The 57,671-nt window shown below is 40.9% G+C and carries 49 protein-coding genes (2 of these 49 cut by a window edge); 29 read left to right on the forward strand and 20 right to left on the reverse strand.

Translation table 11 applies throughout. From position 1 onward, the window contains the following. Both L5B71_RS00275 and L5B71_RS00280 read left to right on the forward strand, forming a co-directional pair. Window positions 1-493: the 3' portion of a thiol:disulfide interchange protein DsbA/DsbL gene (locus L5B71_RS00275; RefSeq protein ID WP_265756286.1), read on the forward strand. It extends 176 nt beyond the left edge of the window; 493 of the gene's 669 nt are visible here — the last part of the coding sequence; the start codon falls outside the window, past its left edge; the stop codon is at window positions 491-493. After that, entirely contained in the window at window positions 490-1,182 is a 693-nt protein-coding gene (locus L5B71_RS00280) for a 5'-methylthioadenosine/adenosylhomocysteine nucleosidase (RefSeq protein WP_265756287.1), read from the forward strand. The genes L5B71_RS00275 and L5B71_RS00280 overlap by 4 nt, the downstream gene beginning before the upstream one ends. 68 nt (window positions 1,183-1,250) lie before the next feature. Here the strand turns inward: L5B71_RS00280 and uhpC are convergent, their stop codons facing one another. From uhpC to L5B71_RS00325, 9 genes are all read right to left on the reverse strand, one after another. Then, window positions 1,251-2,525, reverse strand: coding sequence for an MFS transporter family glucose-6-phosphate receptor UhpC (gene uhpC / locus L5B71_RS00285; protein WP_265756288.1), 1,275 nt, complete (start codon window positions 2,523-2,525; stop codon window positions 1,251-1,253). Beyond that, a complete protein-coding gene (uhpB, locus tag L5B71_RS00290; RefSeq protein WP_265756289.1) occupies window positions 2,525-4,033 on the reverse strand; it encodes a signal transduction histidine-protein kinase/phosphatase UhpB in 1,509 nt (502 codons plus the stop codon). Before uhpB ends, uhpC begins: the two co-directional genes overlap by 1 nt. A 1-nt stretch (window position 4,034) precedes the next feature. Then, entirely contained in the window at window positions 4,035-4,637 is a 603-nt protein-coding gene (uhpA, locus tag L5B71_RS00295; RefSeq protein ID WP_265756290.1) for a transcriptional regulator UhpA, read from the reverse strand. Window positions 4,638-4,777: 140 nt separating this feature from the next. Then, window positions 4,778-6,154 carry a hexose-6-phosphate:phosphate antiporter gene (gene uhpT, locus L5B71_RS00300; protein WP_265756291.1) on the reverse strand — a complete coding sequence of 459 codons (1,377 nt, stop codon included), beginning with the start codon at window positions 6,152-6,154 and terminating at the stop codon, window positions 4,778-4,780. Window positions 6,155-6,319: 165 nt separating this feature from the next. Beyond that, the gene (locus tag L5B71_RS00305; RefSeq protein WP_265756293.1) at window positions 6,320-6,952 is read right to left on the reverse strand and encodes a DUF1919 domain-containing protein; all 633 of its coding nucleotides are present in this window, start codon (window positions 6,950-6,952) and stop codon (window positions 6,320-6,322) included. Between the two features lie 2 nt (window positions 6,953-6,954). Beyond that, the gene (locus L5B71_RS00310; RefSeq protein ID WP_265756294.1) at window positions 6,955-8,202 is read right to left on the reverse strand and encodes a multifunctional CCA addition/repair protein; all 1,248 of its coding nucleotides are present in this window, start codon (window positions 8,200-8,202) and stop codon (window positions 6,955-6,957) included. Window positions 8,203-8,222: 20 nt separating this feature from the next. Beyond that, entirely contained in the window at window positions 8,223-8,825 is a 603-nt protein-coding gene (locus tag L5B71_RS00315; RefSeq protein WP_265756296.1) for a TIGR04211 family SH3 domain-containing protein, read from the reverse strand. Between the two features lie 112 nt (window positions 8,826-8,937). Beyond that, window positions 8,938-10,200: an inorganic phosphate transporter gene (locus L5B71_RS00320; RefSeq protein WP_265756297.1), complete on the reverse strand. Its 1,263-nt coding sequence runs from the start codon at window positions 10,198-10,200 to the stop codon at window positions 8,938-8,940. Between the two features lie 25 nt (window positions 10,201-10,225). Then, window positions 10,226-10,906 carry a TIGR00153 family protein gene (locus tag L5B71_RS00325; RefSeq protein ID WP_265756298.1) on the reverse strand — a complete coding sequence of 227 codons (681 nt, stop codon included), beginning with the start codon at window positions 10,904-10,906 and terminating at the stop codon, window positions 10,226-10,228. 148 nt (window positions 10,907-11,054) lie between these two features. Here L5B71_RS00325 and L5B71_RS00330 point away from each other — a divergent pair, with 148 nt between their 5' ends. From L5B71_RS00330 to serS, 7 genes are all read left to right on the forward strand, one after another. Next, on the forward strand, window positions 11,055-12,167 hold the full coding sequence (locus L5B71_RS00330; RefSeq protein ID WP_265756300.1) for a CYTH domain-containing protein: 1,113 nt from the start codon (window positions 11,055-11,057) through the stop codon (window positions 12,165-12,167). Next, on the forward strand, window positions 12,160-13,533 hold the full coding sequence (gene radA, locus L5B71_RS00335) for a DNA repair protein RadA (protein WP_265756301.1): 1,374 nt from the start codon (window positions 12,160-12,162) through the stop codon (window positions 13,531-13,533). Before L5B71_RS00330 ends, radA begins: the two co-directional genes overlap by 8 nt. 197 nt (window positions 13,534-13,730) lie before the next feature. Continuing rightward, window positions 13,731-14,219 carry a leucine-responsive transcriptional regulator Lrp gene (gene lrp, locus L5B71_RS00340; RefSeq protein WP_265756303.1) on the forward strand — a complete coding sequence of 163 codons (489 nt, stop codon included), beginning with the start codon at window positions 13,731-13,733 and terminating at the stop codon, window positions 14,217-14,219. After that, on the forward strand, window positions 14,212-17,094 hold the full coding sequence (locus L5B71_RS00345; RefSeq protein ID WP_265756304.1) for a DNA translocase FtsK: 2,883 nt from the start codon (window positions 14,212-14,214) through the stop codon (window positions 17,092-17,094). The genes lrp and L5B71_RS00345 overlap by 8 nt, the downstream gene beginning before the upstream one ends. 114 nt (window positions 17,095-17,208) lie before the next feature. Next, window positions 17,209-17,829 carry an outer membrane lipoprotein chaperone LolA gene (lolA, locus tag L5B71_RS00350; RefSeq protein ID WP_265756305.1) on the forward strand — a complete coding sequence of 207 codons (621 nt, stop codon included), beginning with the start codon at window positions 17,209-17,211 and terminating at the stop codon, window positions 17,827-17,829. A 131-nt stretch (window positions 17,830-17,960) separates the two neighbouring features. Continuing rightward, window positions 17,961-19,310, forward strand: coding sequence for a replication-associated recombination protein A (locus L5B71_RS00355; protein ID WP_265756306.1), 1,350 nt, complete (start codon window positions 17,961-17,963; stop codon window positions 19,308-19,310). 120 nt (window positions 19,311-19,430) lie between these two features. Next, window positions 19,431-20,720 (forward strand): serine--tRNA ligase, encoded by a 1,290-nt coding sequence (gene serS / locus L5B71_RS00360; RefSeq protein WP_265756307.1) that lies wholly within the window; start codon window positions 19,431-19,433, stop codon window positions 20,718-20,720. 370 nt (window positions 20,721-21,090) lie between these two features. Here serS and L5B71_RS00365 read toward each other — a convergent pair whose 3' ends face one another. Both L5B71_RS00365 and L5B71_RS00370 read right to left on the reverse strand, forming a co-directional pair. Then, window positions 21,091-21,459: a YkvA family protein gene (locus L5B71_RS00365; RefSeq protein WP_265756309.1), complete on the reverse strand. Its 369-nt coding sequence runs from the start codon at window positions 21,457-21,459 to the stop codon at window positions 21,091-21,093. Window positions 21,460-21,582: 123 nt separating this feature from the next. Continuing rightward, the gene (locus L5B71_RS00370) at window positions 21,583-22,764 is read right to left on the reverse strand and encodes an FAD-dependent monooxygenase (RefSeq protein ID WP_265756310.1); all 1,182 of its coding nucleotides are present in this window, start codon (window positions 22,762-22,764) and stop codon (window positions 21,583-21,585) included. Window positions 22,765-22,960: 196 nt separating this feature from the next. Between L5B71_RS00370 and miaB the strand changes: the two genes are divergently transcribed. From miaB to L5B71_RS00395, 5 genes are all read left to right on the forward strand, one after another. Beyond that, a complete protein-coding gene (gene miaB, locus L5B71_RS00375; RefSeq protein WP_265754105.1) occupies window positions 22,961-24,385 on the forward strand; it encodes a tRNA (N6-isopentenyl adenosine(37)-C2)-methylthiotransferase MiaB in 1,425 nt (474 codons plus the stop codon). Window positions 24,386-24,531: 146 nt separating this feature from the next. Next, entirely contained in the window at window positions 24,532-26,469 is a 1,938-nt protein-coding gene (locus L5B71_RS00380; RefSeq protein ID WP_265756313.1) for a TonB-dependent receptor plug domain-containing protein, read from the forward strand. Window positions 26,470-26,559: 90 nt separating this feature from the next. Then, window positions 26,560-27,363 carry a helical backbone metal receptor gene (locus tag L5B71_RS00385; protein ID WP_265756314.1) on the forward strand — a complete coding sequence of 268 codons (804 nt, stop codon included), beginning with the start codon at window positions 26,560-26,562 and terminating at the stop codon, window positions 27,361-27,363. Then, window positions 27,360-28,331 (forward strand): FecCD family ABC transporter permease, encoded by a 972-nt coding sequence (locus L5B71_RS00390; protein WP_265756316.1) that lies wholly within the window; start codon window positions 27,360-27,362, stop codon window positions 28,329-28,331. The genes L5B71_RS00385 and L5B71_RS00390 overlap by 4 nt, the downstream gene beginning before the upstream one ends. Further along, a complete protein-coding gene (locus L5B71_RS00395) occupies window positions 28,324-29,127 on the forward strand; it encodes an ABC transporter ATP-binding protein (protein WP_265756317.1) in 804 nt (267 codons plus the stop codon). Before L5B71_RS00390 ends, L5B71_RS00395 begins: the two co-directional genes overlap by 8 nt. Before the next feature lie 50 nt (window positions 29,128-29,177). Here the strand turns inward: L5B71_RS00395 and metH are convergent, their stop codons facing one another. The 5 genes from metH to ribA all read right to left on the reverse strand — a co-directional run bounded on the left by metH (window position 29,178) and on the right by ribA (window position 36,981). Then, window positions 29,178-32,867: a methionine synthase gene (gene metH, locus L5B71_RS00400; RefSeq protein ID WP_265756318.1), complete on the reverse strand. Its 3,690-nt coding sequence runs from the start codon at window positions 32,865-32,867 to the stop codon at window positions 29,178-29,180. A gap of 102 nt (window positions 32,868-32,969) precedes the next feature. Then, on the reverse strand, window positions 32,970-34,268 hold the full coding sequence (gene tilS / locus L5B71_RS00405) for a tRNA lysidine(34) synthetase TilS (RefSeq protein ID WP_265756319.1): 1,299 nt from the start codon (window positions 34,266-34,268) through the stop codon (window positions 32,970-32,972). 14 nt (window positions 34,269-34,282) lie between these two features. Continuing rightward, entirely contained in the window at window positions 34,283-35,143 is an 861-nt protein-coding gene (gene pdxY / locus L5B71_RS00410) for a pyridoxal kinase PdxY (RefSeq protein WP_265756320.1), read from the reverse strand. Window positions 35,144-35,221: 78 nt separating this feature from the next. Next, window positions 35,222-36,175 (reverse strand): acetyl-CoA carboxylase carboxyl transferase subunit alpha, encoded by a 954-nt coding sequence (gene accA / locus L5B71_RS00415; RefSeq protein ID WP_265756321.1) that lies wholly within the window; start codon window positions 36,173-36,175, stop codon window positions 35,222-35,224. Window positions 36,176-36,324: 149 nt separating this feature from the next. Beyond that, on the reverse strand, window positions 36,325-36,981 hold the full coding sequence (gene ribA / locus L5B71_RS00420) for a GTP cyclohydrolase II (RefSeq protein WP_265756323.1): 657 nt from the start codon (window positions 36,979-36,981) through the stop codon (window positions 36,325-36,327). Window positions 36,982-37,050: 69 nt separating this feature from the next. Here ribA and L5B71_RS00425 point away from each other — a divergent pair, with 69 nt between their 5' ends. Both L5B71_RS00425 and nagK read left to right on the forward strand, forming a co-directional pair. Further along, a complete protein-coding gene (locus L5B71_RS00425; protein ID WP_265756324.1) occupies window positions 37,051-37,791 on the forward strand; it encodes a phosphatase PAP2 family protein in 741 nt (246 codons plus the stop codon). Window positions 37,792-37,846: 55 nt separating this feature from the next. After that, window positions 37,847-38,761: an N-acetylglucosamine kinase gene (gene nagK / locus L5B71_RS00430; RefSeq protein WP_265756325.1), complete on the forward strand. Its 915-nt coding sequence runs from the start codon at window positions 37,847-37,849 to the stop codon at window positions 38,759-38,761. A gap of 302 nt (window positions 38,762-39,063) precedes the next feature. Here the strand turns inward: nagK and L5B71_RS00435 are convergent, their stop codons facing one another. Both L5B71_RS00435 and L5B71_RS00440 read right to left on the reverse strand, forming a co-directional pair. Continuing rightward, on the reverse strand, window positions 39,064-39,408 hold the full coding sequence (locus tag L5B71_RS00435; RefSeq protein WP_265757754.1) for a SirB2 family protein: 345 nt from the start codon (window positions 39,406-39,408) through the stop codon (window positions 39,064-39,066). Window positions 39,409-39,467: 59 nt separating this feature from the next. After that, window positions 39,468-40,490 carry a branched-chain amino acid aminotransferase gene (locus L5B71_RS00440; RefSeq protein ID WP_265756327.1) on the reverse strand — a complete coding sequence of 341 codons (1,023 nt, stop codon included), beginning with the start codon at window positions 40,488-40,490 and terminating at the stop codon, window positions 39,468-39,470. 472 nt (window positions 40,491-40,962) lie between these two features. Between L5B71_RS00440 and L5B71_RS00445 the strand changes: the two genes are divergently transcribed. Together L5B71_RS00445 and rlmM are read left to right on the forward strand one after the other, a co-directional pair. Beyond that, window positions 40,963-41,853: a transcriptional regulator GcvA gene (locus tag L5B71_RS00445; RefSeq protein WP_265756329.1), complete on the forward strand. Its 891-nt coding sequence runs from the start codon at window positions 40,963-40,965 to the stop codon at window positions 41,851-41,853. Beyond that, window positions 41,846-42,937 carry a 23S rRNA (cytidine(2498)-2'-O)-methyltransferase RlmM gene (gene rlmM / locus L5B71_RS00450; RefSeq protein WP_265756330.1) on the forward strand — a complete coding sequence of 364 codons (1,092 nt, stop codon included), beginning with the start codon at window positions 41,846-41,848 and terminating at the stop codon, window positions 42,935-42,937. Before L5B71_RS00445 ends, rlmM begins: the two co-directional genes overlap by 8 nt. Before the next feature lie 136 nt (window positions 42,938-43,073). Here the strand turns inward: rlmM and L5B71_RS00455 are convergent, their stop codons facing one another. Beyond that, the gene (locus L5B71_RS00455; protein WP_265756332.1) at window positions 43,074-43,265 is read right to left on the reverse strand and encodes a hypothetical protein; all 192 of its coding nucleotides are present in this window, start codon (window positions 43,263-43,265) and stop codon (window positions 43,074-43,076) included. Window positions 43,266-43,386: 121 nt separating this feature from the next. Here L5B71_RS00455 and L5B71_RS00460 point away from each other — a divergent pair, with 121 nt between their 5' ends. From L5B71_RS00460 to L5B71_RS00505, 10 genes are all read left to right on the forward strand, one after another. Next, the gene (locus L5B71_RS00460; RefSeq protein WP_265756335.1) at window positions 43,387-43,755 is read left to right on the forward strand and encodes a helix-turn-helix domain-containing protein; all 369 of its coding nucleotides are present in this window, start codon (window positions 43,387-43,389) and stop codon (window positions 43,753-43,755) included. A 166-nt stretch (window positions 43,756-43,921) separates the two neighbouring features. Next, window positions 43,922-46,108 carry a DNA helicase II gene (gene uvrD, locus L5B71_RS00465; protein ID WP_265756337.1) on the forward strand — a complete coding sequence of 729 codons (2,187 nt, stop codon included), beginning with the start codon at window positions 43,922-43,924 and terminating at the stop codon, window positions 46,106-46,108. Between the two features lie 316 nt (window positions 46,109-46,424). Further along, the gene (gene ggt / locus L5B71_RS00470) at window positions 46,425-48,185 is read left to right on the forward strand and encodes a gamma-glutamyltransferase (RefSeq protein WP_265756338.1); all 1,761 of its coding nucleotides are present in this window, start codon (window positions 46,425-46,427) and stop codon (window positions 48,183-48,185) included. 252 nt (window positions 48,186-48,437) lie between these two features. Beyond that, window positions 48,438-50,078: an ABC transporter substrate-binding protein gene (locus L5B71_RS00475; protein WP_265756340.1), complete on the forward strand. Its 1,641-nt coding sequence runs from the start codon at window positions 48,438-48,440 to the stop codon at window positions 50,076-50,078. Window positions 50,079-50,154: 76 nt separating this feature from the next. Beyond that, window positions 50,155-51,075 (forward strand): oligopeptide ABC transporter permease OppB, encoded by a 921-nt coding sequence (gene oppB / locus L5B71_RS00480; protein ID WP_265756341.1) that lies wholly within the window; start codon window positions 50,155-50,157, stop codon window positions 51,073-51,075. Between the two features lie 13 nt (window positions 51,076-51,088). Continuing rightward, a complete protein-coding gene (gene oppC / locus L5B71_RS00485; protein WP_265756343.1) occupies window positions 51,089-52,000 on the forward strand; it encodes an oligopeptide ABC transporter permease OppC in 912 nt (303 codons plus the stop codon). Between the two features lie 9 nt (window positions 52,001-52,009). Continuing rightward, window positions 52,010-52,999, forward strand: a complete 990-nt coding sequence (locus L5B71_RS00490) for an ABC transporter ATP-binding protein (RefSeq protein WP_265756344.1) — start codon at window positions 52,010-52,012, stop codon at window positions 52,997-52,999. Window position 53,000: 1 nt separating this feature from the next. Beyond that, window positions 53,001-53,978, forward strand: coding sequence for a murein tripeptide/oligopeptide ABC transporter ATP binding protein OppF (oppF, locus tag L5B71_RS00495; RefSeq protein ID WP_265756347.1), 978 nt, complete (start codon window positions 53,001-53,003; stop codon window positions 53,976-53,978). Between the two features lie 125 nt (window positions 53,979-54,103). Next, complete coding sequence (locus tag L5B71_RS00500) at window positions 54,104-55,213, forward strand: metallophosphoesterase (RefSeq protein WP_265756348.1); 1,110 nt, start codon at window positions 54,104-54,106, stop codon at window positions 55,211-55,213. A gap of 2 nt (window positions 55,214-55,215) precedes the next feature. Further along, window positions 55,216-56,265, forward strand: a complete 1,050-nt coding sequence (locus tag L5B71_RS00505) for an ABC transporter substrate-binding protein (RefSeq protein ID WP_265757755.1) — start codon at window positions 55,216-55,218, stop codon at window positions 56,263-56,265. A 46-nt stretch (window positions 56,266-56,311) separates the two neighbouring features. On the opposite strand, the gene metC is transcribed toward L5B71_RS00505, so the two are convergent. Further along, window positions 56,312-57,505 carry a cystathionine beta-lyase gene (gene metC / locus L5B71_RS00510; RefSeq protein WP_265756349.1) on the reverse strand — a complete coding sequence of 398 codons (1,194 nt, stop codon included), beginning with the start codon at window positions 57,503-57,505 and terminating at the stop codon, window positions 56,312-56,314. A 157-nt stretch (window positions 57,506-57,662) separates the two neighbouring features. Between metC and L5B71_RS00515 the strand changes: the two genes are divergently transcribed. Further along, window positions 57,663-57,671 carry the 5' portion of a peroxiredoxin C gene (locus tag L5B71_RS00515; RefSeq protein WP_265756351.1) on the forward strand. Its footprint extends 594 nt past the window's final position, so 9 of the gene's 603 nt are visible here — the first part of the coding sequence; the start codon lies at window positions 57,663-57,665; its stop codon lies off the right edge, out of view.

Consider the following 57,671-nt stretch of genomic DNA (forward strand, 5'->3'; position numbering starts at 1 on the left):
GCAGTTTTTCTTTGATTACGATTGCCGAGTTTGTTCTGTGGCACAGGATATTCTTAATTTATATAGCCAAATTAGTCGTGATAACGTTGTTTTAATTGAAACGCCAGTGGCTACCACAAGAGCGAATTTAACCGCCAATATTTTTTATACGCTGAAAGCAATGAATGCGGAAAATGTGTCGGATTTACTGTTGTTTGAAAGCTCAGAAAAACATCGTTATACCCAATTATCTCGTTTTTCCAATTTGTTAAAATGGCTGCAAGAGCAAAAAATTGATACGGAGCAATTTCGCAAATTATATCATTCAGCAGGCGTGCGTTTACAGGTGCGAGATGCCATTCAACTTACCGAAGATTATGGCGTGTTTACCTATCCTTATTTAATTGTGGAAGGAAAATATGTGCTAACTGCAAGCACGCTTTACAATGATGATTACAGCTTTGCGGTGCTAGATTTTTTAATTAACAAAATATTACAAGAGAAAAAACAATGAAAATCGGAATTGTAGGTGCAATGGCACAAGAGGTGGCTTATTTGTCTGAAAGAATGGAAAATAAAACTACCACGCAAATTGGTGGTGCGACCATTTACCAAGGCACGATTAATGGTAAAAATATAGCCTTATTACAATCGGGTATTGGTAAAGTGGCTGCAGCAATGGGAACAACGGTGCTATTACAGCTGGCAAAACCTGATGTGATTATTAACACCGGCTCGGCAGGCGGCGTGGCGCAAGGGCTAAAAGTTGGCGATGTGGTGATTTCAACTCAAACCGCTCATCACGATGCAGATGTTACCGCATTCGGCTATGAAAAAGGTCAGCTACCAAATTGCCCTGCACGTTTTCATTCTGACGAAAATCTCACCGCACTTGCGCAAAGCGTGGCTACTGCCCAAGGGCAAAAAGTACATAAAGGCTTAATTTGTTCGGGCGATAGTTTTATCCACGGTGGTGAACCCTTAGCACAAATTAAACAAGATTTTACTGATGTAACTGCGGTAGAAATGGAAGCCGCTGCCATTGCCCAAGTGTGCCACGCTTTCAATGTGCCTTTTGTCGTGGTACGCGCAATTTCTGATAGCGGCGATGGCGAAGCCAGTATGTCCTTTGAGGAATTTCTCCCCTTTGCCGCTAAACAATCCTCCTCAATGGTCTTAGCAATGATTGATGCGTTGTCATAATTTAAGCCATAATAGATAGAAATAAGTAATAGCAAGAAGCCTTAGTATTTTTATATGCTAAGGTTTTTTTAATTTTGTGCTTTTAAAAATGGCAATAGCAATAAGGCGATAAGAAAGGCACAGCAAGAAATCACCACAAAAAAACCATTCCAATGGAAATACTGCATTACTACCGCAAGCGGATAGCCTGATAACGCTGCGCCTAAATAAGCAAATAGGCCGATAAATCCTGTGGCTGCACCGGGGGATTTTTTATGTGAACATTCAGCCGCTGCCATTCCGATGAGCATTTGTGGGCCAAATACAAAAAATCCAATAGAAAAAAGCACCGCACTTTGTAAAATAAAGATTTCTTGCACCATTAACCATAATGCCAAAATGGAAAAGAAAATACCAATGGCAAATAATAATGCCATTGGACCACGGTTACTGGAAAATAATTTATCCGATCCCCAACCGGCAACTAATGACCCTAAAATACCACCAATTTCAAATAAAGAAATGGCACTATTAGCAGACACCAAATCGTAATGATATTTTTCGGTTAAATAAATATTTCCCCAGTCATTAATTGCGGTTCTTACAATATAAACAAGGGTATAACTTAGCGCCAAAAGCCAAATATATTTATTTAGGAAAACATAGCGATATAATATTTGTTGCCAAGAAAGATCTTTTCCTTCTTGCTCTTGAATTAATTCTAATTTATCTTTACGCCATTGCCCAATGCTCGGTAAACCAAGAGATTCTGGAGTGCCTCGTAAACGTAGGGCAAGGAATAAGGCGATAAAAATAGTGATGATTCCTGCAATAATAAAGCCATAACGCCAGCTATAATGCAAGGTTACATAACCGATAATGAGTGGAATTAATGCTCCGCCCACGTTGTGAGCCGTATTCCACACCGACCACCAAGCACCTCGCTCTGTGCGTGAATACCAAGTGGTGAGCAATTTAGAACAAGCAGGCCAGCCCCAACCTTGAAACCACGCATTGAGAATCCATAAACTCATAAAAACCAATAATGAACTTGATAACCCAAAGAAAATATTGATGATGCCACTAAAAAATAAGCCAATCGCCATAAAATAGCGAGGGTTACTACGGTCAGAAAATATCCCAGATAAAAATTTAGAAATGCCGTAAGTAATATAAAAGGCTGTAGTCATCATTCCAATATCATTTTTATCAATACCTAAATCAGAAATTAATGCAGGGACGGCATAATTAAAACTTTTTCGTGTAAAATAAAAGCCAGCATAGCCAATATACATCGCAAACATTAAGTGAATGCGCCAATATTGATAACGTTGATTGATTTGTTGTTGTGTTTCTGTACTCATTAATTAATCCAAGGTAATTCTACAAAAATACTTGTGCCACTGTGTTGTTTTGTCCATTTTACAGAATGAATATCAAATTTTCCGCCTAACATTGCAACACGTTCTTTCATTCCTTTTATGCCTAAACCCGTATGATTGAGTTTAGATAGATCAAAACCAATGCCATTGTCTTGAATATGTAACGTGATTTTGTCATCAATGTTCAAATAAATATTGACTTCTGTTGCACCAGAATATTTCTTTATATTATTTAATGCCTCTTGGCATAGGCGATATAAGGTAATTTCAAGTAAATGAGAAAGCACCCTATTTTGAGGGTTGTTACAATGTAAATAAATTTGTGTATTTTGACTCGAAAAATCTAATTCAATAAAAAGATTTTGTAGTGCTTCTTGTAAGTTAAGATCATCTAAAATACGCGGTCGGATTTTATTAATTAATCCTTTAATAGTATCGTAAATATTTAGAGATAATTGCTCAATAATTTGTGAGAGTTTTTCATATTCTGGTGTTTTTCCAATCCGTTTTAAAATGCTTGCTTGCGTTCTAATTGCGGTGATATTTTGTCCAATTTCATCGTGTAATTCTCTTGAAATTTCTTTTCTAATTTCTTCTTCACGATGAATTAATTGTTGGGTTAAATATTGGTTTCTTTTTAATTCTTGGCTTAAATATTGATTTAAATCTCGTTGATGTTGAATCCCTAGGCCAAGGAAAATTCCTGTAATGGTTTGTGCGGAAAGCGTGAGTAATAAATCCGTTAATTCTAAGTTAGAAAAATGATGCGTGGTGCTAATCAGAGCCAAACTGTTTAATAATATCCCGAGTAGCGCTCCTTGCCAGCCATAACGAAAAGCAAGCAAGATAATCGGAATGGATAAGAAAAATAGCGAAAAACGATTAAAAGATTCAGGCAAATCTGTCTGAATATAAATGTTTAAGATAAAGAGTAAAAGATAAATAATGATAGGCTTAAATCTTAAGCTAATTGGTTTTCTAATCAGGCTAGAAGTTAGCGGCAGCCATTTTATTTCAAAAAGGAAATAATAAATTAAATAACAAATAGGAATAATTAGCACTGCACTTGAGAAACTGACCAAAAAGGTAAAATAAAAACTTTCAGTGCGAATAAAATAAAGTGCATTAATTAGGCTGAGTAATGTAATTAATAAACCTTGTAACAATAAGCAGCGTAATTGACTGCCCAAATAGTATTTTTTAAAGATAAGCAATAGTGGAATGTTTAGCAACCCAAGTAAAATAATAGAGAGCGTATTATTTTCAGGGAATGCAATATAGAGTAAGAGTAAAATACTATACTCAGCCAGGTAAATGGCAGTCCAATATTTTATCTTTGTGTGAATGAGTATACCAACGCGTAAGGCAAAAGGAAAAAATAAAAAAGAGAGCACGGGTTCTTCTAATAAATAATTAGAAATAATCCATAAACAAAGATAGGCGGGCGCAACAAAAAACCAGCTATAAATAAAAAAGAAAATTGCGTTCATTTTATACTTTACTATGGAATAACTTTGCCAGTTCAACGTTATTCTTCACATTTAATTTGCTCATTGCATTGGCACGGTGAACGTGGATAGTTTTAATACTCAATGATAACTCTGCTGCAATTTCTTTTACCGTTAGTCCTTTAGCGAGTAATTCACACACTTCTTGTTCACGTTTTGTGAGTTGAGCGAGAGTATTTTTTATTGGCGTATTGACTAATTTTAAGGTGAGTTCTGGCATCAGATAAACGCCACCAGTATAAACCGTTCTGACCGCTTGAATTAATTCATCAGGGCTACAACGTTTGCTTAAATAGCCTTTTGCGCCCAATTCAAGGGCTTTTTTCACCATAAATTCAGAATCGTTTACGCTTAGCATTATGCAATGAATGCCTTGCGGAATATCGGGTAATAATTCCAAACCGCCTTCATCGGGCATAGAAATATCCATAATGCAAACATCAGGTTTTAGGCGTGGCAAATTTTGACGAGTTTCTTTAGCTGAACCAAATTCGCCTACGATCCGCATATCTGGCTCTAAAGAAAGTAGTTGGGAGAAGCCCGAACGCACCACAAGATGATCATCAACTAATACGATATTAATCATTTTTATCCTAGCCATAAGGTATTAAGCAAAGTGGGAGAGCATTGTACCCGAATAAAAAAATTATGCAGTGAAAATCTCACTGCATAATGGTAAAGAATATTAAAAATAAAGTGCGGTGCAAAATTATTGCGTTTTTGCAATTATTGTGCTTTTTTTAGGCGGCGAATTTTCTTCTCTTCAGCAATCGCCACGAAAGCAAGCAACACCATACACACAATCGCAGAAGTATTTAACGCGGCAAATGTTCCTGCCCAGCCGGTTAAGCCGAAAATTGGTGTGCCATCTGCAATCATTCCTAAGCCTAATTTTGCAAAGCTATCACCAATTAAGTAAGCAAATGTGCCTTTCACACCGTCAGCAACGGCAATCGCCTTTTTTGGTACGAAACCGACTGCCGCAACGCCGATTAATAATTGTGGCCCGAATACCAAGAATCCTAGTACGAATAATGAAATTAAATACATATATTCGTTGGTAGCAAATTGATAAAACTCAAGAGTGAACACGATTAAGATTAAGGCAACACAAGCGGTTAAACCACGTCTGCCGTTGGCTAAATCAGATAAGAAGCCCCACAAGAAGGTACCAACTAATGCACCTACTTCAAAGAGGGCAAAGCCAGAAATCGCAGCATCTTTTGAGAACCCAAGTTCTTGGTAAGCATAAACTGGCGACCACTGATCGATCCCGATTCGCACGATATAAAGGAAAATATTGGCAAAGCAAAGTAACCAAATCACTTTATTTTTCAAAATATAACGCACGAAAATTTGCCATTTAGTGAGCTGATTTTCTTCTGCATCACGATCTTCTTCACTGATTTCTTCACCAAATAATTCCTCCGCTGAGCCAAGCCCATAAGCTTCTGGGGAATCTGAACCATAGCGTAATCCCACAAATCCTACAATTAACGCGATGATAGAAGGGAAGATGAACATTCCGATAACGTGTCCGTCAAATAACACGTTTGCACCGAATAAGGCGACCCCCGCAGCGGCTGCACCGCCGACGTTGTGCGATAAATTCCAGAAGCCAAGGAATGAACCACGTTTTTTGCGTGGTGTCCATTTAGTAATGGTGGAATAGCTTGATGAACCGCCAGTACTTTGGAAAAAACCACTGAGTGCATAAAAAGCAATCATTAAAAATAGCGCCACACTGCCTCCACCCATACTGGCACTGAAACCAAGCATACAAAGCGCGGAAAGGATCAGCATAAACGGCACGAATTGTTTGGTGTTTTTTCCATCAGCATAGTAGGATACGAGCGTTTTACCAATCCCGTAAGCTACAGAAAAGCCAAGACCGATCATTCCCAGCTGGGTTTTGGTTAGCCCATAGGTTTCGATCATATCATTTTGCGCAACGTTAAAATTCTTACGAATTAAATACATCGCCATATAACCGATAAACACCACCAAATAAGATTGCATAAAGGGTTTAAACCACATTTTGCGTCTTTCTTCCACAGGAAGATTTAGCACAGGTTTACGTACCTGTTGTAAAAATTTGAACATAATTTCCTCAATTAAAAAATGAAAGTGCGGTCAAATTTTAATGAGATTTTGCTCTTCTGCCTTGAGATGAGCACTTAGATGATTTAGGAAAATTTCCTAGTTTTGCAGGATTTTGGGAATTTTTGTGAGATAGATCACATTCTTGGCTAAGCGTTATGCAATGATTTAGTGCCTATCTTGATTATTAAACCATCTCACATAATCAAACTGATCATAATAGCGTTTGCCAAGCCAGCTAGAATAGGCAAAAAGATCACCGACACAATCTTGCTGTTCAAAGCCTTGAATATAAAAAGCGGAGCGGAATTCGGGATAAGGTTTGTGGGTGAATACCACTTTGTTTTTGTAAGGCAAGGTGTCAAAATCGTTGAGCTCTTGTTCTGTGCAGCCATCACGATCGGTCATAATGATAAAAAGATTATCAAGATCAATACGTTGTGAACGCTGTTGCCATTTTTCTTGAGCTTGTTGTGCATTGACATAATGCACAAAATGGATTTTTATATCATCTAAATAAGCTACAGGGTAGGGTTTATCGTTATTCTCTACAAATTTTAATGGTTGCTGCTGATAGTGTTCAATGTGTTGCAAATAACGAATGAAATCTTGTGGCTCAAGGTATAAATTCACAAAGGGCGAATTAAACGGCTGCCCTAAATCGTGTAGCATAAATGTCCCGTTACAATTACTGGCTAATACGCTCATTCCCTTATTTTTCAATCTGTTACGAAGTTTAGGATTAATGAAAAGCTTGCGCATTATCGCGCTCATTTTAGTTTTGATGAAAGAAAATAACATTATCAATCCTTTAACCGTTGTTTTTCTTGTTCAATGGCTTTTTGGCGGCGGCGGTTTAATTCTTCGCGGATTTTTTCTTTTTGAAATCCGTCAGTAATCACTTGTTGCACATCAACTTGTAATGCGGCTTGGTACAGTTTGAGCAGAAACTCCGATTGCGGGTAATCTACTTGTTCAAAACCTGTGCGGCCTTTGGCATCGGCGGTGCAAACAAGGAGCAGTTCTTTGAAACGTTCTGGTTTACGCCACACATCGAGCTGATTGAATAATTTGATAATAGTCGCAGGGTGTAGCTCAAAAGCGCGGTGGACATTAGTATGCGTTTCGCAAACAAGACACGCCAGTTCTTTAATGTAGCTTGGCACTTTTAACCGATTGCAAAGATTGCGTGTTGGCGCTATGCCTTTTTGTTCGTGGCCAAAATGGCGTGGCAGCAGATCTTTTGGTGTGAGCGCTTTGCCAAGATCGTGGCAAATTGCCGCAAAACGCACCGCACTTTTTTGTTGTGCAGGGCTATTTCCCGTCAGCTTTGCGGCTTGTTGCAATACCAGCATTGTGTGAATAAAACTATCCACTTCAGGATGATGTTGCACGGGATTTGGCACACCGTAAAGGGCGTTAAGCTCAGGGAGAAGAGAAGCTAATGCGTTGATTTTCCTTAAAATATCAAAATAAATTTCAGGATTTGGTGTTTGTAAGGCTTTTTCTGTTTCTAACCAAACACGTTCTGCCGTGAGATGCTCAAGCTCGCCTGATTTAGTGATTTGTTTCATTAAGGCAAAGGTTTCCGGCGCAATTTGAAAGCCTAAATAATGATAACGTGCGGCAAAACGTGCCACTCTTAACACTCGCAAAGGATCTTCGGCAAAAGCAGGGGAGATATGGCGGAGTAGGCGATTGTTCAGATCATTGATGCCACCATAAGGATCGTGCAACTTGCCTTGGCTGTCTTGTGCAATGGCGTTAATGGTGAGATCACGACGGATCAGATCTTGTTCCAAACTAATGTCGGGGCTGAAATCGCACACAAAACCGGTGTAACCCACGCCCGCTTTTTTTTCTGTGCGTGCGAGGGCATATTCTTCTTTATTTTTGGGATCAAGAAAAACGGGAAAATCTTTCCCAACTTGAATATAGCCTTGTTGCAATAGTTGCTCTGGTGTTGCGCCAATCACCACCCAATCTTTGTCTTTAACAGGGAGATTGAGCAGCTTGTCGCGCACTGCTCCGCCAACTAAATAAATGTCCATTTTGTTGCTAAATGGGTTGGTTATGCCCAGCCATCACGGCGGCGACGTTTTGGCATAATGAAAGGTAAGATTAAGCCAAGTAGCAAACCGACACCTAGCACTGAACCGCCATAAATAAACCATTGGATCGCAATTTCACGTTTGCCTGCATCAAGCATTGCTTCTAAATCACGGTTTTTATTTTTGGTGATTTCAAGTTCACGGTTGAGCTGTGAATTTTGTTCTAATAATTGGCTGCTTTGTTGTTCCGCTTGTTTGGTACGGCGCTGCATTTCGCTGGTGCGCTGTTGCCAATCACTATCTAATTGATTGAGTTTTAAGGTGAGTTCCTCAATTTTTGCTTTTAATCTTGGATTTTCATCTTTACTACTAGGAGTGCTCGAAAGTTCTGACGTTAAGATCCATGCTTCACGATTTTTGCTATCGCGAATGAGCGTATAGCGATCTTTGTGGTTTAGTACGGTTACTGGCTCACCTGAACGAATCGCACCTGCAATTTTAAATTGATCTCCCGCGCCTTTGCGTAAAAAGGTGGAAAGATTTTCTGTTACATAACGGGTTTCCGCGTGTGCGAATGGCATAGAAAGAAAGAATAAAAACAAGATCTTAGTAATTTTTTGCATTACAACACCTTAAAAAATGGACAATAAAAAAGTGCGGTAAATTGTACCGCACTTTCTTTCATTCACAAAATCTTTGTCTTATTTTGTGTGGTTTTTCTATGGCTTACGCAATTTAGATAAAAATGGCGTGCAACACATAATAAATTAAAATTGCAAAGAATGCGCCAGCTGGTAAGGTAATTACCCAAGAGGCAATAATGTTGCGAATTACAGTAAGGTTTAATGCAGCAATACCCCGAGCAAAACCAATACCTAGAATTGCACCAACAAGGGTTTGTGTGGTGGAAATGGGTAACCCTGTACCTGAGGCGAGAACCACTGTGGTTGCAGTTGCAAATTCAGCGGAGAAACCACGGCTTGGGGTAAGATCGGTGATTCCCGTACCAATTGTAGCCATTACTTTATACCCCATTACAATCAAGCCAAGAGCGATACCTACAGCCCCTAAAGGTAAAATCCACCATGCCAAAGCGCTTTTAGCCATAATCTCGCCATTATTTTGCACGATAGAGACTACTGCTGAAAGTGGGCCAATTGCATTTGCTACATCATTAGAGCCATGGGCAAAAGCCATAGAACATGCCGTGAGTAACATCAAAATACTGAATACTTTCTCTACAGCCCCAAAAGTACCAGATTCCACGGTTTGGCGAAATCGCTCACTACGAAAATAAATATTACTCGCAAGTATTGAGACTATGCTTAAACTTAGGGAGATAAAGAAGGTTTCTGTACCAGTTAAATGTAAACCAACGTGTTTTAAACCTTTAACCATTGTTACAATAGACAAAATGAAGATAGTTACGCCCATATAAAATGGCCCATATTTTTTTGCATTCTCAAATGGTTTTTCGGTATCAAAAATGAGTTTTTGGGTACTTAAAAAAATACCGTAAGCAACAAGACCTGCAATAACAGGAGTAATAAACCAACTTCCTACAATATTGCGAATGGCAGTCCAATCAATAGAGTTTGGTCCAACAGTAATTAAGCCAAAACCAACAATTGCACCAATGATTGTGTGCGTTGTTGAGACAGGCCATCCCATTTTGGAGGCGATCAATAGCCATATTCCAGCGGAAAATAGCGCCGCCATCATACCTAGTGCTAAGATTTCTGGGGTTGCGCTGTATTCCATCGCATTTAATACACCACTCTTAATCGTTTCGGTCACTTCCCCACCTGCTAGATATGCACCAGCAGACTCAAAAATCATCGCAATAATAATGGCTTTTTTAGCAGTGATCGTGCCTGAACCTACAGATGTTCCCATTGCATTTGAAACATCATTTGCCCCAACACCAAATGCCATAAAAAAGCTAAAGGCTGCAGTAATAATCACTAGCAAAGTGCCATATTGTTGAATAATTTCCATAGTATCTTTCCTATGTTGATTGCAATTACGAACGAGCCAGCATTAATTCAATGCGAGAGCCTACACGTTGTGCCTGATCTGCCAGAACACCAATCCACTCGAGGATTTTGTATAAAAACATTGCATCAATAGGGTTAAACTGATCTTCTATCGAACGTAGAATTAAACGTAATTTAATTTGCATCTGATCTGTATCATCTTCGATATCATCAAGTGTCTGGATCATTCTGCTGACAAATTGTACTTCACGTCCCTTAAAACCTGTTTCTAGTAATCCATCCATTTCATCAATGACAAGGTGGGCTTGCTCGGCTGCATCAATACTGCGAGCGACATATTTCATAAAATCATCTTGCATTTCTGGTGGAAATGAACATTGGCGACCGATCATTCGGCCCGCAATGTCTTTAGCATAGTTTGCCAATTTATCTTGCTGAGTGACAAGTTCCAATAAATCTGTTCGTTCAATAGGCATAAATAAACCACGTGGTAGCTTTAGACGAATTTCGCGTTTTAAGCTATCCGCTTGTCGTTCGGTATCGGAAATTTTTTTACGTAATTTCTCGGCATTTTTCCAATCACCTTGGAAAGTGGCTTCAAAAAAAGGAATGAGATATTTACAACAATCAGTAACCTTAGCGGAATGACGAGCTAAAGGTTTTAAAGGCGAATGGGCAAATAATCCTAAAATATTATTTACAGCCATAAGATAACTCCTTCTTGGGATAAGTTAATAGATTCGAGCACATACTAGTCTGTATGCGGACGTAAAATACACTATATTTCATCGAAAAAACAAGGAATTTATTAGATAATATGAAAAAACTTGATTAAGGTTGGGAGGAATAGACAAAATGAGTACAGAAATTGAATTAAAACTACTAATTCCACAATTTGGCTTAAATTCATTCAAGCAAAATTTGCTGAAAAATGCACCGCACTTTCATCAGCAGGTATTTTTAGGCAATACTTATTACGATACGGCAGATAAATTTTTTGCTCAGCACCAAATGGGCTTGCGTGTGCGCAAAGAAAATCAACAATTTACTTTAACCTTAAAAACCAAAGGAAATGCCATTGGTGGGTTGCATATTCGCCCTGAATATAATTTGTCGCAGCAAAATGAAACACCAGATTTGGCACAATTAGTGGAAAACTATGATCTCGATCCCAGTTGGAAATCGCTTTCATTACAGCCTGTTTTTGCTACTGATTTTGCACGAGAAATCTTTCTTATTCGCCCTGAGTTTTCTCCAGAAACAGTAGAAATTGAGGTCGCACTTGATCAGGGCAAGATTTTGGCTTGTGATAAACAGGCGGAAATTTGCGAAGTGGAATTTGAGTTAAAGCAAGGTAAGGTCTCGGACTTACTCGATTATGTGCGATCTTTGCCATTGGAAAATAGCGTGCGATTGAGTGCTATTAGCAAAGCACAACGAGGTTATGCCTTGGCAGAAAATCGTCAGCCTAAAGCTCAAAATTGGTTAGATAAATGGCGTGATTTTTTAGATTTCACCCAAAGTGCGGGCAATTTTTCGCAAAAATTAACCGCACTTTTCCAGCTTGAACAAGGTCTAATTGAAGAAACCTTTGCCTTAGGGCAAGCTTATTTTGCAGAGGATTTTTTACGCACGGTGGAGCGTATCGGTGCATTCTTCAATCTTTATCATTTTTATACGGAAAATGGCAATTTGTTGGAAAATGCCTTTAATCAACAAGGTTTAAGCGAAGCGCTTAAAACAGATTGGCTGGCTTTGGTGGAAAGTAGTCAGCAATGTTTGGCAGAATGTAAACAGCTGATTGCACTGCATAGCGAAACAAAAAATAACGCCGAAGTGATCGCGCAATTATTTGATTTATTGCAATCGGCATTTTATTTACAACGAATGTTAAATTTGATTTCGCTCACTTATTTTGAGGTGGATGAAGAAGCAAATTTGGAAAATTTGGAGATGAACAATGGCTAAAGCAAAAACCGCCTTTGTATGTAACGATTGCGGTGCGGAATATGCCCGCTGGCAAGGACAGTGTAATGCCTGTAAGGCGTGGAACACCATTACGGAAATTCGCCTTGCCCCAGCCAAAGCAAGCCGAGCCGATCGCTTCAGTGGTTATGCAGGGGAAACGCAGGCAAAAATCCAAACCTTAGCAGAAATCAGCTTGCAAGAAGTTCCTCGTTTTCACAGCGGATTTTATGAGCTTGATCGCGTATTAGGCGGGGGGATCGTGCCGGGCAGTGCCATTTTAATTGGCGGACACCCAGGGGCAGGGAAAAGTACCTTATTATTACAAGTGATGTGTGGTTTAGCACAAAATATGACCGCACTTTATGTTACGGGCGAAGAATCCTTGCAACAGGTGGCAATGCGCGCCAATCGTCTTGGGCTGCCGACAGATCGGCTGAATATGTTGTCAGAAACCTCTGTAGAGCAAATTTGTCATCTGGCCGATCAGCTTAAACCACAAATCATCGTGGTGGATTCCATTCAAGTGATGCACCTTGCGGATATTCAGTCTTCCCCTGGTAGTGTTTCCCAAGTGCGCGAATGTGCGGCCTTTTTAACCCGTTATGCGAAAACCCGCCAAGTGTCTATCGTAATGGTGGGACACGTTACCAAAGACGGCACACTAGCAGGGCCAAAAGTGCTAGAACACGCCATTGACTGTTCATTGTTATTAGAGGGCGAAGCAGACAGCCGTTTCCGCACATTACGTAGCCATAAAAACCGTTTTGGCGCTGTGAATGAACTCGGCGTGTTTGCGATGACAGAACAAGGCTTGCGCGAAGTGAAAAATCCTTCCGCCATTTTCTTAAGCCGTGGCGAAGAAGATACCGCAGGCAGTTCCGTAATGGTGTTATGGGAAGGTACGCGCCCGTTATTGGTGGAAATTCAAGCCTTGGTAGATCACTCAATGTTGGCAAATCCAAGACGTGTCGCAGTGGGGCTTGAGCAAAACCGTCTTGCTTTATTGTTAGCTGTATTGCATCGCCACGGCGGCTTGCAAATGTCCGATCAAGATGTTTTCGTGAATGTGGTCGGCGGCGTGAAAGTGAGCGAAACCAGCGCCGATCTTGCCTTATTACTGGCGTTGATTTCCAGTTTCCGCAATCGTCCATTGCCAAAAGATTTGGTGGTATTTGGTGAAGTGGGGCTAGCAGGGGAAATTCGCCCTGTACCAAGTGGGCAAGAACGTATTTCTGAAGCGGCAAAACACGGCTTTACCCGCGCCATTGTGCCATTTGCCAATAAGCCAAAAAGTGCGATGAAAACTATGCAAGTTTTCACGGTGAGGAAACTTACCGATGCGTTGAGTATTTTAGATAACCTATAGCTTATATTTATTTGGTAAACGTAAATCAAAAAGTGATAGGGTAAGTAAAGAAAGAGAGGGAAAATTTACTTCTCTTTCCTTTTGTGTTTCGCTTAAAAACAGAGATTTTCAATTATAAAATTTTATTTTTTAGTGTAGACTTAGCGATTATTTCTGTTTTGGGCGACTATAATTGCTTATTTTGAGTGGAAAATTTTATGGAAAAAAAATTATCTAAAGCACTTGATGCCATCGATATAAAAATTCTTAGTGAATTGCAACGTAATGGCAAAATCTCCAATATTGATTTGTCAAAAAAAGTGGGATTGTCGCCTACGCCTTGCTTGGAACGTGTAAAGCGTTTGGAGAAACAAGGGGTAATTATGGGGTATCGAGCTTTGCTTAATCCTGAATTGCTCGATTCGCCATTGTTAGTCATTGTAGAAATTACCCTTGTGCGAGGTAAACCCGATGTATTTGAAGAGTTTAATGATGCAGTGCAACAACTTGATGAAATTCAAGAATGCCATTTAGTGTCGGGTGATTTTGATTATTTACTCAAAACCCGTGTTGCGGATATGGCAGCATACCGCAAATTGCTTGGCACAACCTTATTGCGTTTGCCCGGTGTGAATGATACGCGTACCTATGTGGTAATGGAAGAAGTTAAACAAACCAATTTTTTACAACTAAAACAAGATGATTAAACAAATAACTGCAAAATTAACTCCACAAGATTACTTGACTGAAATTGGTTTAGTTATCATTTCATTATTCGGATTTTATCTGATTATTGCGTGGTCAAGTTACAGCCCTTTTGATAATACCTGGGCGGTGTCTTCCTCACAGCCAGAAACGATCAATAAAGCTGGTGCATTAGGTGCTTGGCTTATTGGCTTATTTTTTACCTTATTTGGGCATATTGGGAATTTAGTCCCTTTCGCGCTTTTGGGACTGCCAATTTATTTTCTTAAAAACAAGGGGTTCAAGCATTTTAGCTGGATTAAATTGATATGGCGATGGTTAGGAAGTGTACTGCTCTGTTGTGGCCTTTGTAGCTTAGCAACACTAGTTTTATCCGATACCGTTTCTTATTTAGCTGGGGGCGTGCTTGGCGGTAGTTTAGTGATGTGGCTTTATCCGATTTTGGGTAAAACTGGCTTAATTTTGACCGCGCTATTAGCTACGATTATCGGATTTGTACTATGTTCTGGTAAAGCTTTAATCTTATTGGTAATGAACTTTTACCATTGGGTTACTATGAATGAAAGAGATTCTACATATCATCAACCTTGTGATGAGACAGATGAATTGAATCAGCCTGCATCGCCATTAGAAGAAATTATTATTCAGCAATCTCAATTTCATACTAATGCACAAGATGAGGAACAAAAAGCCAGTAATGCTAAAGAGCCAAGTTTTATTAATATTAATGGATTGAGTGCATTAACTGATGATACCAAGCAAGCTGAAGAACAGGCTCAACCATTAAATGCTCCTATTACACATTCAATCAATGTAACGCACAGTGCTACAGTTGAAAAGGGGGGATCAGAAAATGGCTTTTTTGATCCAAATAAGATGGAAGGATTCTCTGATTATGGTGTAATAGAAGATCAGGCTTTACCAAATGTAACCCTGATTCAGGGAGAGCAGGAAATTGCAAAACAAAGCCAACCAAGTATAATTCCAATGGAATTGTCCGTATCACATTTGGGCAATAAAACAGATGATTTTACAAGTGCGGAGTATTTTTCTGCAGAATTTTCTCCAACGGAACAAGAACCCAAATTAACCGTTTCCATTCCTGAACATTCACTGGAACGTCATTTTGAAGCAGAAAACTCGGTAGAGCAAGATAATGAAATGGACGAATTAACTCGTCAATTTGCTGAACAAGAAGCACAACGCTTGGCTGAAATGCAACAGCGTGCAAAGGAAATCAATGCCGAAGACGCCTTAGCGCATATTTTTGCAGAGCAAAACCCAACGCAATCAACGGCAAGTCAGCCGACTGAAAGCCAGCCAACTTACAAGCCTTATGGTGATTTCTTAATCCATCCAGCCTTACAAAAGCAGGTGAAAAAAGCGGAAAAACCCACCACGCCATTGCCAAGTTTAGATTTATTGGATAAACGTGAAGTGGAAGAACAAAATATCACGCGCGAGGAAATCTTAGAAACCTCGCAACGCATTGAACAACAATTACGCAACTTCAATGTAAAAGCGAGTGTGAAAGATGTGTTGGTTGGGCCAGTGGTAACACGTTATGAATTGGAATTGCAACCGGGTGTGAAAGCGTCCAAAGTCACCAATATTGATACGGATTTGGCGCGCGCCTTGATGTTCCGCTCAATTCGTGTGGCAGAAGTAATTCCCGGCAAGCCTTATATCGGTATTGAAACACCAAATTTACACCGACAAATGGTACCACTGCGTGATGTGCTAGACAGCCCTGCTTTCCGTGAGTCAAAATCCTTGCTTTCAATGGCGCTAGGAAAAGACATTAGCGGTAATCCTGTAATTGTGGATCTAGCAAAAATGCCCCATTTATTGGTGGCTGGTTCAACAGGTTCAGGGAAATCTGTTGGTGTGAATACGATGATTTTAAGCTTGCTTTTCAGAGTAAAACCTGAAGAAGTTAAGTTTATTATGATCGATCCGAAGGTCGTCGAACTTTCCATTTATAACGACATTCCTCATTTGCTTACTGAAGTGGTAACTGATATGAAAAAAGCCGCCAATGCACTACGTTGGTGTGTGGATGAAATGGAGCGCCGCTACCAATTATTATCCGCCTTGCGTGTGCGTAATATTGAGGGCTATAACGAAAAAATTGATGAATATAACGCAATGGGAATGCCAATTCCAAATCCCATTTGGCGCCCAGGCGACACGATGGACGCAATGCCGCCAGCACTCGAAAAACTCAGTTATATTGTCGTGATTGTTGATGAGTTTGCCGATTTAATGATGGTAGCAGGCAAGCAAATTGAAGAACTCATTGCACGTCTTGCTCAAAAAGCCCGAGCTATTGGCATTCACTTGATTTTGGCAACTCAACGCCCTTCTGTGGACGTGATTACTGGCTTGATCAAAGCCAATATTCCAAGCCGTATTGCCTTTACCGTGGCGAGTAAAATTGATTCACGCACCATTCTTGATCAAGGCGGTGCAGAAACCCTGCTAGGCCGTGGGGATATGCTTTATTCAGGGCAAGGATCTTCCGATTTAATCCGTGTTCACGGCGCATTTATGAGCGATGACGAAGTAGCGCGCGTGGCCGATGACTGGCGTGCAAGGGGTAAACCGGATTATATTGACGGTATTCTAGACAGTGCTGATGAAGAAGAAGGAGAGGTGGCGCGCAGTGGTGATGACGGCGATCTTGATGATCTGTTTGATGAAGTGATGAATTTCGTGATCGAAACTGGCACAACCTCTGCTTCGTCAATTCAGCGCCGTTTTCGGGTCGGCTTTAACCGTGCAGCACGCATTATGGATCAGCTGGAAGAGCAAGGCATTGTTTCACCACTACAAAATGGCAAGCGTGAAATTTTAGCCCGCCGTTCGGATTATTAGTTTAATCTTTCGGCGAATTACAGGGCTAAGCACAAGGAAAATGCAACAAATGGGAAATTTTATTGTCTGATTAACACAAGGATTTTCCATTATTTTAGGATTTAAGGAACGTTTATGAAAAAAATTGTAGTAAAAATGACCGCTCTTTTATGTTTAGGCTTAAGCCAAATGGCTTGGGCTGATGCCGTGAGTGAATTACAAGCGCGCCTTAACAAAGTAGACGTGCTAAGTGCAGATTATGTGCAAAAAGTGAGTGATGCTAAAGGCAAAGAAATTCAACAAGGCAAAGGCAAACTTCGCATTAAACGCCCAAATTTATTCAGAATGGATAACCAAGCTCCGCAAGAAAGCCAAATTGTGTCAGACGGCAAAACCCTGTGGTTCTATGATCCTTTTGTGCAACAGGTTACGGCAAGCTGGGTATCTGAAGCGGTGAATAATACACCATTTGTGTTGCTTACCAGTAACGACCAAGCACAATGGAAAAAATATACCGTAGCGCAATCAGTGGATACCTTTACCCTTAAACCAAAATCTGCGAAGAGTAATATTAAACAATTCAATATTCGCATTGATGCTGATGGCGTGCTAAAAAATTTCAGTACCACAGAAAAAGACGGGCAAACCAATTTATACTTATTGCGTAATATCACCAACCAACCGTTGGCGGATAATTTGTTCAAATTCAGCGTGCCAAAAGGGGCGGAGCTGGACGATCAGCGCAAGAAAAAGTAATAAAAAATCACCGCACTTTAAGGGGCTGTTGATAGCTCAAAGGTAAAATGAATTATCAACAGACCCTAAGGCTAAATGGTTTACAATTTAGCCTTATTTTTTCCTGAAATTATCCACATACGAGAGAAAAAATGCCCAATCTTGCTTTTGATTTTGCTGAAAATGATTCCCGCCCTTTAGCGGCGAGAATGCGCCCAACCCATTTAGACGAATATTACGGACAGAGCCATTTAATTGGCGTGGGTAAACCATTACGCAAAGCCATTGAAGCAGGGCATATTCACTCAATGATTTTATGGGGACCACCCGGTACGGGCAAAACCACCTTGGCAGAAATTATTGCACAACGTATTAATGCACAAGTGGAACGGATTTCAGCAGTAACAGGTGGCGTAAAGGAAATTCGTGAAGCCATTGAACGCGCCAAACAAAATCAGCTTGCAGGGCAGCGAACCATTTTATTTGTGGATGAAGTGCATCGTTTCAACAAAAGCCAGCAAGATGCCTTTCTGCCTTATATCGAAGACGGTACGGTGATTTTTATTGGCGCAACCACCGAAAATCCCTCCTTTGAACTGAATAACGCCTTGCTTTCGCGGGCGCGCGTGTATGTGCTGAAATCCTTAACCGCGCAAGAAATTGAACAAGTTTTACAGCGTGCTATTAATGATAAAGAAAAAGGGCTAGGCAACCTTGATTTAAGCGTAGAAGACAATTTGCTCTCAATGCTGGCGGAATATGTCAATGGCGATGCGCGCCTCGCATTAAATAGCCTTGAATTAATGGCGGATATGGCGGAAGAAGGAAAAAATGGCAAATTTTTGCACCGCACTTTATTAACGGAAGTATTGGGCGAACGGCAAGCGCGTTTTGATAAACAAGGTGATCGCTTCTATGATCTTATTTCTGCCTTGCATAAATCTGTGCGTGGCTCAGCGCCTGATGCAGCGTTGTATTGGTATGCACGCATTTTAACCGCTGGTGGCGATCCCCTTTATGTAGCGCGCCGTTTATTGGCGATAGCATCAGAAGATGTGGGCAATGCCGATCCGCGCGCAATGCAGGTGGCGATTGCTGCTTGGGATTGCTTCACACGCGTGGGCGCAGCAGAAGGGGAACGAGCGATTGCACAAGCCATTGTTTACTTAGCCGTTGCACCAAAAAGCAATGCGGTGTATCAAGCTTTCAAAGCCGCGAAAAAGCAAGCCTTAGAAAGCCCTGATTATGACGTGCCAGAGCATTTACGCAACGCGCCAACTCATTTGATGAAAGAACTCGGCTATGGCGCAGAATATCGTTATGCACACAATGAAGAAAATGCTTACGCCGCAGGGGAAAATTATTTCCCCGAACCGCTGAAAGATACCCAATATTATTTCCCTGTCGCTCGGGGAATGGAAATTCAAATTCGCGAAAAATTAGAAAAACTTCGCCAACTTGACCAACAAAGCACAACTATCCGTTATAAATCTGGTAAGTAGTTTTGGCGCGGTTGAACACTCAAATGCGAAATGAATGATCAACAGACCCTAGTTTATTTTTTTTATCCGATCTAAAATGGAACAGTTTTTTGAGCATATTTATTTTCTAAAGGTAACAAAATGATCGATGCAAATTTATTACGCAATAATCTTGCGGAAGTGGTGGAAAAATTAAAAGTAAGACGTGGCTTTGAGCTAGACGTGGCGCGAATCACAGAATTAGAAGAACAACGCAAAGCCCTGCAAGTTAAAACCGAAACCTTACAAGCAGAGCGTAATGCGCGCTCAAAAGCCATTGGCGCGGCAAAAGCACGCGGCGAAGACATTGAGCCATTATTGGCCGAAGTGGATAATATGGGTATTGAATTAAGTATGGCAAAAAGCCAACTTGATGATGTGCAAGCGGATCTGCAAGAAATTGCCCTTAGCATTCCCAATATTCCCGCAGATGAAGTGCCACTAGGCAACGATGAAAACGACAATGTGGAAATTTCTCGTTGGGGTGAGCCAAGAACCTTTGATTTTGAAGTGAAAGATCACGTTACCTTAGGTGAGCATTGGCAAGGGTTAGACTTTGCCGCAGGGGTAAAATTAAGCGGTGCGCGTTTTGTGGTAATGAAAGGACAAATTGCCAAAATGCACCGTGCGCTAGCGCAATTTATGCTGGATTTACATACCGAACAACACGGTTATAGCGAAACCTATGTACCTTATTTAGTTAATCACGCCACCCTTTATGGCACAGGACAACTGCCAAAATTTGGTGAAGATTTATTTCACACCAAACCGCTAGAAGGGGAGCAACCTTACGCCTTAATCCCAACGGCGGAAGTGCCAGTTACCAACCTTGTGCGTGATGAAATTTTAGACCAAGCGGAACTGCCAATTAAAATGACCGCACATACCCCTTGTTTTCGTTCAGAAGCGGGATCTTATGGACGTGATACCCGTGGTTTGATCCGTATGCACCAATTCGACAAAGTAGAAATGGTACAAATCGTAGAGCCAGAAAAATCAATGGAAGCGTTGGAAGAACTTACTGGCCACGCGGAAAAAGTGTTGCAGTTGTTAAATCTGCCTTATCGTAAAGTGTTGCTATGTACGGGCGATATGAGCTTTGGCTCAACCAAAACTTACGATTTAGAAGTTTGGGTGCCAGCACAAAATACTTATCGCGAAATTTCTTCTTGCTCAAATATGTGGGATTTCCAAGCACGCCGAATGCAGGCTCGTTATCGTGTGAAAGGGGAGAAAAAACCACGCCTTGTTCACACCCTAAATGGCTCAGGTTTAGCCGTTGGCCGCACCCTTGTTGCCGTGCTTGAAAACTACCAAAACGCAGACGGCAGCATCACTGTGCCAGAGGTGTTACGTCCATATATGGGCGGCTTGGAAGTGATTGGCAATTAAATGAAATGAAAGAGCTGTGCGGTATTTTTCAGTGCAGCTCTTTGCTATTAACGCATTCGTTATTCATAAACGAGCAAACCGATTAATGCGTTTATTGCTTGCTTTACTATGATGTATTATCTGTGACTATGCTAGGTCTCTTATTAGTTTGATAAGTGATACCTTGTATATGCTTTATATATCCTACTTCATTTTTAAAAGAGTGTTCTTTGGCTGCAAAGACAATACTTATCTCCCTGCCTAAATAACTCTGTACTAAATAATGAGATTAAGAGAGTAGAATTAGAGCAAAGGGATTGCCTATTTTGTAGGGGGAGACACTCGTAAAGTTATCAGCTAATAATGCTTGTTAAGAAAAGTCTTGCTTGGTTTAAGATTTAAACCAGGCGTTGACTTTATTTTTGGCTTGCTCACTATGTCTATCTTTAATATGGCGTGCAATAGTAGCTAAGGCAATAGCGATTACACTAACATCATCTGTATAACCAATCAGCGGAATAAAATCTGGAATCGTATCAATAGGGAAAACAAAGTAGCCTAACGCACTATATACAACACCTTTCGCCCAAGTAGGCGTTTCAGGATCCCTTGCAGAATAGTACATTTTAAGTGCATATTCAATCGCTTTCTTTCCAACTCTTTGTGTATTATTTTTTAATTTTTTCCAAAAGCGTGTATCAGAAAGATTTTCTTCATAGTCTTGGATATGCTTTTCCTTGTGCTCAGATTTCAAGGACATAATATAACTCCAGCATCAGTATGTTTAATAAACTAAATATAGAAATTTTATGGGAGTGTTTATTATATTGCAATATATTTTTATACGAGACCGCACATACAATATATTCCTTCTTTGATAGACTTAATAAAATGATATTCCTAATGCATATTTTAGTGCTTGCTTTTTCAGTAGGTTGCTTTTTTGTGCAAGGACTAATGCGGCATTACGAGCAATCTTAAGTGGCAATAATTGTGTTTTAAATCCTTTATAGAATAAATCCATTGCCGACTGCATCAGTAAATTATCTTTTTGACGTAAGGCTTGGTATTTTTTTAGCACGTCATCAGAAGCAAAATCTTGTTGATTTTGCACCGCACTTTCGATCACTTGCAATAGTGCTTTTACATCTTTAAAACCTAAGTTTACACCTTGCCCAGCCAATGGATTAATGGTGTGAGCAGCATCGCCCACCAGCACAATGCCTTGATGATAATATTGTTGAGCGTGGCGGCGAGTGAGCGCAAAACTGCCTGCTTGTTGCACCTTAACGCGGCCTAATCTTGCGGGAAAGGATTGCTCAATGGCGTGGGCTAATTTTTCTTTAGATAACTGTTTCAGTTGAGTGATTTTTTCTGGGCTGTCATACCACACGAGGCAAGCCTGTTGCCCTTCAAGGGGTAAAAAAGCTCTTGGGCCTGAGGGGAAAAATTGCTGCCAAGTGATGTCTTGCTGTGGCAATTCCGTGTCCACCAAAATTAATAAACAATCTTGGCGATATTGCCAGCCTGTTACGCCAATACCGGCTATTTGGCGCAGTTGCGAATTTGCCCCGTCTGCGGCAATCACTAAGGGGGCGGAATATTGTTCACCATTGGTTAAAAAAATCTGCCAATTTTCACCGCACTTTTCAGCACGTTCCACTTTCGTCTGCAAGCTACTTTGCACGTTTTCAAGCTGTGCAAAGGCTTGCCATAAGCCAAGTTGGATCACGTTGTTTTCCACCATATAACCTAGTTCGGAATGATCTAATTCTTCGCAATGAAAGTAAGTAGAAAAGCCATCAATTTCCCAAGTTTCTAAGGCGCGATAGGGGCAAATACGCATTTTTTCGATGTATTGCCAACTTTGTAATTGTTGCAGTAATTGTACAGAAGCAAGACTAATGGCGGAAATGCGTAAATCATAAGGGGAATTTTCCTGAAAGGTGGGTAATGGCGCGCTTTCAATCACTTGCACGTTTAGCCCTAATTGCCCTAAGCCTACGGCACAAGCTGCGCCAACCATTCCGCCGCCAACAATAATTACATCGCGTTGCGTATTCATTTTTGCCTCTTTTTTATCTGAAAAGTGCGGTGATTTTTTTGCCTATTTTTATACCGCACTTGCATTTTTCACTGCCTGCTAGTTTACCTTTTATGAGTAAAATTCAAAAGAAAAGATTATTTTAACTAGCCACCACCAGCACAAGTCGGTAAAATAGCCAGTTGATTTTTACAGGTTAAACGATTTAAAGCAAATTATGACGCAAAAATTACATATTAAAACGTGGGGCTGCCAGATGAATGAGTATGACAGCTCAAAAATGGCAGATTTATTAAATAGCACACACGGCTTGGAATTAACAGATATTCCAGAAGAAGCGGATGTGTTGTTGCTGAACACTTGCTCTATTCGTGAAAAAGCACAGGAAAAAGTGTTCCATCAATTAGGACGTTGGAAAGAATTAAAGAAAACCAACCCCGGTTTAGTGATCGGCGTGGGCGGTTGTGTAGCATCACAAGAAGGCGAGCATATTCGTAGCCGTGCGCCTTATGTGGATATTGTATTCGGCCCGCAAACCTTGCACCGCTTGCCTGAAATGATCAATCAGATCCGTGGTGGTAAAAGCTCTGTGGTGGACGTCAGTTTTCCTGAAATTGAGAAATTTGATCGCTTACCAGAACCGCGTGCGGAAGGCCCAACGGCGTTCGTATCAATTATGGAGGGCTGTAATAAATATTGTACTTTCTGCGTAGTGCCTTACACCCGTGGCGAAGAAGTGAGCCGTCCCCTTGATGACGTGCTATTTGAAATCGCACAGCTGGCGGAACAAGGCGTGCGTGAAGTGAATTTATTAGGGCAAAACGTGAATGCCTATCGCGGTCCAACGCACGATGGCGGTATTTGTTCTTTCGCTGAATTATTGCGTTTAGTGGCAGCGATTGATGGCATTGATCGCGTGCGTTTCACCACGAGCCACCCGATTGAATTTACTGACGATATTATTGATGTGTATGCGGACACGCCTGAATTAGTGAGTTTCTTACACCTGCCAGTGCAAAGTGGCTCCGATCGTATTTTGAATTTAATGAAACGTGGGCATACGGCGTTGGAATATAAATCCATTATTCGCAAATTACGCAAAGTGCGTCCTGATATTCAAATCAGCTCTGATTTTATCGTTGGTTTCCCGGGTGAAACGGATCAAGATTTTGAAGATACGATGAACCTGATCGCACAAGTGAATTTCGATATGAGCTTTAGCTTTATCTATTCTGCCCGTCCGGGAACGCCGGCAGCGGATATTCCTGATGATGTGAGTGAGGATGAGAAAAAACAGCGTCTCTATGTGCTACAACAACGCATTAACAACCAAGCGGCACAATTTAGTCGTGCAATGCTTGGCACAGAACAGCGCGTGTTGGTGGAAGGGCCGTCTAAGAAAGATTTAATGGAACTCACTGGGCGCACGGAAACCAACCGTATTGTAAACTTTGTGGGAACGCCAGATATGATCGGTAAATTTGTTGATATTAAAATCACCGATGTGTTCACCAACTCACTGCGTGGTGATGTGGTGCGCACCGAAGATCAAATGGGCTTACGCGTGGTACAATCCCCACAAGCGGTGATTAACCGCACGCGCAAAGAAGATGAACTGGGCGTGGGGCATTATCAAGGCTAATTTTGAAAAATGAGCAAGCTATCAAAGGGGGAGCGGTAAGTTCCTAGAATGAATTGCCTTCATAACCTTGATGGAATTATCCCATTTGAGAAAGGTAAGGCACTATGTCAAAATAGTGCCGTTTATTTATAATTTAAGGATTAATTATGCAAAAAAATATGATTACAACTGCGATTTTATTCTCATTTTCCACCGCACTTTATGCAGTAGAAAATACTCCGCAAAGCCAAGAACTTGAACCTATCTATGTGTATTCTGCTTACGCCACGCCAGTAAGCGGAGATCAAACCGCCTCATCAGTAACGGTTTTAACCGAAAAAGATTTTGCTGAACGCAACGCCACCTATGTTTCTGATGTATTAAAAACCGTGCCAAGCGTGGCATTGGGCGCATCTGGGGGACGTGGTACATTGACCAGCCTTTATTTGCGTGGCGCAGATCCAAATCACACTGCGGTAATTATTGACGGTGTAAAAGTCAATCCTGTTTCAGGCTATGGCTATGATTTCGGCGGATTAAGTCTAAGCAATATTGATCGCATTGAAGTGTTGCGTGGAGAACAATCGGCGTTATGGGGTAGTGATGCAATGGGTGGTGTGGTTTATATCAACACGAAAAGCGGGCTTTATAAGGACAAACCATTTAATGTGGATTTTGACTTAGGTACAGGTTCAAAAGGCACTTATGACGGCTCACTGACTCTTTCTGGTCAGCAAAACGGATTTTATTATAGCTTGCACGGCGATAGCCATCACACAAAAGGCATTTCAGCTTATAGCTCAAATCGTTTCCATTATGTAGCGGAAGATGGTAGTCGCGTGAGTACAGGGGGAGCAAAAGAGCGAGATAAATTCCACCGTGATGGTCTGTCATTACGCGTAGGCTATGATGATGGTGAAAAAGGTATCGATCTGTTAGCGAGCCATTCTAGTCAAACGGCACATTTTGATAATAGCTATGCTGCAGAAACCGTCTTTGATGATTATACCCGAACTCGTGAAACAACTTTTAAATTAAGCGGCTATGTTGGCTCGGAAAAAGAGTTGTTTAAACATAAAGCAAGCGTTAGCCATCAAAAAACCGACAGCGATACACTTGGTTCGTGGGCAAGTGGTTATGATGCCAAAAAGCTAAATGCAAACTATCAGTTAGACATTAATTTTGATCGTGAGGGTGAATTGGAGCAAGCATTTAGTTTGCTTACAGAGTATCAACGTTCTAGCTATGATTTTGGTTCTTATGCTAACAGTAAAAAGCAGCTAACGGAAAAAAGCGTGGCAGCGGAATATCGTTTGTTTAGTGAAAATGATTATAGCTTAAGCCTAAGCGGACGTTATATCGATAGTAATCATTATGACAACAGTTTCACTGGACGTATTGCGGGAACTTATCGTGTATTACAAAATCTGAAAGCGCACGCAAGTTTTGGTACAGCCATTCAAAATCCTACAATCACCGAGTTTTATGGTTACAACGGTGCATTTTTACCTAATCCAAACCTTAAACCTGAGAAAAGCAATGGTGGGGATATTGGTTTGCTTTTTGAAACCACAGATAAACGCCATAGCTTAGATGTAACTTATTTTGCGCGCAATGTGAAAAACTTTATTAGTACTGCCTATTTGCCTAATGGGGTTTCACAAGCGGTAAATATGAGTGGTTCGACTAAAATCAAAGGTGTTGAACTTGCTTATAACGGCAAAATCACCGATGATTTAAGCGCTTATGCCAATTATACTTACACCCAAACCAAAGATAGCAAAGGGCAAGCATTAGTTCGCCGTCCAAAACATATGGCGAATTTAGGTTTAGCTTATCAGATCACTGAAGCGGTAGGTGCGAATTTGAATGTAAACTATGTAGGCAAACGCGTTGATACTTACTTTGATGAAACGACTTACGCTTCTTCACGAGTAAAAATGCCTTCTTACACCTTGGTTAGCCTTGGCGCGAATTATCAAGTTACACCAAACTTAAATGTGTATGCGAACTTGAATAATCTGTTTGATAAAAAATACGAAAATATCGTAGGCTATGGCCAATATGGTCGCACCTTATATGTGGGCTTAAAAGGCAGCTTCTAACCCATAAGCAGATAGGCTTTTGTGAAAGTGCGGTGTAAAATTAACAAAATTTTCACCGCACTTTGTTGTTTTTTGGGACATCATTTTTTAATGCAAAAAATCCGCGTATTTTTCACCGCACTTTTCTTTTCCATTCCGCTTTGGGCGCAAGAGCAATTTGTTTCGCTCACCCTATGCAGTGATCGTTTGTTGGCGGAATTAGCTCGCCCTGAACAAATTGCTGCACAATCTATTTATTCCACCAATTCATTGATGATGTTGGATAAAATTAATCAAAATAAACCCGCACTTAACGCACGATTAACGGATTTATTGCCCTATTTGGATAAAACTATTCTGCTTAACGAAAAGTTTTATCCCCAGTTAGTGGCAGATCTGAAAAAACTCGGGGTAAAAATTTTGCCTATTAATGACAGCCCACAAACAGTGGAACAGCTTTTCGCCTTGATACTCGAATTAGGCAAGCGTTTTGGCAACGAAACCCACGCCCAGCAGTTAGTAGAAAAGCTAAAAAATAGCGATTTTCAGCTCCATCAAAGTAATACGCAAACCTTAATTCTTTCCGATACAGGCGTAGTTGAACCGATTTTTCCGCAATACCAAACCTTACTAAAATTGCTTGGCTTAACGCCCCTTCAAAGCACGATTACGGCGCAAAATTTTTCCCTAGAGAAACTCTTGCGTGCGCAGCCAAATTGGCTGATTTCCATTAGTGATAAACAAGGTTATAACGAACAGGCGGAAGTGCTGACACACCCTTTAATTGCCAATATGTTCTCTGCACAGCGAATGGCGACAATGCCGCTGAAATATGGTTATTGCTTTGATCAGGGTGTTTGGCAAGGCGCGGCGATGATTTATCGCCAACTGAATAAGAGAGAGCAAGCAGAATGAAACGATTAAACCTTTCCCTTTTTGCCTTATTACTTTTGTTGATTGCCTTTGCGATTTTTCATCAGCTGGGGGATTTTGCTTATTTACGCGATGCACAGGGGATCGCCACCGATATGCGATCTTTAGTGCTATGGGATATTCGCTTGCCACGACTTGGTTTAGCCATTTTAACGGGAGCAAGCCTTGCAGTGGCCGGCAATGCAATGCAAGGCTTATTTCAAAATCCCTTGGCGAGTCCGGGGTTACTGGGAGCGGCAAATGGCGCAACCACGGCGAGCGTGTTTTTGCTCTATTATTTTTCCTTACCTTTATCTTTTTTACTGTTTGGCGGTATTTTCGGCGCGTTGGGTAGTTTTTTGTTAGTCTATGTTATCGCCAAAAATAAAGGCACAACAATGATGATCTTAGCCGGCGTTGCGGTGAATATGTTGCTCGGCTCAGCCATCGCCTTATTGCTTTCCAATGCACAAAGCCCTTGGGCATTAGCAGAATTATACCGCTGGTTGCAGGGATCATTAATGTGGGCAAAAATTGAACCGCTCTTACTTTCTTTACCTATTGTAGTTGTGGGTGGAATCTGTTTATATTGCCAACGCCATTACCTTGATTTACTCACTTTTGGGGAAGAAACCGCCAGCACAATGGGTATTGACCCAAAACGTAGCTTTTTTATCACCACCCTTGGCGTGGCGCTGCTGGTAGGGGCCACCATTCCACAAACTGGCACAATCGGATTTATCGGCTTAATTGCCCCGCACTTTGCGCGCATCTGGCTGAAAAAACGCCCTTCACAACTTTATTTCACTAGCGGGTTAATTGGCGCGTTACTTTTGTTACTTGCCGATCTTGCTATTCAATATGTGCCATTTTTCTCGCATATTTATATTGGCACGCTCACCGCCATTATCGGCGCACCTTGCTTGATTTGGATTTTGCTTACTCAACAACGGAGATTAGCCCGTGATTAACTTGCATAATGTTAGCCTTGCTTATGGCATTAAAAATATCAGCGCCCAAATTCCCCAAGGTAAATTGGTGGGAATAATGGGTGGCAACGGGGCAGGGAAGTCCACTTTGCTCAAAGCTATTGCGGGCATTTTACCACTCGAAACAGGCTCAATTTTATTGAACGACAAACCGCTCACTGAAATGAGCTTGGCTGAAAAAAGCCAAATGTTGGCGTATTTTGCGCAAAGTACCAATATTTATTGGGATTTATCTGCTTATGATGTGATTGCGCTCGGCTTGCCTGAAATGATGCTTACACCTAAGGAAAAAGTGCGGTCAAAAAAAGACAGGTTTTTTGATCGTTTATTTCACCCGTCAAATAAACAAGGGCAGCAAGAAAAGATCCAGCAAGTAGCAAGCCAATTTTCTGTTCACCATCTATTAGAACAATCTTTTCAACAACTTTCAGGTGGCGAAAAAGCCCGTGTTCAGCTTGCCCGTTGCTGTATAAAAAACGCACCAATCTTATTGGCAGATGAACCTATCGCGCCCCTTGATCCTTATTATCAAATTGATATTTTAGAACAATTAAAATCACTCACCCCAAACACTACCTGCGTGGTTGCCATTCACCACCTTGATCTTGCCTACCGTTTCTGCGATGAAATCATCTTGCTCCACCAAGGCAACTTACTTGCCCACGGCAACACGCAAAACGTCCTAACCGCAGAAAATTTAGCCATTGCGTTTGGGGTTAAGGCGGAGATTGATGTGGAAAAAAGATGGATTGGTGAGATTGATAAATGTATGAAATAGAAAAAGTGCGGTGATTTTTCACCGCACTTTTTTAGTTTACTTATTTCAATTTACTTCATCGAAACTCCTAGCCATTTATACATTTCTTTTTCATTCCAGCCTTTGCGTTGGGCGTAGTCGAAGGCTTGATCTTCATCAATGCGACCTAGAGTGAAGTAGTTGCTGGCTGGGTGGGTGAAGTACCAACCGCAGACGCTGGCAGCGGGCCACATTGCGTAACTTTCGGTGAGTTTCATTCCAATGCGTTGTTCCACTTCAAGTAAATCCCAAATCAGTTGTTTTTCTGTATGTTCTGGGCAGCTTGGATAGCCCGGTGCAGGGCGGATACCCACATAATTTTCTGCGATCAGATTTTCGTTATTGAAGGTTTCATTGGAATAGCCCCAAACCTTAGTGCGCAGCTCAAAGTGTAAGTATTCTGCCATCGCTTCGGCCAAGCGGTCGCCTACAGCTTGTAATAAAATGGCATTATAATCATCGCCTGCAGCTTTGAAGCCTTCTACTAAATCGTGTTCTTCAATTCCTGCGCACACGGCGAACATACCAAACCAATCTTGTTGGCCACTTTCGCGATCGGCAATAAAATCACTTAGGGCAAAGTTATATGGGCTTTTACTATTTTTGCCACGCTCGCTTTGTTGGCGCAGATGATGAGCCACGCCTGCCACAGAAGTGCGGTCGGAATTTTGATAAATTTCAATATCATCACCCTTACGATAAGCTGGGAAAATGCCCATAATTCCACTTGGTTTGAGTTTGCCGTTTTGCTCAAATTCATCAAGCATTTGTTGTGCGTCATTATAGACTTTGCGTGCTTCTTCACCACCTTCGGGATAATCAAAGGCATCGGGGTAACCGCCCATTAAGCCCCATAAACGGAAAAATGGCGACCAGTCAATAAATTGGCGTAAGGTGGAAATTGGCACATTTTTGTATTCCACAATGCCAGTTTGTTTTGGCTGTGGTACTTGATAATCTGCCCATTCACCAGAAAACGCTGGGAAGGCGTTAGCACGCGCTTCTTCAATAGGGAGTTGTTGGCGTAACGGTTTGCGGTTAGCGAAGCTGTGCTGAATTTTTTCGTATTCTTTCTTGGTACGTTGCCAAAGTTCCGCTTTGCTTTCTGGATTCATTAATGCCGTACACACTGTTACTGCACGGGAGGCATTGGTCGTGTAGATTACTTCGTGTTTGTATTTTGGATAGAGTTTGATTGCGGTATGTTCTTTCGAGGTAGTAGCTCCGCCAATAAGCACAGGTAGGTTCAAGCCAAGGCGGTTCATTTCACCTAAGAAATATTCCATTTCATCTAACGATGGTGTGATCAAACCGCTTAAACCGATAATATCAGCTTTTTCATTGATCGCCGTTTCAATGATTTTATCTGCTGGTACCATCACGCCCAGATCGATTACTTCAAAGTTATTACATTGTAATACCACGCTTACAATATTTTTGCCGATGTCGTGCACATCCCCTTTCACTGTCGCAATCACTACTTTTCCGCTAGATACGCCTTTTTGTTTTGTGGCATTGATAAATGGTTCTAAATAAGCGACTGATTGCTTCATTACACGCGCAGATTTCACCACTTGCGGGAGGAACATTTTACCGTCCCCGAATAGATCACCGACTACGTCCATTCCTGCCATTAATGGGCCTTCGATCACTTCTAGCGGTGAGCTAAATTGCAGGCGTGCTTCTTCCGTATCTTCAATAATATGGCTAGTGATGCCTTTCACCAAGGCGTGTTTTAGACGCTCTTCTACCGGCCAAGTACGCCATTCTGCCACGGTATTATCGCTCGTTTCATTGGCAGAACCTTTGTATTTATCTGCAATATCAAGCAGGCGATCGGTGGCATCTGCACGGCGATTTAGTACCGCATCTTCGACAATTTCACGCAGTTCAGGATCAAGATCATCATAAATTGCGAGCTGTCCTGCATTGACGATCCCCATATCCATACCTTGTTTAATGGCGTGATAAAGGAAAACGGCGTGAATGGCTTCACGCATTGGATTGTTGCCACGGAACGAGAAGGAAACATTGGACACACCGCCAGAAATTTTAGCGTGGGGGAGTGAGCGTTTAATGCGTCCTGTGGCGTTAATGAAATCTACCCCATAGTTATTGTGTTCTTCAATCCCTGTGCCAATGGCGAAAATATTTGGGTCAAAAATAATGTCTTCTGGCGGAAAGCCTACTTCATCAACCAAAATATGGTAAGCACGGGTACAAATTTCCACCTTACGTTCTTCGGTATCAGCTTGTCCCACTTCATCAAATGCCATTACCACCGCGGCAGCACCGTAACGGCGGATAAGTTTGGCTTGTGCAACAAATTTTTCTTTGCCCTCTTTCAGTGAAATGGAATTTACAATCCCTTTGCCTTGAACGGATTGCAAGCCAGCTTCGATTACTTCCCATTTGGAAGAGTCGATCATCACAGGCACTTTAGCGGCATCAGGTTCAGTTGCCATAATGTTGAGAAATTGAACCATACATTTTTCGCTATCGAGCAGGGCTTCGTCCATATTCACATCAATTACCTGAGCACCATTTTCCACTTGGTCAATGGCAATCTCAATGGCTTCGGCATAGCGTTCTTCTTTAATTAATTTTTTAAATTTCGCTGAACCAGTAACATTATTACGTTCGCCTACGTTTACAAATAGGCTATTTTCATCAATATTTAACGGCTCTAAGCCTGATAAACGCATTGCTACAGGCAAATCTGGCAATGTTCTTGGCAGCAGATTTTTCACTACCTCAGAAATGGCACGGATATGCTCAGGTGTTGTGCCACAGCAGCCGCCCACAATGTTTAGCCAGCCGTTTTCTGCCCATTCTTTAATATAACTCGCCATTTCTTCAGCGTCTAAGTCATAACCGCCAAAGGCATTTGGCAAGCCTGCATTTGGATGAACGGAAACGAAGGTTTCGCAGATTTTTGACATCACTTCTACATATTGACGTAATTCTTTTGGCCCAAGAGCGCAGTTTAAGCCAAAGCTTAATGGCTTAACGTGACGCAACGAGTTATAAAACGCTTCCGTGGTTTGCCCTGAAAGGGTGCGCCCTGAAGCATCTGTAATCGTGCCTGAAATCATAATTGGCAATGTGATGTCAAGTTCTTCAAACACTTGATCAATGGCAAAGGCTGCTGCTTTCGCATTCAGGGTATCGAAAATAGTTTCGATCATAATCAAATCCGCACCACCTTCAATGAGTCCTTTGGTCGCTTCTGCATAGGCATCAACCAACTGCATAAAGGTGATATTGCGGTAAGCTGGATCGTTCACATTCGGCGAAATAGACGCGGTGCGGTTAGTCGGCCCAAGCACGCCAGCCACAAAGCGAGGTTTTTCTGGCGTGCTATATTTATCTGCCGCTAAACGTGCCAATTTAGCGCCAGCAAAATTTAGCTCGTAAGCAATACTTTCAAGGGCATAATCCGCTTGCGCAATGGTGGTGGCAGAAAAGGTGTTGGTTTCGATAATATCTGCACCTGCGGCAAGATATTTTTCGTGAATAGCTTGAATCACTAGCGGTTGGGTAAGTGTGAGTAAATCATTATTGCCGCGTAGATCGATTGTGCTGTCTTTAAAGCGCTCACCGCGGAAATCGTCTTCGGTGAGTTTATATTGCTGGATCATCGTCCCCATCGCACCATCTAAAATAAGAATGCGATCTTTAAGGGCTTGTCGGATAAGAAAAAAAGAAGGATGTTGTTTCATTTTTTAAGGCTTAGGTTTTAATAAATAAAGGGCATAATAGGAATAAGGTCGAGTTATGTCAAACCTTATCTTTATGGGAGAAAAAGTGCGGTGCAAATTGTGCTAATTTGATCGGCTTATAGACACAAAATTTTGAAAAAATCCCACCGCACTTTGGAAGTGTTCGCCATAAAAAATCAGCGGAGTGCGAGTACGTTGCCAAACTGGCACATTGTGCGTTTGCCACAGTTTTTTGATGTCTTGATGAACACCTTGTGCATTGCGCACTTTGCCCGAATAAGCAAAACGGATTGAGATCTGAGCATTGGTTAATGGCAACTGATAGCTTTTTCCTTGCCATTGAATTTGAATGGCAGATTGGCTTTGTGTGAAGCTGATTTCGCCGAGATTATCAGGTAATTCAACCAGTTGATTTAAGTAAACGGGAATTTTTACCGCACGCAGATCGGCAAAGATTTCCGTTAAATATAACCGTTGTTGATAGCGGCGCAGGATTTTATCACCCAGTTGAAATTGCGGATTGCGATCCGTTTCGGCAAAAATCACGTCTTGAATCAATTGTTCTAACTGCTTGGTGGACGGCATTGGTTGTTGCAAGGTTTCCAGCCATAAGCGGAGTAGGGCTTTTTGTTTCAAATCAGACCATTGCGAGAAATCGGTTAAATCAAAAGTGCGGTGTGTTTTATCCGCATATTTTTCCAGCTCGGGTTGTAATAATTCGGCTAAAAGCTGTTGTTGTTGTGCGCAGTGGGTGGCACTGCGTTGCACCGCTTGATCGAAGTGCCTCCAGCGTTCACGCAGTTTTGGTAAGATTTCATTGCGTAAGAAATTGCGTTCGTACTGATTATCTTGATTGCTTTCATCTTCAATCCACGACAGCTGATTTTTCGTGGCATATTGCCAAAGTTGTTGGCGTGAAAAGCCGAGTAGGGGGCGAAAAACGTTGATATTAAACACCGCACTTTGTGTTTTCATTGCAGATAAACCACTGACACCGCTACCACGTTTTAAGGCGAGAAAAAAGGTTTCGGTTTGATCTTGTTGATGATGTGCGGTGAGCAAAATCTCTTGTGCTAAAATATGGCGAGCGATAGCTTGATAGCGCGCTTGACGTGCGGCGGCTTCAATGCCCATTCCTTGTGCTAGCTGCACTTTTTCAATGATCAACGGAATGGAAAATTGTTGGCAAAGCTGTTGGCAGTGGTACGCCCAATCATCAGCATTTGGGCTTAAGCCATGATGAATATGGATTGCGCGAAGCTGGAAGTGCGGTTGTTTTTCGCGTAATTTTGCTAAAAGCACAAGCAACACGGTAGAGTCCAGCCCACCGCTTAAGGCAATCAGAAAATGCGAGTGGGGCTGGCGTTGTAATTGCTGTTGAAATTGCTCAATTAGCGTCATAGCAAGGGGCAATATTAGGCGATTTTCACCGCTTTAAATTGGCTCACAGGGCAAACAATCTGTTCACGTGCAGCCACAATTTGCAGTTCATAATTATCCTGTTGTTGCGTTACGGTCATTACATCATTAACGGCATTGGCGGTATGCTCAAAGGCTTCTAGATCGCTTTTGCCATTGAGCAAATTCGCCATAAATAGCCCCGCCGTTAAATCGCCCACGCCCACAGGTTCTTTGTTAAACTGGTGAAGTGGGCGGCTAATATGCCAAATGCCCTCTTGGTTGGCGAGCAACATTTCAAATTGGCTTGGATCTTGCCCTACTTTGCTCAGGTGTTTCACCAGTACTTTTTTCGGCCCTTTGGATAAAATCACTTTCACTGCTTCAATAGCTTGAGCAAAGTTTTCTACTGGTAAACCGCTCAGTTCACGCAACTCCACTAAATTAGGGGTGATAATATCGGCTTTCGCCATGGCAAGGTTGATGAGATTTTCTTTCACGCCATCAGCCACAATACAGCCTTTGTCAGGATGTCCCATTACCGGATCGCACAAATAAACAGCGTTAGGATTGCGAGATTTTACTTTTTGTATCGCATTAATGATTTCTTCCACTTGCTCCGCCGCGCCGATATAACCTGAAATCACCGCATCACATTTATGCAATTGCCCAATATTATCAATGCCTTGCACGATCTCACCAATTTGTTCTTGCGGTATTACCATTCCCGTCCATTGACCATATTGGGTATGATTGGAAAATTGCACGGTATTCAACGCCCACACATCAATGCCGAGCAGCTGCATTGGAAAGGTGGCAGATTTATTGCCCGCATAACCGTAAACAACGTGAGATTGAATGGAAAGAAGGTGTTTCATTTTTTTCATCCTTTATAGTGCTATTTAAAAATGATTAAAAGTAAAAGTGCGGTTAAAAAACCGCACATTTTTTATGTTTTAGCAATAACCGTAACTCATTAGGCGTTGGTAACGGCGTTCTAACAAGGTATCTGGATCAAGAATTTCTAAATCTACTAAATCTGCCAGTAAACGCTGTTTAAGATTTTGTGCCATTTGCTCATAATTGCGATGTGCACCGCCCAATGGCTCAGGGATAATGTTATCGATGAGTTGCAATTTTTGCAGACGATCTGCCGTTAAACCCATCACTTCTGCGGCGGTAGAGGCTTTATCGGCGCTTTTCCATAAAATAGATGCACAACCTTCAGGTGAAATTACTGAGTAGGTGCTATACTGCAACATATTCACTTTATCGCCTACACCAATAGCTAACGCACCGCCTGAACCGCCTTCACCAATCACCGTACAAATAATCGGCACTTTTAGCATAGACATTTCACGCAAATTACGAGCAATGGCTTCCGATTGTCCGCGTTCTTCCGCTCCTACACCGGGGTATGCCCCTGGGGTATCAATAAAGGTGATGATTGGCAATTTAAAACGTTCTGCCATTTCCATTAAACGTAAAGCTTTACGATAGCCTTCAGGTGCAGGCATACCAAAATTACGTTTCACTTTATCTTTTACACTACGTCCTTTCTGGTGACCTATCACCATAACAGGTTTATCGTCTAAACGGGCTAAACCGCCAACAATCGCTTTATCATCGGCGAAGGCGCGATCACCTGCTAATTCTTCAAATTCAGTGAAAATATGCTCAATATAATCTAAAGTATAAGGACGATTTGGGTGGCGAGCCATACGAGAAACTTGCCACGCATCTAAGTTGGCAAAGGTTTTTTTTGTTAATTCTTCGCTTTTTTTCTGTAAGCGAGCAATTTCATCATCAAGATTGATTTCATCATCTTGCCCCGCCACTGCACGCAAGGATTCAATTTTTGCTTCAAGTTCAGCAATCGGGAGTTCAAAATCTAAATATTCTTGGCTCATTTGTTATTCCTAGTTTTTTTCGGCAAAATTAGTAGGCACTTTAGCAATATTTTACTTAGGGTGCAAATATGCCGAATATTTTATGCGTTTTTTACAAAAAAAGTAGTATTTTTTGTAGTTATCTGGTTAGACGATAGGAGCTTATTTTTTTATTCCTTACTCGGCACTTCTTCCTGACAATGTGGGCAGGTCATTAGGTGTTTTTGGTTGTTATGCACGATGAAATGCCCCATTTTTTTTGCTTTGGTGTCTAAATATTCGGTGTTGTAGCGGTTTTCGCCCACGTTTAATGGAACACGTTCCACCACGTTGATCCCAGCTTTTTTCATTGTGTCGATTTTGTTTGGGTTGTTGGTGAGCAGGCGAACTTGTTTTACACCGAGTAGATCAAAAATATCCGCACAAACTTCAAAATTACGCTCATCTGCTGCAAAGCCTAAGGCAAGATTGGCTTCAATGGTATCCATTCCTTGATCTTGTAATGAATAAGCACGGATCTTGTTAATTAAGCCAATACCGCGGCCTTCTTCGCGGTGATAAATGAGTACACCACGCCCTTCTTCGCTAATTTGACGCAGCGCAGTGGCAAGTTGGAAACCGCAATCGCATTTCAGACTGTGTAGCGCATCACCGGTTAAACATTCTGAGTGAATACGTGCTAAAACGGGCTCATCTTGATTACTAATATCGCCCATCACTAAGGCAACGTGTTCTTTTTTGGTGTCAGGAAACTCAAAGCCTACAATGCGGAATAAACCAAATTCGGTCGGTAAATTTGCTTCTGTAACCCGTTGAATTTTTGTCATCGCTAAATCCTTCATTCTTTTTTTATCTAATAGTGTTAAAATACACCTTTTATTTATTGAGTGATTAAAATGTTAAAACGTCTTTCATTATATACCTTATTGCTTTGTCTTGTGCCTTTTTTTGCGTGGCTAACTAACTGGCAGTGGCAAGGGGACGAAGATTACACAACTTTTGATACTTTTTTTTATTTTTTAACCGAAACAGGTAGCTTGCCTTACGCCATTATCACTTGTGGTGTGCTTGCTTTGGCGTATTTTTTCTGTATTAAAGATAAAAAACAAGCCTTTGCGGTGATTGGGATAATGGCGCTTTCTGTGAGCGTGACCCAAGGGGTGAAATCGGCACTCAAAACAGTGTTTGCTGAACCTCGTCCTTTTATTGTGCAGTTGGCGGAAAAATCAAGCGTTAGCCCTGAGTATTTTTACCATCAACCTCGCAATGAACGCGAAAAAATCGTGTTGGATTATTATGCAGATAAACAAGTTGATGCGCATTTGGTGCATCACCGTAGCAAAGAAACAGGCTATTCTTTCCCATCTGGACATAGCATTTTTGCCGCCACTTGGTTAATGCTTGCGGTAGGATTTGGGCAGTTGCTTGGACGTAACAATAAAGGAATGAAATATCTCACCGCAGGCATTGCAGTTTGGGCGGTGCTAATGTTAGTCAGCCGTTTGCGTTTAGGAATGCATTACCCGATTGATTTATTGGTTTCCGTGTCGCTGGCGTGGGTATTTCATTGCGGATTATTCGATTGGATCAAAAACAAACCAATTTTCAACCGCACTTTGCAAGATAGATTGCAATAACAGATTCCAGTGATAAAGTGCGGTCAGATTTTCAATTATTTTTTTGAGGTGAACAATGTTATACGGATTTGATATTGGCGGCACAAAAATTGAACTTGCCGTATTCAATGAAAAATTGGAAAAACACTATTCAGAACGGGTGGATACACCAAAAGAGAGCTACGAGCAATGGCTTGATACCATTGTCAATTTGGTGAAAAAAGCCGATGAAAAATTTAGCGAGAAAGGCACGGTTGGGCTGGGTTTACCGGGGTTTGTTAACCACGAAACAGGCTTGGCGGAAATCACTAATATTCGTGTGGCAGATAATAAACCCATTTTACAAGATTTAAGTCAGCGTTTAGATCGTGAAGTGCGAGCAGAAAATGACGCAAATTGTTTTGCGTTATCTGAAGCTTGGGCAGAAGAAAATCAGCAATATCCAAGCGTGTTAGGCTTAATCCTTGGTACAGGTTTTGGCGGTGGTTTAGTGATTGACGGCAAAATCTACTCAGGACAAATCGGTATGGCGGGCGAGCTTGGGCATATGCAGCTTAATTACCACGCCTTAAAATTACTCGGCTGGGATAACGCACCGATTTACCCTTGCGGCTGCGGTAATCAAGCCTGTTTAGACACCTATCTTTCAGGCCGTGGCTTTGAAATGCTGTACCGCGATCTCAAAGGGGAAAATCTATCTGCCAAAGAAATTATCCAGCGTTTTTACGCTAAAGATCAACGTGCGGTGGAATTTGTGGAAATGTTTGTGGAGCTCGCTGCCATTTCTATCGGCAACATTATCACCGCTCTTGATCCACATTTGATCGTACTCGGTGGCGGTTTATCCAACTTTGATTATCTCTACGAAGCGCTGCCAAAAGCGCTGCCTAAACACTTAATGCGTAGCGCTAAAGTGCCTGTCATCAAAAAAGCTAAATACGGCGATTCTGGTGGGGTACGTGGAGCTGCAGCGTTGTTTCTTTCGCGTTAGTTTTTAGGCTAGAAAGGCTATTCAGGGCAAGATAAGCAGAGGCATTTGTTCAATAGCAAATCTATCAACATTATCATTTTTATTATTTTTTTAGTTATTTTGTGGCTCAGTTAGATAACTGAGCGCTTACTTATTTACCAACTAAGCTTTCATCTAAAGCTATTTGATTGTGAAATGCAAGAACGCTCTTTGGGTAAACGTAAATTAATGTTATGGTGAAACAGTTAGATTTATAGTATCTAGATCTATCAACTACAATAGTTAGGTTTAAGGGGCTAGGTATTTAGGCCCCTAATTTTTAATTAATGATTGTATCCGATAAAAATAGCACCACAAAAGGCGAGCAGTGCGAGCAAGAATGGGATAGGGCGAGCTTGTGTTGATTTGAAAAAAGTGGTTGCTAGAATGATGTAACCAATCAATAAAACAACCTTAGCTACAATCCACCATGGGAAGCCAATTTCAAAGCTTATCAGAACAGCTATTCCACTTGCTAATAATAAGGTATCGGATAAGTGCGGTAGAATTTTTAGTAATTTTATTTCACGCCAATTACGCTGGTTAAACTGCATCAAGGCACGGATAATAAATAAACTTAAACTAAAAAATGCACAAAAAATATGAAGATAAATGAAATATAAGATCATCATTGTTAGCTTTCCGAGAGAAGGCTACTACTATTATGGCGCAGTAGCCTATGACAAGATTATTCTACTTTTACAATCCAACCTTCAGGTGCTTTAACATCACCAAATTGAATGCCTGTTAATTCATCATATAGTTTTCTAGTGATCTCGCCAACTTCAGTTTCTGAATAGAAAATATGAAAATCATCACCATATTGGATACCACCAATTGGTGTGATAACAGCGGCTGTTCCACAAGCTCCCGCCTCTTTAAATTGGTCAAGTTGATCAATATAAACATCCCCTTCAATCGCCTCTAAGCCAAGGCGTTCTTTTGCCAAATAAAGTAATGAATATTTGGTTATACTCGGTAAAATGGAAGGCGAGAGTGGTGTCACAAACTTATTGTCTTTTGTGATACCAAAGAAGTTTGCCGCGCCCACTTCTTCAATTTTAGTATGAGTTGCGGGGTCAAGATAAATACAATCGCTGAAATTACGCTGTTTCGCGAGTTTTCCTGGATAAAGGCTAGCTGCATAGTTACCACCAACTTTTGCTGCACCAGTGCCATGTGGGGCTGCGCGGTCATATTCAGACACAATAAAGTTAGTTGGTTTTAGACCACCTTTAAAATAAGCACCAACGGGGCAACAGAAAATAGAGAAAATATATTCCTGTGCAGGGGTTACGCCAACATTATCACCAACACCAATCATAAATGGACGCAAGTAAAGCGTTGCACCTGTACCATAAGGAGCAAGCCATTCTTGGTTAGCTTTGACGACTTGCTTGCAAGCATCGATGAACATTTCTGTAGGAATTTCAGGCATCAATAGACGCTGACAGCTTTTTTGTAATCGTTCAGCATTTTTATCGGGGCGAAATAGATTGATAGAACCATCTTTGCAGCGATAGGCCTTTAAACCTTCAAAGCATTGTTGACCATAATGCAATGCAGTAGAACCTTCACTAATATGTAGAACATTATCTTGGGTTAATTCACCTTTTGACCACTCTCCATTCTTCCAATAAGCGATATAGCGGTAATCGGTTTTGATATAACCAAAACCAAGATTTTGCCAGTCAAGATCTTTGATTGTCATTTTGTTTCCTTAAATGATATTGTTACAACTAATGAGATTAATTTACACCATTCTTAAAAACTTGCAATCAGAAAAGTACGCTAATTTTTTTATTTATTTATTTTTTTAGCAATAGGATATTGCTGAATTTAATAAATCTATTTCGAGTAATTAGCTAATTATGCTAGGATCACGGCATAAAAAAACACCGCTCTAAGGGAGCGGTGCTTAACCAAAATGGTTCAATAAATATACAGGAAGTGAAATGAGTAACTAGGTTACTCTGTTCGGTTTCCCGAACCATGCAAACACAACATCATACTTAAGTCGAAACTCTTAACTAATAAGGAATTAGCAATCATTAAGTATGTGCCAAATTGTAGAGACATATATTTTACTGGACAAAGGATATTTTTTTATCCTTAGCATAAAAAAAACTAATGAGAGAGTTGGGCATGTTGATGACCGACAATTTTATCTTTGAGAATAAATTATGAACAAACGTTTGCCTCCCTTAAATTCCCTGAAAGCTTTTGAATGTGCAGCACGTCATTTAAGTTTCACAAAAGCAGCAGATGAACTCTTTGTCACTCAAGCTGCGGTAAGTCATCAAATAAAATTATTAGAAGATTTTTTGGGCATTATTTTATTTAAACGCAAGCACAGAGCCTTAGTTTTAACGGATTTAGGGCAAATTTATTTCCAAGAAGTTACTGGAATTTTACGCCGTTTGTCAGAAGTCACACAAAAATTAATGACACAGAAAAATGAAAAACATATTGCCATCAGCGTACCACAAACCTTTGGTATTCAATGGCTTGTGCCGCGTTTAAGCGGATTTAATGCGCTTTATCCTGATATTGAAGTACGCTTGACAGGGGTAGATCAAGATGAAGGTTTGTTAAATCGTGAAATTGATATTGCCATTTACTATGGACGCGGCGCGTGGGAAAATCTACAAGTGGAAAAATTAGCAGAAGAAAATTTGCTCTTGCTCGCCTCGCCAAAACTCTTGGCTAAACAGCCAGTACATTCAGCTGAAGATCTTAAAAAACATACGCTTATCCATATTCATACTCGTGACAACTGGCAGAATATGGCAAATTATTTACAATTAAAAGAGCTGGATATTCAACACGGATCTATATTCAGCCATACTTTTATGGCATTACAAGCCGCTGTACACGGACAAGGCATTGTGTTGGCTAATCGTGTACTGGCTCAGCAAGAAATTGACAGTGGCACATTGCAAGTGGTGTTGCCTATTCAGCTAAAAGATCCAAAATCTTTTTATGTGGTAAATCAACTAGATAAAGCCAATGATGAACAAATTTTGGCGTTCCGCCAATGGATAATTAAAGAAATAAGAAACAATAATGAATAAACTTGCCTTATATTGCCGTATTGGTTTTGAAAAAGAATTAGCCGCGGAAATCACCGATAAAGCCAGCGAGCGTGGCGTGTTTGGTTTTGCCCGTGTTGAACCGAATTCAGGCTATGTGATTTTTGAATGTTATCAAGCAGGTGAAGCCGATCGCCTTGCGCAAGAATTGCCTTTCGACCAACTGATTTTTGCTCGCCAAATGATTGTGGTGTCAGAGTTATTACAAGATCTTTCCCCTGAAGATCGCATTAGTCCTATTTTATTGCAATATCGCCAAAGCGGATTGGCGAAAAAACTCAAAAATAGCACAGAATTATTTGTCGAAACCGCCGATACCAACGAAGCAAAAGCACTTTCAGGGTTTTGTCGAAAATTTACTGTACCGTTGCGTAATGCCTTGAAAAAAGAAGGCTTTTTACAGGGTAAAGATAACCACAAAAGTGCGGTAACTTTACACGTTTTTTTCTTGCAATCCACCGCGTGCTATGTTGGGTATTCCTACAACCACAATCATTCCCCTTATTTTATGGGCATTCAACGGCTTAAATTTCCCGCAGATGCACCAAGCCGTTCTACCCTGAAATTAGAAGAAGCCATCTTAACCTTTATTCCGAAACAAAAAGAAAGCCAATATCTGAATGAAAATCAATATTCGGTCGATCTTGGTGCTTGTCCTGGTGGTTGGACGTATCAACTAGTCAAACGTGGTTTATTTGTTTACGCAGTGGATCACGGCAAAATGGCGGCCAGCCTGCACGAAACAGGGCGGATCGAACATTGTGCGGAAGACGGTTTTAAATTTCAGCCGCCGAAACGCCGCCGCATTGATTGGTTAGTTTGTGATATGGTGGAACAACCTAGCCGTATTGCACAACTCATCATAAAATGGTTACTCAATGGCTGGTGTCAAGCCAGCATTTTCAACTTAAAATTGCCGATGAAAAAGCGTTATGTGGAAGTCAAAGAATGTTTAGCAATGATTGAGCAAGCCTTGGATAAACAAGGGCTTAAATTCAAACTTAAAGCAAAACATTTGTATCACGATAGGGAAGAGATCACCGTTTATCTCTATTTACTGCCTTAATTCAAGTGCGGTGAAAAATTTATAAATTTTCAAATGTATTCAGATTTGTCTTGATTGAGCGTATCAACTCTTCCAAAGAAAATAAGCGTTTCTCTTTATGGTGAAAGGGAAACGCTTATTTACGACTAATGGATTTTTAGTATTTAGAACCTAAAGCCTTACCCACAGCGTCTGAAGCTTTGCTACTTGCTTCCATTTGTGCTCTTTGTACCGCGCTATCTTTAGCGGATTTTCCAATATTGCCTAATTCCTTTTGTAATTCCGCACAGCCTACGAGTGAGGTTGATACGATAGCCATTGCAGCAAAAAATAATTTGTTTAATTTCATATTAATATCCTTCTAAATAAAAATAGTGATGAATGTTTAAGAGATTTCTTAAACTGTTATAGTTTAATATTAAACTAAATTGGTTTACAAGAGATTTTTTCAATCGGTCATAATTCATCAAATGAAAATACCGAATGAAAAAGAAAAATTTAGTGAAAGATTAAAACTGGCACTTGCAACAAAATATTCTAACACATTGAAAAATAGTGAAATTGCAACAAAATTTAATCTTCAACACCCAAATGAGCCAGTTACACAGCAAGCGGTTTACAAATGGTTAAACGGCTTGGCGATCCCTTCGTTGGATAAAATTGACACCTTAGCAAATTGGTTAAATGTGAAACCAATTTGGTTGAGATATGGCATATCTGAAAGCACCCAAATAGATACGATGAATGAAACCTTAGTCGAGTTGATTTCGTCCTTATCAGAAAAGCAAAAACGAGCAATTTTACAGCTTATTTTGGCATTTCAAACGGGAGATGAATAAGCGAACTTTTTCATCTTCTGATGTGAAATTTTGAGCTAGGAAGAAATCGTAATATTGTATTCTTAATTAAAGTGCTGTGAAAAAATCATAAAATTTCACCGCACTTCTTGCCTTTTAACAAAATCCCCCTATAATTTAACCTGTATAAAAAAACAGTGGTGATATGATGGATATTTCGGAATTACTTGATGGTTTAAACGATAAACAACGTGAAGCGGTGGCCGCACCTTTGGGCAATTATTTAGTGTTAGCCGGTGCAGGCAGTGGTAAAACGCGCGTGCTGACTTTTCGCATTGCTTGGTTGATTGCTGTGGAGCAAATTTCCGAAGGTAGCATAATGGCGGTAACCTTCACCAATAAAGCGGCAGCAGAAATGCGCCATCGCATTGAAGAAACGCTAGCAAAATATTCATCACAACGCGTAATGGGTATGTGGATCGGTACATTTCACAGCATTGCTCACCGCTTATTACGCGCTCATTATGCCGATGCTGGGCTACCGCAAGATTTTCAAATTTTAGACAGTGATGATCAACTACGCTTAGTTAAGCGCTTGATTAAACTGCACAATATTGACGAACAAGCCTATCCACCAAAGCAAGCGTGCTGGTATATCAACAATAAAAAAGAAGAAGGTTTACGCTCACATCAACTTGATGATGAAGGGGATATACAAGAACGCACTTGGATTAAAATTTATCAAATTTATCAAGATGCTTGTGATCGTGCTGGCTTGTTGGATTTTTCTGAACTATTGCTACGTGCGTATGAATTATGGCTGAAAAAACCGTTGATTTTGCAACGTTACCAGCAACGTTTTTCGCAAATTTTAGTCGATGAGTTTCAGGATACCAACAAAATTCAATATGCGTGGATCAAATTATTAGTAGGGGAAACGGGAAAAATAATGATCGTAGGTGATGACGATCAGTCTATTTATGGTTGGCGTGGTGCGCAAGTGGAAAATATTCACCGTTTCTTAGAAGATTTTCACAATGCGCAAACCATTCGTCTTGAGCAAAATTATCGCTCTACAGCCAATATTCTCAACAGCGCAAACTATTTGATCGCGAATAACAGCAACCGTCTTGGCAAGGATTTATGGACAGAAGGTGAGCAGGGCGATCCTGTGGGAATTTATGCCGCATTTAATGAAATTGACGAAGCACAGTTTGTGGCAAATCAAATCAAAATCTGGCTCGATAATGGTGGAAAACTAGATGATTGTGCCGTTTTATACCGTAGTAATAGCCAATCGCGTGTGATAGAAGAAGCCTTGATTCGCGCGCAAATTCCTTATCGCATTTATGGCGGATTACGCTTCTTTGAACGGCAAGAAATTAAAGATGCCTTAGCGTATTTACGTTTAATTGCTAATCGCTTTGATGATGCCGCCTTTGAGCGTGTTATTAACACGCCTGCTCGTGGTATTGGCGATCGCACCTTAGATGTTCTACGCCAATTAACGCGTGAACGACAAATCACCCTATGGCAAGCCATTCAAGTTGCCATTCAGGAAAATATGCTGGCAGGACGTGCAGCCACCGCCTTGTTACGCTTTACGGAATTAATCAATTCCTTACAGCAAGAAACAGCGGAAATGCCTTTGTTTGCGCAAACGGATTTTGTTATCAAACATTCAGGTTTATATGAAATGTATAAGCAAGAAAAAGGCGAGAAAGGCGAAGTGCGGATCGAAAACTTGGAGGAATTAGTTAACGCTACCCGAGAATTTATCAAGCCTGAAGAAGCCGAAGAAATGACAGACTTAATGGCATTTCTTACCCACGCATCTTTAGAAGCAGGGGAGGAGCAAGCATCACCACATCAATCCAGCGTGCAAATGATGACCTTGCATTCTGCCAAAGGACTAGAGTTTGCCCGTGTTTTTATGGTGGGCGTGGAAGATGGGGTATTCCCGAGTTTCCGTTCCTTTGAAGAACCGGGGCGTTTAGAAGAAGAACGCCGTTTAGCTTATGTGGGCATCACCCGAGCTAAGCAAAAACTTACCATTAGCTATGCAGAAAGCCGCCGTTTATATGGCAAAGAAGAGCGTCATATCCCTTCGCGTTTTATTGAAGAATTGCCGAAAGATTGCATTCAAGAAGTGCGTTTACGTGGCACGGTTACCCGCGCCTATAACCGTGCCGCTGTGGGATCACTAAATATGCATAAATCGAGCAACGATAGCGAATGGCGAATGGGGCAAAAAGTCAAACACGCCAAATTTGGTAATGGCACAATTATTAACGTGGAAGGCGAAGACAACAACACACGCCTACAAATCGCTTTCCAAGGCGAGGGCATCAAATGGCTCATTGCCGCGTTGGCGAAGTTAGAAAAACTATCCTGAGCTTAAATTAAAAAATTAAGCGAAAAAGCACCGCACTTTGGTTTTAGGTGTACTCTGTTTTATGGGTATTCTTATGAGTAAAATTAAAAGTGCGGTGCTTTTTTTATGTGAATTTGATCTTAAAATATAATCAGTAAATGATTGAGGAATTGTTATCTTTTTGTTAAAAATAGAAATGCTTGAAAAAACTTGTGAAGTTTTTCTAGCTGAAAGAACTTACTTATTTTCTGTTTTAATGAGTGATTATTGAACAGATAAATGTCCATTAATCAAATAGATATCTATAAATTATAACTATCAGGAAGGTAACAACATTATGCATTTTCGTAAATCTCTTATCGCTGCATTGTTAGCGATTCCTTTTTCTTTATCTATGGTTTCTTTGCCGGCATATTCCACAGAGGCAACGCAACAATCTATCTTAGCAGCTCAACGTTATGATCAGAGTAAGGATATTTTCCACCCTGTATATGCCAAAAATGGAATGGTTGCAACAGAGCAACATTTAGCAACGCAAGTTGGCTTGGATATTTTACGTCAAGGTGGTAATGCCATTGATGCGGCGGTTGCGGTAGGCTTTGCTTTGGCCGTAGTCTTGCCAAATGCAGGGAATATCGGCGGCGGTGGCTTTATGGTGCTACACGATGCCAAAACTGGCGAAAATATTACCATTGATTTTAGAGAAATGGCGCCACAAAAAGCGCATCGCGATATGTATTTAGATGAAAAAGGTGAACTAGTAGATGGTAAATCTTTATTTACTCATTCCGCTGTGGGTGTACCAGGAACGGTTGCGGGTTTACTGCTAGCATTAGAAAAATGGGGAACCTTATCTCGTGAGCAAGTGATTGCGCCAGCAATTAAATTAGCTGAGCAGGGTTTTGTGATTAGTCCAACGTTAGCGGCAACCTTAGAAATTGAGAAAGAGAACTTAGCAAAGTGGCAAAGCACGAAAGCAATCTTTTTTAATCAAGAGCAGCCACTTACCTTTGGTGATAAGTTAGTTCAACAAGATTTAGCAAATTCGTTACGCCTTATTGCCAAAGAAGGAAAATCTGCTTTTTATGAAGGTGAAATTGCACAAAAAATCGTGCAAGAAATGGAAAAGCACGGCGGTTTAATTAGCCTTGATGATCTCAAAAATTATAAAGCGGTAATTCGTAAGCCAATTGTGGGAGAATATCGCGGTTATAAAGTGGTAACAATGCCACCGCCAAGTTCTGGTGGGGTACATCTGGTTCAGTTGCTGAATATTTTATCGCATTATCCAATGAAAGAATTTGGCTTTAATAGTGCTAAATCTATTCATCACTATGCTGAAGCGATGAAATTGGCTTATGCAGATCGTGCGACTTATCTCGGTGATCCTGATTTTGTTAAAGTACCAGTAGCTGGCATTACGTCAAAGGCTTATGCTGATGAGTTGGTGAAAAAAATTAATCCAGAAAAATCAATGCCAGCAACCGAGATCAAAGAAGGCAATCCAATCCCTTATGAAAGTGATCAAACAACCCATTATTCAATTATGGATAAGGAAGGAAATGCAGTAGCTGTAACTTATACGCTCAATCTTAATTTTGGCTCAGGCATTGTGGCGGAAGGAACAGGGATTTTATTAAATAATGAAATGGATGATTTTTCGGCAAAACCTGGCGTACCTAACGCATTTGGTTTGATTGGTGGTGATGCAAACGCAATTGAAGCAGGAAAACGCCCATTATCTTCAATGACACCAACTATCCTATTAAAAGACGGTAAGCCTTGGTTAGTTACAGGCACACCGGGCGGGGCGAGAATTATCACAACCGTATTACAAAGTATTACGAATGTGATTGATTATGGAATGAATCCTGCTGAAGCTATTACTGTTCCGCGTGTTCATCACCAATGGCAACCTGATCAGCTACGCGTTGAAGAAGGCATTAGCCCAGATACTATTGAACTGCTTAAACAAAAAGGTTACGATGTGGTTACAAAAGCGACAATGGGGCGTGAACAAGTTGTTCAAGTAACAGAGGGCGGATTTTACGGTGCTTCAGATCCGCGTAATCCAGATGGTGCGGCGATGGGATATTAACCCCTTTATAATTTAACCGATGAAGCTGATTTCATTATGAAGTCAGCTTTTTTTATATTCGATTAGTGCAGTATTTCTCCCAATAAAAACACAAGTGCGGTGTTTTTTTGTCTATTTTTTGTAAATCAAATGCGGTGATTAGCAAAAGAGAGAAAAAATTCCTGATGGTTTCGCAATTTCTTATTTACAACCTTAGAAAATTCCTTTATTAATGAATACTACTTTATAACGATAATCTAAGAGGAAAAAAAAATGCACACATCATTCAAAAAAACACTTTTATCTACCGTTTTGGGTTTATCCCTTTCAGTAAGTTCGGTAATGGCAGCTCAAGTGCCAGAAGGTACACAGTTGGCGGAGAAACAAGAATTAACGTGGAATATCAGTACTAATCCTGCAACCTTAGATCCTCAAAAAATGGAAGGGGATGTTGAAGGAAATTATGCACGTCAATTATTTGAAACCTTAGTTATCTCTGATGCCAAAGGGCATATTATTCCAGGGGCGGCCAGTTCTTGGGAACATAGTGACGACTTTAAAACTTGGACATTCCACCTTCGTCCTGAAGCAAAATGGTCAAATGGCGATCCTGTTGTGGCAGGGGATTTCGTTTATGCGTGGCAACGTTTGGCCGATCCTAAAACAGCAGCGCCTTATGCGAATTTCTTAGAATTTGTTAAATTGAAAAATGCGGATCAAGTTACCGCAGGTAAACTTCCTGTTACTGATCTTGGCGTTGAAGCCAAAGATGATCATACGTTAGTGTTACATTTAACGGAATCTGTTCCTTATGTGGATAAATTGGTTGAACATTATGTGTTAGCGCCAGTAAATAAAAAAGTGGTAGAGCAATTTGGTGATAACTGGACGAAACCAGGTAATCTCGTGGGTAACGGGGCATTTGTGTTGAAATCTGCGGTGGTGAATGAAAAAGCCGTGTTAGCGCGTAATCCGAATTATTGGGACAACGCACACACTGTATTGGATAAAGTAGTATTGTTACCAATCGAATCTTCATCAACAGATGTTGCGCGTTATCGTGCAGGCGATGAAGATATGACAGGGAAAGAAATTCCGATCGAATTATATGGTAAAGTGAAAAAAGAGTTAGGTGATGAGCTTTATCACGCACCGTTGCTTTGTACTTATCTTTATGAGATCAATACAGCGAAAGCACCGTTTGATAATCCAAAAGTGCGTAGAGCGTTGTCTTTAGCCTTAGAACGTGAAATTCTAACCGATAAAGTGCTACAGCAAGGGCAAAAACCTGCTTACATTTTCACCCCGCCATTTATCAATGGTGCAGAGAAAATGACTACCCCTGAATGGGCAAATTGGACGCAAGATCAGCGTAATCAAGAAGCGCTTAAATTGTTAAAAGAAGCGGGCTTTGATCAATCTCACCCGTTAAATTTCAAATTGTTATATAACACGTCCGATAACCATAAAAAGTTAGCGAGTGCTGCCCAATCTATTTGGAAGAAAAATTTACAAGGTGTGGTGAATATCACCTTGGAAAATCAAGAGTGGAAAACCTACTTAGATACGCGTCATCAAGGCAACTTTGATGTGGCGCGTGCAGGTTGGTGTGCGGATTATAATGAAGCAAGCACCTTCTTGAACTATTATTTATCCAATAGTGCGAATAACACCGCATTCTATAAAAATCCAGCTTATGATGCTTTGATTAATTCTTCTTTCAAAGCGCAAACTGATGCAGAGCGTGCAGAAGTGTATGCCAAAGCAGAAGGATTATTAGATGCGGATACCGCAATGGTGCCAGTTTATCATTATGTTCAACCGCGTTTAATTAAACCTTGGGTGAAAGGCTTTGCTTATTCACACCCAGCACAAAACTATTATTTAAAAGACGTTTATATCATTAAACATTAATCTTTTTTACCCGCACTTTTGGCATTTTAAGGAAAGTGCGGGTGTTTTTTTCTAAATTTTTTGTGGGAATAATTTTATGCTTAAATTAATTTTTCGCCGTATTTTAGAGGCGATCCCAACCTTATTTATTTTAATCACCGTTTCTTTTTTTATGATGCGACTTGCCCCGGGGAGTCCATTTTCTAGTGAAAAAAATTATCCACCAGAAGTCATCGCTAATATTGAAGCAAAATACCATTTGAATGAACCATTAATGGTGCAATACGGCATTTACTTGAAAGATTTGGCGCACGGTGATTTTGGGCCTTCATTCAAATATAAAGATTACAGCGTAAACCAACTTGTCGCGCAATCTTTCCCTGTATCGTTAAAATTAGGGTTTTCTGCCTTTTTAATTGCCTTAGTATGCGGGATTTCCGCAGGTGTTATTGCCGCGTTAAAACAAAATAAGTGGCTAGATTATTTAATAATGACTTTTGCGATGACTGGGGTTGTTGTTCCGAGTTTTGTGGTTGCCCCGTTGTTGGTACTGATTTTTTCCATTACCTTAAAATGGCTGCCGTCAGGCGGTTGGGAAGGCGGGCAGCTGACCAATATGATTTTACCAATGATTGCCCTTTCTCTTTCGTATATTGCTAGCATTGCACGGATTATGCGTAGCTCAATGATCGAAGTCTTGCATTCTAATTTTATTCGCACGGCGAAAGCAAAAGGGCTACCAATGTCGCGAATTATTTTGAAACACGCGTTACGCCCAGCGTTATTGCCTGTTATTTCTTATATGGGGCCGGCTTTTGTGGGAATTATTACCGGCTCAATGGTGATTGAAAGTATTTTCGTGCTACCGGGAATCGGGCAGCTTTTCGTGAATGGTGCGCTAAATCGCGATTATTCCTTAGTGTTAAGTTTAACTATTTTGGTTGGCACATTAACCATTGTGTTCAATGCCATTGTAGATATTCTTTATGCCGTGATTGACCCGAAAATTCGTTATTAATGGAGTGCAGACAATGATAAAAACAAAAGAAAATCAAGCACTAATGGAAAAATTGGGGGAGCAATTAGATAAAGTCGAAGGGCGCAGTTTATGGCAAGATGCCAGACGCCGTTTTTTCCGCAATAAAGCGGCGGTGGTGAGCCTTTTCGTGTTGTTTCTCATTTTGCTTTTTGTAACCTTTGCACCAATGTTGATGCCCTTTAGCTATGATGATACAGATTGGGTAATGATGTCTTCACCACCAGATTTTGACTCAATGCACTATTTAGGCACAGACAGCTTAGGGCGCGATCTTCTGGTTCGCCTTGCCATTGGTGGACGTATCTCCTTATTAGTCGGCATTGCAGGAGCGTTTATCGCCGTTTTAGTTGGCACACTTTATGGAGCAACCGCAGGCTATGTGGGCGGCAAAACTGATGCGATTTTAATGCGTATTTTAGAGATCTTATATTCTTTCCCGTTTATGTTCTTTGTGATCCTATTGGTCACCTTCTTTGGGCAAAACATTTTGCTTATTTTCGTGGCAATCGGAATGGTGTCTTGGCTGGATATGGCGCGTATTGTGCGTGGTCAAACCCTAAGCCTTAAGCGTAAAGAATTTATTGAGGCTGCCATTGTATGTGGGGTTTCGCCACGTCAAATTGTATGGCGACACATTGTGCCGAACGTGCTAGGTGTTGTGGTGGTTTATGCTTCTTTACTCGTGCCGGGAATGATCTTGTTTGAGTCTTTTTTAAGTTTCTTAGGATTAGGTACCCAAGAACCGCTTAGTAGCTGGGGCGCTTTATTAAATGATGGGGCAAAATCAATGGAAGCCACACCGTGGTTGCTTATTTTCCCTGCATTATTTCTTGTGATAACCCTATTTTGTTTTAATTTTATTGGTGATGGCTTGCGTGATGCGCTTGATCCGAAAGATCGATAAGGTGAGAAAATGAAAAACGAAAAACACCCTCTCCTTGATGTTCAAGATTTAAGAGTAACTTTCAAAACGCCAGACGGCGAGGTTACGGCGGTTAATAATTTAACTTTTACCCTCAACGCGGGGGAAACCCTAGGTATTGTAGGGGAGTCTGGCTCAGGCAAGTCGCAAACCGCGTTTGCCTTAATGGGATTATTGGCGGATAACGGTAGAACCTCAGGCTCAGCCCGTTTTAATGGCGAAGAGATTTTAGGTTTATCGCCATCACAATTAAACCGCCTAAGAGCGGAGCAAATTGCGATGATTTTCCAAGATCCAATGACATCGCTTAATCCATATATGAAAATTGGTGAACAGCTCACGGAAGTGCTGGTGTTACATAAAGGTTATGATTACAAACAAGCCTTTGAAGAATCCGTGAAAATGTTAGATGCGGTGAAAATGCCGGAAGCACGCAAGCGAATGGCAATGTATCCGCACGAATTTTCTGGTGGTATGCGTCAGCGTGTGATGATCGCAATGGCATTATTATGTCGTCCAAAATTATTGATTGCTGATGAACCAACCACGGCCTTAGATGTAACCGTTCAAGCACAGATTATGACCCTATTAAATGAGTTAAAGCGCGAGTTTAATACGGCAATTATTATGATTACGCACGATCTTGGCGTGGTGGCAGGTAGCTGCGATCAGGTGCTGGTGATGTATGCGGGAAGAACGATGGAATATGGCTCAGCAAAAGACATTTTCTATCAGCCAACTCACCCTTATTCCATTGGTTTGATCAACGCCGTGCCACGTTTAGATTCTGAAGAAGATAAACTCTTAACTATTCCCGGTAATCCACCCAATTTATTGCATTTGCCAACAGGCTGTCCGTTTAGCCCACGTTGCCAATTTGCAACGGAACAATGCCAAAGCAGTCCACCATTGGAACAATTTGCGCCAAACCGCTTGCGTGCTTGTTTTATTCAGCCAAGCCAGCTGTTAAGGGGAAATTAAGATGAAAAAATTATTATTAGAAGTTGAAGATCTGAGTGTACATTTCAAAGTGCAAAGCAACGAAGGTCTTTTATTTAAGAAAAAACAAACCTTACACGCGGTAAACCACGTTTCCTTTAAATTATATGAAGGGGAAACCTTGGGCGTGGTAGGAGAGTCTGGCTGCGGAAAATCCACCCTTGCTCGTGCAATTATCGGCTTAGTCAAATCTGCAGGCGGTAATATTTTATGGCTAGGTAAAGATCTCAGCCAGCAATCTGAAAAGCAGTGGCACGACACACGCAAAGATATTCAAATGATTTTCCAAGATCCCTTGGCATCACTCAATCCACGAATGACCATTGGAAATATTATTGCTGAACCACTGAAAATTTATTTTCCGCATTTATCGGCACAAGAAGTCAAAGATCGCGTGCAAGCAATGATGTTAAAAGTGGGCTTATTGCCAAATTTGATCAACCGTTATCCGCACGAGTTTTCAGGGGGACAGTGCCAACGTATTGGTATTGCGCGAGCCTTGATCATTGAGCCAAAACTGATTATTTGTGATGAGCCAGTTTCAGCCCTTGATGTATCCATTCAAGCGCAGGTGGTAAACTTGCTCAAATCATTGCAGAAAGAAATGGGATTATCGCTGATTTTTATTGCACACGATTTGGCGGTGGTGAAACATATTTCTGATCGCGTGTTGGTGATGTATTTGGGCAATGCAGTGGAGCTTGGCACTTATGATAAGGTGTACCACGAAACCAAGCACCCTTATACCAAAGCCCTGATGTCAGCCGTGCCAATTCCAGATCCTGATTTGGAACGGGGTAAAAAAATTCAGTTGCTAGAAGGAGATCTCCCTTCGCCAATCAATCCGCCATCTGGCTGTGTATTCCGTACTCGTTGCCCTGTTGCAGACACGGAATGCACCTTAACCAAACCTCGTCTGGAAGGTATTGAACAGCATTTAGTGGCCTGTTTTAAGATTTAACTTATTGTGGGATATATGGCATTATATCCCATAGTTTTATGGCTAATAGTTTATTGGCTTTTTTAGTACTGAAGTTTAAAGTGGTGAAACATACCGCTCTTATATAGTTTAAAGGAAAGTAGAAGTTGGAAATGCGTCATTATTTTGTTTTCGCAATTTGTTTCGTCTTATTGCAGCTCTTTATTTTTATTTTTAACCGAACCCTATCGTGGTTGTACTTCAGCTCTAAAAATACGGGATTGCCACGTTTTATCCGTTTGTTAAGCTACCTTGTGATAAATGCTATTGTGTTACTTACACTTTTGCGTATTTACCCAATGTTTCGTTTCAGTGCCTTTATTCTCGCATTTTTATTATTCGCCAGCTTTTCCAGTTTTGTATGCGTAGTAATTTATTTTATTTTTAGAAAACGGAGCATTAAGCAAAAATTACAGCGCACTTTAGCTTGGCTTTATCCAATTGGTTTAGCCAGTTTGATTGGTTTGAGTGTGTATAACGCTTACACACCACAGGTTATTCATTATGAAATTACCTTAGATAAACCTTTTAAACCATTACGTATTGGAATGGCGAGTGATTTTCATCTTGGGCGTTTATTTGGCGGTAAGCAGTTAGATAAACTGGCTGAAATAATGAATGCACAAAAGGTGGATATTATTTTGCTCCCAGGTGATATTATGGACGATAATATTCGTGCTTATGTCGCAGAAAAAATGCAGCCACATCTTGCTAAACTGCGTGCCCCCCTTGGGGTTTATGCCACTTTAGGCAACCACGATTTCTTTGGTCAGCAACAGGCGATTGCCAAAGAAATTCGCAAGGCAGGCATTACGGTTCTAATGGATCAAGCGGTGGAAGTGGATAATCGTTTTGTACTGATTGGACGCAACGATGATTTATTTAAAGCACGACCAAAAACTCAGCAAATTTTAACCGCACTTGATAAAACAAAAAGGGAGTTACCTGTTTTTCTGTTAGATCATCGTCCAACAGAAATTATGGAACATTCTACCTTGCCGATTGATATTCAGGTTTCAGGCCATGCGCATAAAGGGCAAGTGTTTCCTGCAAATTTGATCACAAAAGTGCTATACCGTTTAGATTATGGTTATGAAAAAATTGGTAATGGCCATTTTTTCGTAACTTCAGGTTATGGATTTTGGGGTATTCCAATGCGCTTGGGATCGCAATCGGAAGTGTTTATTATTGATGTGAAAGGGAAAGGAAAGGAGTGATGATGAACTTTCTAAATAAAAATTTAAGCAAAATTTACACCGCACTTTGTTTAGGTTCGGCGACTTTATTTTCTAATGTTGTTCACGCAGAAGGTAAGTTAACGATATATTGCAGTGTGCAAAGTACAACTTGCGAGAAAATCACTCAAGCGTTTAGTAAAAAATATGATGTGCAAACCCAATTTGTGCGTAACAGCACGGGGGCAACCTTATCCAAGTTAAAAGCGGAACAAAATAATCCGCAAGCGGACGTGTGGTATGGCGGCACAATCGAATTGCATTATCAGGCGGCAGATCTTGGCTTGCTTAGCCCGTATCGCTCACCCAAACAAGCAGAAACAATGCCACAATTTAAAGCATTGTTGGATAAAAAAGGCGATCTGACCTCTATTTTATATATGCTTGTACTCGGCTTTGGCGTGAATACGGAAAAATTTGCAGAGTTAGGCATTAAAGAGTATCCAAAATGCTGGAAAGATTTGCTCGATCCACGCTTAAAAGGACAAATTCAAGTGCCTGACCCACAACTTTCTGGCACAACTTATACGGCAATCATTACACTCATTGAGCTTTTAGGCGAAGAAAAAGCTTTTGAATATTTGAAACAGTTAGATGCTAATGTGTCGCAATATATGAAAAGTAATCAAGTGACCAGCAACCTAGCTCGTGGTGAAAGTGCCGTGAGCGTGGGATTTGTCCATAGCTATGCGACTGAGAAAGAAAATGGTGCGCCAGTAGAGGCAATTTTGCCTTGCGAGGGCGATAGTTATTCTCTTGGTGGATTGAGCATTATTAAAGGGACAAGAAACTTAGATAACGCAAAATTATTTGTGGATTGGGCGTTATCTAAAGAAGCACAAGAAATTCCTTGGAGAGAAGCTGGGGTGTATCAAATTCCAACCAATGTGAATGCCGAAGCTTCGCCGAAATCAGTTGATCCAAAAACGTTAAAATTGATCGATATTGACTTTGACCGCTTTGGTTCAGCGGAAGAGGGTAAGCGTTTAGTGAATAAATGGGTGCAAGAAATTAAACTGAAAAAAGAAAATTAATTTTTAGTCAAAAAACGACCCCACTTTTTAGGTGGGGTCTGTATTTTTAGCCTTTCAAGCGTTCAAAGCCCGCTTTCAGATCAGTGATTAAATCTTCAACTTCTTCAAAACCAATATGTACACGAATTAATGTGCCGGTGAGCTTGCGTGCAATATTTGGGCGAATTTTAGCGATTTCTTCTGGTTGGTTATAGAGGATTAAAGATTCAAACCCACCCCAAGAATAGGCCATTGAAAAGAGTTCAAAATGATCCATAAAATGTTCTAATTGTGCTTGGGTTAATTTTTCTTTTAGCTCAAAAGAGAACAAACCACTTGCGCCTGTGAAATCACGCTTAAAGTTTTCGTGTCCCGGACAGCTTGGCAAGGCAGGGTGATAAACCGCGTTGACTTCAGGTTGTTGAGCCAACCATTGCGCCACTTTTAAACTATTTTCTTGATGTTGTTTAAGGCGAACCGCTAAGGTACGAATACCGCGCGCAGTTATATAAGCCGTATCCGCATCTACCATTTGACCCATTAAATAAGAATGTTCGCGTAATTTATCCCAACAACGGGCGTTAGACACTGCGGTCCCAATCATTGCATCGGAATGACCAACCAAATATTTCGTGCCAGCTTGGATAGAAATATCAATACCGTGTTCCAACGCCTTGAACAACACGCCCGCTGCCCAAGTATTATCAATCATAATCACCACCTCAGGATTCACCGAACGCACGGCTTTGACAATCGCAGGAATATCTGGTACTTCCATCGTGAGTGAGCTTGGTGATTCTAAAAACACCACTTTGGTATTAGGCTGCATTAAATTAGCGATCTCGGCACCCATAAGCGGATCATAATAAGTGGTACTCACGCCCATTTTTTGCAAAATCACATTGCAGAATACTTGAGTTGGCTCATAAGCTGCGCCAGTCATTAAAATATGATCGCCTGTTGTCACAAAAGAAAGAATGGCATTGGTTACTGCCGCTGCACCACAAGGATAAAGATAACAACCAGCACCGCCTTCTAATTCACACATTAAATCCTGCAAGGCAAAATGCGTGAGTGTGCCGCGGCGGCCGTAATATAACGCTCCTTTTGTGAGATTTTTGCTTGCTTCTTTTTTATCAGCAAGACTATCAAAAACTAATGAGGAGGCGCGTTGAATAACAGGATTGACGCTGCCTTGCGTCATTCTCTTTTTACGTCCTGCGTGGACAAAAGTGGTATTTGATGTGGTATTTGCTTTCATAAATTTTCCTTACTTTTATTAAATTTAGATAAAAATAATCAATGTAATAGATAAAAACAGCTATTCAAGAGCGGTGCTTTTCTTTAGAATATTCGCCGATTTACGCTTATTGTTGTTTAAGCATATCTATCATCAATTTTTATAGGAGATTTGTACTATGGTATTA

The sequence above is a fragment of the Avibacterium sp. 21-586 genome (assembly GCF_026226775.1).
Classification (GTDB): Bacteria; Pseudomonadota; Gammaproteobacteria; order Enterobacterales; family Pasteurellaceae; genus Avibacterium.

Bases quoted from the DNA above. Each gene is read 5' to 3' on its own strand.
- L5B71_RS00280 (WP_265756287.1), top strand. From the start codon at position 490: ATGAAAATCGGAATTGTAGGTGCAATGGCACAAGAGGTGGCTTATTTG.
- uhpC (WP_265756288.1), bottom strand. From the start codon at position 2,525: ATGAGTACAGAAACACAACAACAAATCAATCAACGTTATCAATATTGG.
- uhpB (WP_265756289.1), bottom strand. From the start codon at position 4,033: ATGAACGCAATTTTCTTTTTTATTTATAGCTGGTTTTTTGTTGCGCCC.
- uhpA (WP_265756290.1), bottom strand. From the start codon at position 4,637: ATGATTAATATCGTATTAGTTGATGATCATCTTGTGGTGCGTTCGGGC.
- uhpT (WP_265756291.1), bottom strand. From the start codon at position 6,154: ATGTTCAAATTTTTACAACAGGTACGTAAACCTGTGCTAAATCTTCCT.
- L5B71_RS00305 (WP_265756293.1), bottom strand. From the start codon at position 6,952: ATGTTATTTTCTTTCATCAAAACTAAAATGAGCGCGATAATGCGCAAG.
- L5B71_RS00310 (WP_265756294.1), bottom strand. From the start codon at position 8,202: ATGGACATTTATTTAGTTGGCGGAGCAGTGCGCGACAAGCTGCTCAAT.
- L5B71_RS00315 (WP_265756296.1), bottom strand. From the start codon at position 8,825: ATGCAAAAAATTACTAAGATCTTGTTTTTATTCTTTCTTTCTATGCCA.
- L5B71_RS00320 (WP_265756297.1), bottom strand. From the start codon at position 10,200: ATGGAAATTATTCAACAATATGGCACTTTGCTAGTGATTATTACTGCA.
- L5B71_RS00325 (WP_265756298.1), bottom strand. From the start codon at position 10,906: ATGGCTGTAAATAATATTTTAGGATTATTTGCCCATTCGCCTTTAAAA.
- L5B71_RS00330 (WP_265756300.1), top strand. From the start codon at position 11,055: ATGAGTACAGAAATTGAATTAAAACTACTAATTCCACAATTTGGCTTA.
- radA (WP_265756301.1), top strand. From the start codon at position 12,160: ATGGCTAAAGCAAAAACCGCCTTTGTATGTAACGATTGCGGTGCGGAA.
- lrp (WP_265756303.1), top strand. From the start codon at position 13,731: ATGGAAAAAAAATTATCTAAAGCACTTGATGCCATCGATATAAAAATT.
- L5B71_RS00345 (WP_265756304.1), top strand. From the start codon at position 14,212: ATGATTAAACAAATAACTGCAAAATTAACTCCACAAGATTACTTGACT.
- lolA (WP_265756305.1), top strand. From the start codon at position 17,209: ATGAAAAAAATTGTAGTAAAAATGACCGCTCTTTTATGTTTAGGCTTA.
- L5B71_RS00355 (WP_265756306.1), top strand. From the start codon at position 17,961: ATGCCCAATCTTGCTTTTGATTTTGCTGAAAATGATTCCCGCCCTTTA.
- serS (WP_265756307.1), top strand. From the start codon at position 19,431: ATGATCGATGCAAATTTATTACGCAATAATCTTGCGGAAGTGGTGGAA.
- L5B71_RS00365 (WP_265756309.1), bottom strand. From the start codon at position 21,459: ATGTCCTTGAAATCTGAGCACAAGGAAAAGCATATCCAAGACTATGAA.
- L5B71_RS00370 (WP_265756310.1), bottom strand. From the start codon at position 22,764: ATGAATACGCAACGCGATGTAATTATTGTTGGCGGCGGAATGGTTGGC.
- miaB (WP_265754105.1), top strand. From the start codon at position 22,961: ATGACGCAAAAATTACATATTAAAACGTGGGGCTGCCAGATGAATGAG.
- L5B71_RS00380 (WP_265756313.1), top strand. From the start codon at position 24,532: ATGCAAAAAAATATGATTACAACTGCGATTTTATTCTCATTTTCCACC.
- L5B71_RS00385 (WP_265756314.1), top strand. From the start codon at position 26,560: ATGCAAAAAATCCGCGTATTTTTCACCGCACTTTTCTTTTCCATTCCG.
- L5B71_RS00390 (WP_265756316.1), top strand. From the start codon at position 27,360: ATGAAACGATTAAACCTTTCCCTTTTTGCCTTATTACTTTTGTTGATT.
- metH (WP_265756318.1), bottom strand. From the start codon at position 32,867: ATGAAACAACATCCTTCTTTTTTTCTTATCCGACAAGCCCTTAAAGAT.
- tilS (WP_265756319.1), bottom strand. From the start codon at position 34,268: ATGACGCTAATTGAGCAATTTCAACAGCAATTACAACGCCAGCCCCAC.
- pdxY (WP_265756320.1), bottom strand. From the start codon at position 35,143: ATGAAACACCTTCTTTCCATTCAATCTCACGTTGTTTACGGTTATGCG.
- accA (WP_265756321.1), bottom strand. From the start codon at position 36,175: ATGAGCCAAGAATATTTAGATTTTGAACTCCCGATTGCTGAACTTGAA.
- ribA (WP_265756323.1), bottom strand. From the start codon at position 36,981: ATGACAAAAATTCAACGGGTTACAGAAGCAAATTTACCGACCGAATTT.
- L5B71_RS00425 (WP_265756324.1), top strand. From the start codon at position 37,051: ATGTTAAAACGTCTTTCATTATATACCTTATTGCTTTGTCTTGTGCCT.
- nagK (WP_265756325.1), top strand. From the start codon at position 37,847: ATGTTATACGGATTTGATATTGGCGGCACAAAAATTGAACTTGCCGTA.
- L5B71_RS00435 (WP_265757754.1), bottom strand. From the start codon at position 39,408: ATGATCTTATATTTCATTTATCTTCATATTTTTTGTGCATTTTTTAGT.
- L5B71_RS00440 (WP_265756327.1), bottom strand. From the start codon at position 40,490: ATGACAATCAAAGATCTTGACTGGCAAAATCTTGGTTTTGGTTATATC.
- L5B71_RS00445 (WP_265756329.1), top strand. From the start codon at position 40,963: ATGAACAAACGTTTGCCTCCCTTAAATTCCCTGAAAGCTTTTGAATGT.
- rlmM (WP_265756330.1), top strand. From the start codon at position 41,846: ATGAATAAACTTGCCTTATATTGCCGTATTGGTTTTGAAAAAGAATTA.
- L5B71_RS00455 (WP_265756332.1), bottom strand. From the start codon at position 43,265: ATGAAATTAAACAAATTATTTTTTGCTGCAATGGCTATCGTATCAACC.
- L5B71_RS00460 (WP_265756335.1), top strand. From the start codon at position 43,387: ATGAAAATACCGAATGAAAAAGAAAAATTTAGTGAAAGATTAAAACTG.
- uvrD (WP_265756337.1), top strand. From the start codon at position 43,922: ATGGATATTTCGGAATTACTTGATGGTTTAAACGATAAACAACGTGAA.
- ggt (WP_265756338.1), top strand. From the start codon at position 46,425: ATGCATTTTCGTAAATCTCTTATCGCTGCATTGTTAGCGATTCCTTTT.
- L5B71_RS00475 (WP_265756340.1), top strand. From the start codon at position 48,438: ATGCACACATCATTCAAAAAAACACTTTTATCTACCGTTTTGGGTTTA.
- oppB (WP_265756341.1), top strand. From the start codon at position 50,155: ATGCTTAAATTAATTTTTCGCCGTATTTTAGAGGCGATCCCAACCTTA.
- oppC (WP_265756343.1), top strand. From the start codon at position 51,089: ATGATAAAAACAAAAGAAAATCAAGCACTAATGGAAAAATTGGGGGAG.
- L5B71_RS00490 (WP_265756344.1), top strand. From the start codon at position 52,010: ATGAAAAACGAAAAACACCCTCTCCTTGATGTTCAAGATTTAAGAGTA.
- oppF (WP_265756347.1), top strand. From the start codon at position 53,001: ATGAAAAAATTATTATTAGAAGTTGAAGATCTGAGTGTACATTTCAAA.
- L5B71_RS00505 (WP_265757755.1), top strand. From the start codon at position 55,216: ATGAACTTTCTAAATAAAAATTTAAGCAAAATTTACACCGCACTTTGT.
- metC (WP_265756349.1), bottom strand. From the start codon at position 57,505: ATGAAAGCAAATACCACATCAAATACCACTTTTGTCCACGCAGGACGT.